This is a genomic window from Paraburkholderia sp. UYCP14C, assembly GCF_004197395.1.
In the GTDB taxonomy this organism is placed as follows: Bacteria; Pseudomonadota; Gammaproteobacteria; order Burkholderiales; family Burkholderiaceae; genus Paraburkholderia.
In genome coordinates, this window is the sequence record NZ_SELS01000025.1 from 1 (window position 1) to 55,222 (window position 55,222).

Below are 55,222 nucleotides of genomic sequence, written 5' to 3' on the forward strand. Positions count from 1 at the left end.
TTCCTGATCGCTGGCAAGCTCAACTTCACTTCGATCAACCCGCATACTGCATAACCCATTTGAATTTCAAAAGAGCCAAGATATATGGCACGGGCGAGCGCATGTCCGAAAAGGGGCGGTGTGTAGTCGTTGAGGGTGATCTTGTGCTGTGTCCGTGCAAGAAGAACCGGGTTATCGTTGGTAGCGATCCGGGTATTTTCCTCGAATGTGAGAGTAGTTCTGGGGCGGTAGCGAGAGCTGCATCCGATAGAAGCCACGCAGCAGCGCTTCAGCCCAAGATTGCTCTACAGGAGCAGCCGAATCACACTCAGCGAGTATTTGTTTGGGACAGTTCAACTGGCATGCCGCTTGCCGACCAGAGATGGATTGCCGATGTCGGCGGTGTGCAGCAAAGTGGCACGACAGATGGTGGCGGCTACGCAACTATCGAGACCAAAGGCGCGAAATCTTTCAAGTTGCATGTGGTCTTTAATGCTCCAAAACGCAGGCTCAAGCCAAATACAAGCGACCTTTAATTGTTGGCGAAGACATGAGAAGGTGTCGCGTTACGCCTTGGTAAAACGAATCGTGTGAAATCGTTTATTTTGCACGTCGTTTCTTCGTCACTCAAGCGAGATCTAAAGCCCGATCAAAGGATTTATGAATGGTCGATTACACGATTGAACACTGGACGACTGGTCAAACCGATCTCAATGGCGAAAATTCATTGGCCATCTCAATTTCGATTAACAATCGAGCTGCTACCAGGCAGGCTATTATTAATCATGTCAGACAAAGCGGAATGAACTTCATCGAACGGTCCAACTGGGCGGCACATAAAAACCGATCTCAGCGAATGCGTGACGACTGGGACTACACTAAAATAGCGATTCACCATGCGGGGCGAAGTTTTAATTGCGGTCCCGCTGCGCTACAGTTGCAGGACATTCAAGACATGCAAATGAACCGTGGTGTTGACGCAATGGACGACATTGGATACCACTATGCGCTAGATTGCTTTGGCAATGTGTTTGAAGGAAGGGGCATTCGCTTCAAAGGCGAGAACGTTAGCCATTACAACACGGGCGTGATTGGTATAGTCTTGCTGGAAAATCTGTCCAGTTCAGATGAAGGGTATGATAGCGTTACAGCGATAAGAAAATTCCTGCATAGAATGGGATTCGATCCGACTCCATCTGTTCCGGAAATACAGCGCCAGTCAATCGCGAAATTCATCAACATCTTATGTGATTTTTTTCACATTAACACTCTTGGCGGGCATCGCGAGTTTCCGGGGCAGTCGGGAGAGGGGAAAATTTGCCCCGGAAATGTTGGGCTTACATTGGTTGGTGAACTTCGTAAGACGACCGGGTTAAGTGCGCCATGAGGTCCATTCGTATTTTACTTTTTGTGTTTCTAAGCGCTGCGCTTGTGCTGGCTTTCCTTTATACAGGCTATGTCAAAACCTATCTCGATGAGGAAACGCAAACAACATTTTTTATCAAGCAGTTACCCACATTTCGCGTCCAGTTTCATGATCCTTTCGCTAATGAAGCCGATGATGTTGATGTGGGTAAGCTGCCCGAGAAAGAAAGGCGAATGTTTGCGGACTACTGCAAATATCGATTTGGAATTGCAAATGACGACACAGAATCGTTGGAGAGATGCAAGAAACGAGTTCCATCATATCTTAAGTGAATGGAGCGCGATCGCGCGCGAGGGCTGGCATATCCAGGCAATGTTGGCATGGAAGTCGTGGAATCATTTCGGAAAAAACTAGGCTTATCTGCTCCGGGGAAATGAAATGGAATTATCGAGAAGGTCGTTGATAACGTAAGTTCGCGACTGAAGATGGGATTGCAGCAGCTGGCAACGTAGCTGCAAGTTGATGGTAGCCGGTGGATGGGGCGCGCCTACTTTACCTTCGATGTATTCAAACCATCGCCAATCGCCTTCGGTCGTCCAGTCTAAACGGACCGGATCACTCCAGAAATTCCCTCGCTCCGTCGAGAAGTAATTTGTTTCAATATAGAAAAACCACTCATCGCTGCAGGGCGCCGCCGTTGGTGGGTTGGGGATGTGGGTGTTAATTGCGAATGGTAGGAAAGCTAAAAATGTTGGCACTCCGATTAATACTTTGTATCTACGCCGCATGCTGGACTTCCATCGTGGTTCGTGAATTTATCTTAGCATGAAGATGAGGCTAGTTGTTATTTGAGACAAGTTTCATGAACTATCCTACGCTTCGATTTATCGTGCTTCACGGCGCTGCGCTTTTGTTTCTGGTCACACATGCAAGCAGAGCCGGGGAGATAAGACAAGATGAAGGTTAAGGTTGTTGTCGCGATATCAATAACGATTGCAGTTTCATTGTCGCTTTGGGTCATGTATATCGGCTATTTCGAGTCATATATTGACCATGATCAGCATCAAGTTTATTTTGTCAAAAAATTTCCGACTTTCCAGCGTGAATTTGTTAATCCATTCGCGAACGAAGGTGACGACAAGCAGATCGACGAGTTATCGCCCTACATCCGAAGAAGCTTTGCCGACTATTGCAAGTACGCGTACGGAATAACGCACAGCGACACGAAGTCGCTCGAACACTGCAAGGCGCAGATTCTCCGCGAGGTTCAGTGATTTGAACTCAAACACTGCGAATGCATGCTGAGGTCCCAATGATTCGCCTTGGTAGTTGATTCGGACAGGTGTAGGTACGACCACTTCTGGCCGGCTGTCCGAGCCGTATGTGACAGGGCTCCGAGCCATTTTGGAGCGAGCGATCGCGCACTGGCGATTCGCGGCATGCGCGGCGAACTGGCTACGCTCGACGAACACTCGCGCAAGGTCGCCATGCACAGATGACGCCGCGTTTTTCAGCGCTTCTTCATCGTCTCGCCCGGCGCACACCACACTTTGAGATCTTCCTCGGGCCGGTCGACCGCGCAGCCCCAGTCGAGCGGCTGGTCCTGATCGAAGCGCTTGCCGAGCCGCCATGCGATCTCGGCGCGCGCAAGCTGCACGCCCATATAGAACGCGTGGCCGCCGTCGGTTTCCAGGTTCAACTGCGGGTACAGCGTGAACGGATCGTCACCGCGTCGATGGCCGTCGCGGTTGTACACGTGAATGCCGTCGTCGCTGATCTGCACGCGGAAATTCGGGTCCCGCACGCCGCGCGCGAATTCGTCGATTTCTTCGGCGCTGTACGGAAACGGGCGTTTCGCATGGACCGTCGCGAGTTCGCCGCTGATGCCCTTCGGCAGCACCTGCGCATCGCGCGCGGCATGCATCACGCGACGCGCGACATCGGCTTCGCGCAGCGCGCGCCGCGCATGCAGACTCACCGACGTCGTCAGCACCGCGCCAACGTGCAATTCGGCCGCCATGCCGAGCAGCACCGCGTTGATGCCGCTCGTGTCGGCCTCGGTCAGTTCGGTCACGTTGCCGATGCCCATCATGATCGCGATGTCGGGATAGCGCTCGCGCAAGCGCACATAGCGCGCAATCGACGCGGCCAGCCCGAACGGAATCGGATCGAGAATCGGATCGGCGAGAAACGCGCGGCCGCGTGCCGTCAGCGCTTCAATCGCGCTGTCGAGCGAGGCTGGGTCGCCCGGTTCGCGCGCGACGAGGATCGGCGTCGACGGCACTTCATCGGCGATCCACAGCGTGTCGAGGTTCAGGCTCATCAGATAGTCGGCGCCCGCGCGGCCGCCGCGCAGCAACTCGTCGTCGCGCATCGAATCGACGCTGACGCGATAGCCTTCGGCCTTCAGCCGCCGCACCGCGTCTTCGAGATGCGGAAACGCCGTGTCCGGCAGACAGCCTATGTCGATCACGTCCGCGCCCTGGGCCGCATACTCGCGCGCCCTTGCCGCGATGCCGTCGAGGTCGAGCCGCGGCGCGTCGACGATCTCCGCGAAAATCTCCGTGTCGTAGCGGCTTAGATCGAACGGCTTCGCCTTGTGGCCGAAGAACTGCGGCAAGTCCTTCACCTCGTCGGGGCCGCGCTCGAACGGCACGCCATAGTGTTTTCTCAACGCATCGAGATCGCCGCGGCAGCGGCCCGGCACGATCACGCGCTGCGCCGCGAGCGGCGCGGGTACGCGGCGCTGGATCAGCTCGGCGGTCATCAACGCGGCGACCTGCAGACCGATTTCACGCACCTCCCAGCTGAACGGCGTCGGCGCCATGCCGTCCAGCACGCGCCGCAGGCTCGGTTCGGCAAGCCGGCCGGTCAGGAAGAGGAGGTGGTCCATGCGAGAGCGAGGGTCGCGAGGCGTTGGGCGAGCGCCGCTTCGAGTTCGTCGAGCGAGCGCACGAGCGTCGTGTATTCGAAGCGCGCCAGACGCTCGACGTTGTCGAGTTCGATCGCCCGTGGCCGCAGTTCGACCCATTCGTCCGGGCTATGCGTGATCACGCTCGGTTCGGTGTCGCACGCAAACACGATGCCGGGGATGCATTGCTTGCCGGCCTGCGCGTACATGTTGGTCGGCAGCGTATCGGAGATGCCGTACGCGCATTTGGCGACGGTGTTGCTGGTGGCGGGCGCGATCACGACCGTGTGATAGACGCCGTGATACAGCATGCCGACCGGCACGCCGCTCGCGCTGTTGTCGCGCAGCACGCGAAACTGTTCGCGCAGCTTGTCGAGCGACCAGCCATAGAGCGGCAGCACTTCCTCGGCCGCCGCGGACAGAAACAGATCGACGCGCGGCAAGCGCCGCGCGAGCGCGATCGATTCTTCAAGCATGTGACCGGAGCCGGTCACGCACCACGCGAAGCGCGCATCCGGCTTGAAGTTGGCGAGATCGCGGGCGGCCTGGTGCGCTGACTCGGTGGGGGACGACTGGGTCATGCGTCGAGATCGAGCGGCATGCCGTCCGGCGGCGAGCCTTCGTGCGACAGCCGGATGTGCAGCCGGCGCATCTTGCGGTACAGCGTGTTGCGGCTGATGCCGAGCGCTTTCGCGACGTTGCTGACGTTCCAGCGATGCTCGTCGAGCAGCGACAGCACCGTGTCGCGCTCGTTCAGCTGGATCGCGTTCAGCGAAGAAATGTCCGCTTCGTCGGCGAGATGCCCGTCTATGTCCGCGCTCGCCAGCCGCAGCGCGGTCGGCATGTCGACCGCCGACATGCGTTGCGTGACCTCGGGCGGCAGATGCTCGCAGCGGATCGGCTCACCGTCGGACAGCGCGATCGCCATCTGCAACACGTGACGCAGCTGACGGATGTTGCCGGGCCACGCATAGGTGAGCAGCGCGTGTTCGGCTTCCGCCGTCAGATCGGGCGGATCGTCGGTTTCGTTGGCGAGCAGATGATGGATCAGCGGCAGCTTGTCGACGCGCTCGCGCAGCGCCGGCAGATTCAGCTCGACGCCTTTGAGCCGGTAGTACAGGTCCTCGCGGAACTGGCCGCTCTGCACGAGTTCGAGCAGATTGCGGTGGCTCGCGCTGATCAGCTGGAAATTGACCTTGACGGTGGTCTCGGCGCCGAGCGGCGTAACCTCGTGTTCCTCGATCACGCGCAGCAGGCGCGCCTGCAGCACGAGCGGCATGTCGCCGATCTCGTCGAGAAACAGGGTGCCGCCGTTGGCCTGCACGATCTTGCCGCGCCGTCCTTCGCGCTGCGCGCCGGTAAACGCGCCCGCGCGATAGCCGAACAGCTCGCTCTCGATCAGGTTCTCCGGCAGCGACGCGCAGTTGACCGGCACGAACGGACCGTCGGCGTGCGGGCTGATGCTATGCAGCGCCTGCGCGAAGACTTCCTTGCCGGTGCCGGTCTGGCCGCGCAGCACGATCGGAATCTTGCGCTGGATCACGCGCGCGGCCAGTTGGATCTGCGAGGCCATGCGCGGGTCGCCGAATTCGAGGTGGGCGATCTCGTCGAGCTTCGGCACCGGTGGGTGCTTCTCGTGTTTCTCGTGTTTTTCGGCGGTGTTGCCGCGCAGCGCGGAGTCGCTGACGAGCACGCGGGTCACGCGCCCGGTCGCGTTCTGCGGCGTCTGCGCGACGAGGAAAAAGCGGTTCGTCGCATTTGCGCTGTAGACGGTGACCGGATGGAACGAGCCGCGAATGCTGCGCGCGATCATGTCTTCGAGCGACGCGTTGAACGCTTCCTCGATGCGCCGGCCGCGCAGCTCGCTCAACGAGCGGAAGCCGAGCTGGAACAGCGCGCTGCGATTCGCGGCGAGCACGGTGCTGTCGTCGCCGACCGCGAGCTTGCCGCCGTGCAGCGTGCCGACGAATTCCGGGCGGCTGTGGAAATGGATCATGTTGGCGTGCCGGTAGCGCGCATCGAGCAGACGGTTTTCGATCATCTGCCGCGACATGCCGACCAGCACCAGCGAGTGCTGCTGCAGCAGCTTCGAGCGGCTCGTGACGTCGAGCACGCCGGCGATTTCGCCGCCGTCGTCGAAGATCGGCGCGGCCGAGCAGGTGAGCGACGTATAGCGCGGATAGAAATGCTCGTGCTGACAGACGGCGATGCAGTCGCGCTCCGCGAGACAGGTGCCCATGCCGTTGGTGCCGGCTTCGCGTTCGCTCCACAGCGCGCCGACGCGAAAGCCGTCGCCGGCGACCGCCTCGGCGAACGGCACGGACGACACCTGATGCACGATCACGCCGCCCGAATCGACGAGCACGACCGCGAGTTCCGGGTCGGCCAGTTGCTGATAGAGCGTGGTCATCTCGAGCTTCGAACACGCGATCAGATCGCCGAGTGCCTCACGGCGGGCGCTGAGTTCGTACTCGGTCAGCACCGGTGGCGGGACGAAACGCGCGGGATCCAGCTGGAATTCGTTGATGCAGCGCGTCCACGATTGAGCGACGCATTCGCTTGTCGGCCGCGTGGTCAACTGATGGTTGACGACGTTCAGAACTTCCCGGACGTGCGTATTGCTGTCAGCGAGCAACGACATGGGATTTGTCTCCGTTGCGTCATTTCGGAAGCGTGACTGCTTCGCACGCCGCGAATGCCGCTTTATCAAGCCTGTCTGCCCTCGGTGCGGCGTAATCTCGGTTCGCCTGCGCCCTCGCGACCGGCCCTGCTACCAGGCGGGTATTTAAAACAATACGCCCGATGCCAGATTGGTTCAACAGAAAGTCACACTGGGTTTACCTCACCGTGCCCGAAATTTGCTTTTCTCGATGCGCGACGCGTTAAACGGTTTGCATGTTGCATGCCTGTGGCAGCTTCGGCACAGAGTGTGCCGCGGGTCGTTCAGTTCTACTGTTCTACTGTTCTATCGTTCCGCTCTTCATACAGGCTAGTCAACCTTGGGCCGCGCCGCGGCGGAGACCATCATGGATCGTATCGATACTGTTCGCCTTGCCGCATTTTCCAGTCTCGGCGCCAATTCCTCGAATGCGGGCGGGCTGCCCGAGCGCCTCGACATCGTATTCATCGAGAACTTCATCGGTCAGACGGTCATCGGAATCGATAGCAGCGAGCAGCATGTTGCGCAACCGGTGCGTGTGAATCTGGCCATCGGCGTGCCTGCGATCCGCGCGTGCACGACGGACCGGATCGAAGATACGGTCAACTATGCGGCGGTGCGCGAGGCGCTGCTCGCGCTATTCGCGTCGCATCGCGTGCGGCTGCTGGAGGCGCTCGCCGAGACCATCGCGCAACTGCTGATCGCCGACTTCGGCGCGCACTGGGTGCGCGTGTCGCTCGCGAAGCCGGCCAAATTTGCCGATCTCGCGGCCGTCGGCGTGCAGATCGAGCGGCGTCGCGGCGATGGCTCGGCGGCCGCCGTGGGCCTCGCGCGTTACGCGTCGCTGGGCGAGGGGCTGGTGCCGAATTGAGCGGGGCGCGTAGCCGGGCACGCCTAGTGGGGGGCGCGTAGCTGGGCACGCCTAGCCGGGCGCGCCTAGCCGGGCGCGCCTAGCCGGGCACGCCTACCGGCACGCCCCGCACACCCAGCGCGCTCCAGACACCGCTCATTTCGCCACGGTCGAGGTTTTCTGCGGACCGAGTCCGCACGCCTGATACGCGCTCGTTTGCAGCGCACGGAACCGTTTGGTTTCCGCCTTCGCATGATCGACGCGGAATTCCGCGCCGCCTTCGCCGCCTAGCGTCGCGTACTTCGAGAAGGTCGACTGGTCGACGAATTCGTCGTACGGCAGCGAGGTGGCCATCTTGTCGATCACGCACGAGCACTTGTAGACGTTTGCGAAATCGTGGCCGTTATCGTCCATGCAACTGAGCACGTATTCGACGCGGCCCTCGGTCGGATAGTTGTAGCCGCCGTCCGCCCACGCGAGCGGCGCGGCGAGCACGAGCGAGGTAAAGGCGAGAAGCGCGCGACATCGGTTGTTCATTGAATGCCTCTGCGAGAGCATTGAACCTGCTTCACGAACCGCGATTCGAGGTGCATGCCTTGCGGCCGCGAGGCGACGGGATGCGCGAGGAGGCGGGGCCGGCCATGACGCCGCGAATCGCATGGCGATAAGCATCGCGGACGACACCGCTGAGGGCGCCGCGTCTCCTGCGCTGGCACGCGCCGTCAGTTCGGAGCGAACGGGTGCGCGACGGTGCCTTTCTTCGATACTACTTCAGCCGCGCTCGGTTCGCCGCTGACCGCGCGCTTGATCGCCTCGCGGGTCGCCTGATAGTTGAACTGCTGGATCTTCTTGTCGTCCTCGGCCTGCCAGTGGATGAAGACGCCGACGCAGACGAACAGATCGTCGGCCTCGTCCGCGGGAATCGTGCCGTCCTCGACGCTGTCGGCCACCGCGAGCGCGACCGCATGTTGAGCCGGGCCGAACATCTGCACCGCCTGCTTGGCGCCTTTGATCGTCACCTTGTTGAACAGGATCGTATTGGGCTTCGTGATGAGATTCGGGGCGACGACGGCGAGTAGCGACGTGAAGCCGTCCTTGTTGTTGGTGAGGGCGTTGCAGAACGCGGTCTCCGCAGCCGAACCTCGCGGTCCGATCAGCAAGTCGATGTGCGCGACCTCGTTGCCGTCGCCGACTAGCGACTCACCGATCATGACGCGGTTGATCTTGGCCATTCTGTTCCTCCAATGAGTAGGTATGGACCTGCTGACGAGGCGCCGCCCGCGATCGTCCAGACAAGCATCGCGAGAGCGGTGCGGATGCACGGCGGTACTAACTAACAGGTTCCGTGCCAGTTGCGGCTGCAAGCGCGCCCGCGCGCCTCGCGAGCGCGTTTTCAGTCCATACGATTCAGGGTTAACCGCGCCCTTCGATACAGCGCGCGATGAACAGCGTGGCCACCGCGAGGTCCGCACTGGTGCCGGGATTGATCGCGCGTGCCTTCAATTCGGCATCCCAGGCATCGAGCTGCGGATCGCTCGCCGGGCGGCGCGCCGCGAGCGGGGTTTGGCGCCAGCGCGCGTGCTCCTCACGTGCCACGAGCGTGACACTCTGCGCCAGCGCGAGCCCGTGCTTGCGCACAATGTGAGAGTCGGGCCAGCCGCCGAGGAACGCGAGAAACACGTTGAGCATCGCGATTTCGTTAGCGGTTTCGGGCGCTGCTTCGTGCGCCTGCGCCGAGGCTTCCCGGTACGCCGCGAGGCCGGTGTCGAACAGGTCCGCGAAACCGTTCGCGTACTGCCGCGCGATGCTGTCTCGCTCACTGGCGAGCCGCATCGCGTCGCGCAGGCCGATCGTCGGCGGCGCGTGGACCGATTGCTCGGGTGCGTCGCCGAGGCCGCCCGGATTGGCGAGCGCGATCGCGCGGTAGGCCAGGCGCGCGTCTTCGACGTCGAGCCGGCTCAGCACGTCGCCGGCGGCGGCGCGCCACGCTTGCGCCGACATCGGCTGGTCGCCGGCTTCGTCGAGGGCCGCGGCGAGCGGCGCGACCAGCAGCACGATGCCGAGATTCGTATTGCAACCGACGGCCGCGCGCGTGCGCGTGACCGCGTCGAGAATGCGTTGCCCGACGCGGGCGCCGCGTGCGAATAGCGCATCGAGCGACGCGTCCGCGCTGGCCAGGAACTGTGCCGCCTGCATGCCGTGCCCGGGGCTGCGGGTGCTGACGTTGCCGGGTTTCGGCGTGGTGACGTCGAGCGCGCAGGCTTCGAGGAAGGCCGCACGCGCGCGCTCGACGGGAATCGCATGAGCGTCGGGCATCGCGGTCAAGCCCGGCGCTGTGGAGACTGCTTCGGCAACCCGTCGCTATCGGCTTGCTCGGCTTGCTGGTTCGCACGCCGTTGCGCCGCGAGCTTGCGATCGAGCAGATCGTCGACCAGCGCCGCCGCGACGTCGAGCGGCACGACCGACTGCAAGCCGCGCCACGCGGCCACGCCGTTGACTTCGAGCACGAGCGGCAGCGCGGCGTCGTCGGCGGGGTCGGGATTCGGGATCAGGTCGACGCCCGCGTAATCGAGTCCGAGCGCGGCGGTTGCGCGCACTGCCGTCTGCGCGAGCGGAACCGTCAGTTCGGCGGGCTCGCAGCGTGCGCCTTGCGCGACGTTGTGAATCCAGCCTTTGCCGCCGCTGCGCCGCATCGCCGCCACCGCGTTGCCGCCGATCACCAGCACGCGCCAGTCGAAACCGGACCGGCCTCCGGCGACGAAGCGCTGCAGATAAGCGACCTGCCGGTAACGCGCAAGCGACGGCAACGGCGCCAGCAACCCGCCGCGCGCACCGAGCCGCTTGAGCCCGTGGCCTTGCGAACCGAACAGCGGCTTGAGCACGACCTGACGGCCGGCGGCCGCTTCGCGCATCAGTACGCGTTGCGCGAAGGCGGCGGATTCGCCGGCCCACGTCGCCGGTGTCGGCACGCCGGCGCGATGCAGCAGGAAGCTCGTCATCGATTTGTCGACGCTGCGCTCGATCGCGCGCGCATCGTTGTAGACCGGCACGCCCGACTCGCGCAGCGCGTGCAGGATACCCAGGCGCAGCGTCACCTGCTCGAAGGTGCCGCCGGCGATGCCGCGCACGAACACCGCGTCCGGCAGCGCGCGGCCGAAGCCCGGGATCACGAGGCCGTGCGGCAGCCACGTGGTGTCGATGCGGCAATCCGCGAGATCGACGCAGCGCGCTTCGGCGCCGCGCGCGCGGAACGCTCTTTTCAGCCGGCCGGTGTGCCAGCCGGTTTCGTCGGTCATGATCGCGATGCGCAGGTTTGGCGTAGTCATCATCGCGCGACGGACTCGCCGCCCCACTGATTGCGCAGCAGGCCGGCGTCGAGGCGGCCGCCATGATAGGTCGCGCCGCTTTCGAGGCTGCTGACCCACACCTCGGCGGGCGCGAACAGCGCGGGATCGATCTGATAGAAGTCGAAGTTGACGGCGGTGAACACGTCCGCGAACGGCCGGCCGTAGTCGCGCGAATTGGCGGAGGGGAGGCTGTCGGCGAGACGCTGTGCGATCTCGTCGTGCTGAACGGTCAGATGCACGCGGCCGCCGTACAGGATCGCGTCGTTGGTGCGGCCCATCGCCTGAATGCCGTCGGGCGCGGGCGGCGGCAGCGGCGCCGAGCCCGTGCCCGCGACGATCTCGTCGAGCGGCACGCCGAGCACGTGCACCTTGTGCAGCGCAACTTCGACGACGCGAGCCACCACCTGTACCGTTCCCGCGACAGAGTGTGTCGGCGTGACGATCACCGTCAGGTGGTCGGGCGCGAGGCCGCAATCGTGCAGCACCTTGTCGATCACGACCTGCGGCGGCAGGCGATCCACTTCGAGCACCAGCGCGCCGCGTTCGTGGCGGTCGCGATAGCCGAGTTCGTCGAATAGCGGCTCCTTGACCGCGAGCGCGCGCGCCGGTCCCGAGCCGAGCGAAAAGAATTTCTTGCCGCCGGTCTGCTCCTTGGTCGCCGACAGGCTCCAGCCCGCGTACTGGCTGCCGAGACAGGCGAGCACCGGCGACGAGGTGCTGACCTCGAGCATCGTCGGCCACAGCGGCGCGGCGTCGAAGTTCGCGCGCACCGCGACGCGGCCGAGACCGCCCATGCAGATCCGCGCGATCAGCACGCCCGCGTCGAGACTGCCGCGCGCGTCGACGCCGGCGTCCGCGATCACGGTGCCGCCGGGCGTGCGCGTGAGCGCGACGCCGAGGTGCGCCGCCTGCTCGACGAGCCGTGCGACGAGGCGCTCTGAAAGCGCGTTCACGCTCGGCAGCGCGGCGGGCGGGGAAGTCTCAGCTGTGGGCGTGGAGGCAGGCATGGTCGGGTTCATCGCAGGTTTCGATTCGTTGGACGACGCGTTCGTGCTGCGCGTCGAGCGCGCTGCGCACCGCGTCCGCCGATGCCGCTCGCACGTGCAGCGTGCAGACCGGCTGCCCGACGTCGATGCGGGTGCCCGGCATCGGCACGTCGCGGCATTGCGGATCGCGCAGGCAGGCGTCGGAGAACGCCGCCGACACGTTGAACGGCCGCTGCGCGAACAGCACCCGCTGGCCGGCGCGCCAGCGCGGCGCGCGGGCGAGCGCGAGGCTCACGGCCGACGGCGCGTGTCCGTGCCGGCACGCGTCGAGGTGGCAGGCGAGCAGGCCGGCTGGCCATGCATCGGGCGACGCGGTTTCGTAGAGCGCCATCGTCGACGAAGGGCGCGGGTTGATTTCGAGCACGTTGAACGAAGTGCCGTCGGACAGGAAGTCGCAGCTGTTGATGCCGACCAGACCGGTGCGTGCGCAGAGCGCGTCGAGTGCAAGCTGCGCGTGCGCGACGAGCGTGGGCGGCAACTCGATCGGCCCGATCGAGCCCGCATGCACGAAGCGCAGATCGCCGATCACGCAGGTGAGTTGTTCGGCGAAGCCGAGCAGATGCGCGCGGCCGTGCACGCCGATGAAAAGCGCCGACAGCGAGCGGCCGTGACCGATGCGCTGGAAGTAGCCGTGCGCGCAGTCGCTCGTTGAATCGACCGTGTCGGCGGCTCGGATATGCGTACCGCCGCAGCCATCCGCGTGCTTGAACAGCCAGCCGTCGGGCGTCGCGGGCGGCTCGAACGACACAGCCGGATGCGCGATCCGCAACGCGTCGAGCAGCGCGAAGAAGCGCCGCGGCTCGCGCACGGCCGCGATCGTTTCGGCACCGTTGCCGAGAAAGCGCGGCAAGCCGGGCTCCCGGCACAAGTCCAGCATCAAAGGTTCGAGCCCGCTGCCACCGATCCAGCCAAGCAAACCCGGCAGGCGCGCGACACGCGCAAGCGCATCGACGAGCCGCGCCCGATCGATCGCGAGCGCGCCATCGCCGCGGCCGATATCGAACCACAGTTCGGCGGCCTCGCGCGTGTCGCGGTCGCCGAAGATATCGAGCGCGGCGACGTGCAGGCCGGCGCGCGCCGCGGACTGCGCGAGCCAGCGCGCGGACAAGCCGGCGGCCGCGACGAACGGCGCCTGCGTGAGCGGCCGGTGCGGCTTCACGATGGCTGCTCTCAGCCGAGACCGGCCGCGACCGCGCGGGCCTCGTCGTAGGCTTGCGGGAAGCCGAGGTAGACCGGCTTGCCGCCCGTGCGCATGCGCATGAACAGGCGATGCTCGACCTGATACTTGACGTTGCCGATCGCCAGCGCGCCGATGCCGACCGCGCCCGCGTTCGGCACGCCGTCGATCGGCTTGCCGTCGTTCATCACGTTCACGCCGGCGATGCCTTCGGGCGGCACCGCGTTGACATCGGCGGCAACCAGCAGGCGTTTCGCATGCGCGAGGTCGTCGCTGCCGACCACCTGCACGCCCGCGAGCGCGGTCGCGAGCACGATTTCCGCGTCGGCGAGCGCGCCGCGCAGCTCGTCGGGTGTCGTGGTGCCGATGCCGTTGGTGAAGATGCCGAAGCGCTGGTTGAGTTCGGCCGAGGCGCCGAGCGCGCGATCGCGGTTGGTGTGGCTCGCGATCGTCACGTCGGCGCCGCGCGACGCGGCGATCGCCGCCGCGATGCGCCCGACCGCGCCGGCGCCGCCGAGAATCAGCACGCGCTTGCCGCCCAGCTCGACGCCGTGCTGTTTGCCCAGGTGCCGCTCGACCAGCGCGACGAGCGCGGCCGCGGTCGTGTACGAGCCGCTCGGGTCGGCGAACACCGAGACTTCGAACGGCGGCACCATCGCTTTGCGCGCGGTATCGAGCATGTCGGCCGCCTGCATCACGTCGCGTCCGCCGATGAAGATACCGGTGCGCGACACCCCTTTCGGGCCGCGCGAGAAGATCGCGTCCTGGGTCAGATTCGCGACCATCCCCGCTTCGACGTTGCAGTACGGCACGATGACCTGATAGCCGGCATCGGCGGCCATGTTGACGTCGAACGGACTCATCTGCGGCGTGGCCGTGAGCATGTGCAGGATGTAGGGCCTTTCAATGGTTTCTGACATGGCGGGGGCTCGTTTCAGTGGCAATCCTGGGGACGGCGCAAGCTCAGGCCGCGCCTTTGGCAAGCGGCGGCCTGAGCGGCGACCTGAGCGGCGACCTGAGCGGGGCCGCGCATCATGCGGCGTCGATGTGCGGCGCGCGCATCTCGGCACCGCTGATCGCCGCGCCGCTATTGCGGCCCGCGACGACGCTGCATTCGATATGCGGCAGCGCGCTCGCGACGGCGCGTGCGGTCTCGAGCGCGCGCTCGGCCTCGCGCGCGCTCGCGAGCACCGCGAAGCCCGTCGGGCCCCACGAGGTCTGGCCGATGCCGGCGGTGCGTTCGGCGGCGACCGCGCGCAACACGCGCTCGACGTCGGGGCTCGCGAACACGCCGCCTTGCGCGCTCGCGAAATATTCTCCGATGGTCTGCTGCAGCTCGGTCAGGCCGTGCGCGAACGGCGCAAAGTTATGTTCGGCGGCGCCGGGCAGAATCTGCATCAGCACCAGATGGCATAGATGCGCGGCGAGCTGCCGCGGAAACGGCGCGAGCGACGCTAGCGCGCCGCGTTCCTCGGCACCGTGCAAGCCCTCGCGGCTGTTGTCGCTGACCAGCAGCACGCGCCACTGTTGCGGAAACGGCTGGCGCGACAGCAGCGGCGGCATGCTCTGGCGCAGATCGCCGGGCGGCCCGCCATCGAGCAGCAGGCCGCCGTACTCGAAGCCGAGTATGCCGATGCCGGAGCGCGCGCCGCGCCCGAGCAGGCTGGCGAGCTCGGCGCTCGTCGCCGGCTGGCCGACGAGGTGTGCGAACGCGGTGCCCACGGCGAGCGCCAGTTGCGTGCCGGAACCGAGGCCGGTGTGCGCGCGCGGCGCCGCCAGCACGTCGATCGCGAGTGTCGCCGGTCCATAGGCAGCCTGCAGCCGCGCAAGACTCACTGCGATCCGCTCGCGCTCGGCCTCGCTCGCCACGCCGCCGATCTGCTCGCGTTCGGCGAGCCGCGCTTCGAGCCGCGTGCCGTGCGTATCGATGACGAGCCCCAGGCTGCCGAACGCACGCCCGAGCGACGCGTTCGGATCGAGAAAGCCCAGATGCAGCCGCGCGGGCGCATCGATCGTGATGGGGGCGCGTGGCGGCAGGCGACGAAGCTGAAGCGGCATCTCGAGTGTCCTCAGGTGTCCTTGCGGGTGCGCGCGACTGCGTTCGGCCGCGCAGCGTCCGCAAGCGTCGCGTCGCGGGTTCCAGCGGCAGTGCGCCCGGCGACCTCAAGCGAAAGCCGTACCAGGCGCGCGGAACGGCTCCCGCCGCGGGTTCGGCCCGCTGACACCACTAAACGGGCGCGTCGCGCCGGACGCGATTTCGCGGCTGCATGGACGCTGTGTGACGCCGAAGGCGCACTGTGTCACGCGCTGTTTCATGCGGCGAGAGCCGGCCGCGTCAACTGCCTTACGCGGGTTTGGGCGCGTCGTACTTGATATAGCGGAAGCGCTGATCGTCGGCCGGCGTGCCTTCGAGCGGGCCGTCCTCGAGGCCGGGCTGCCAGTGGACCACCGATTCGATCTTGGTCGCGAGCGCGAAGTCCTTGTCGGTGATGCCCTTCGCGCTGTGCGTTTTCAGCTTCACGGTCACGAACGCGTACGAGACCGTCAGATCCGGGTGGTGCCACGCGGCTTCCGCGAGATGGCCCACGGTGTTGACCACCATCAGCGTTCCCTTCCAGCCCTCGGTGCGGTATTTGCGCCGCAGCCAGCCATCTTCCAGATACCAGTGCTGCAGCGGACCGACGAGACGCTGCTGGATCTCTTCGTCGGTATAGACGTGCTCGGTGTTTGCCATGGCGGTTGCTCCTCGAATGCGCGAATCGTTCGCCGAACGAAGCATCGTTGCTGATGACAGGCCCATGCTGCGGCGCGTGATTCGCAATGGACACGATTCGTATCACGCAAGTGACACAGTATGTGCCGCATCGCGTGACGCAACCCCTTCAGCTTACCGCCGTGCAAGCTTCGGCGTGCAACCCCCGAGCGCCGCGACAGGTCGCGCGAGCCGGGTCGCCGGGCCCGGGCGGGCAATCGCGGCACCGTTATCGCTATTCCGGCATGAAATATGCGTCGGCCGTTCATGCGTCGCGAAGCCTGACATTGAATCGGGATAGGGCGTTAATCGTTACCTGCACTCGAGAAGGCGCGCACGATGCGATGAGGTAGCGTGGGTCATTCGTGAGTTGAACAGCAGGACAATTCTGGAGGAGACATGAACTTACGCACTGTAGTTCTTGGGCTCGCGATCCTCGCATCCGCAGCCTTTGGTTCTCTGGCTGCGCAGGCCGATTCGCAGCTCGACGGACTGATGAAAAACCCATCCAACTGGGCGGCCCAGGCGGGCGATTATGCGAATCACCGATACAGCCCGCTCAAGCAGATCAACGCGAACAACGTCGGCAAACTGCAGGTCGCATGGACCATGTCGACCGGCGTACTACGCGGCCATGAAGGCGCGCCGCTCGTGATCGGCGACACGATGTATATCCACTCCCCGTTCCCGAACAAGGTGATTGCAGTCAACCTGAAGGATCAGACCTTCCTCTGGCAGTATCTGCCGAAGCAGGACGAGCAGGTCGTCTCCGTGATGTGCTGCGACACCGTCAATCGCGGTCTCGCTTACGGCGACGGCAAGATCTTCCTGCAGCAGGCCGATACCAAGCTCGTCGCGCTGAACGCGAAGACGGGCGAGGTCGTGTGGACCGCGCAGAACGGCAATCCGAAAGCCGGCGAAACCAACACCAACGCGCCGCACGTATTCGGCGACAAGGTGCTGACCGGTATCTCGGGCGGCGAGTTCGGCGTGCGCGGGCGTCTGATCGCGTACGACATCAAGACCGGCAAACCGGCCTGGACCGCGTACAGCACGGGCCCCGACAACGAAATGCTGCTCGACCCGCAAAAGACGATGACCTACTCCAACGGCCAGATGGTGCCGGTGGGCGCGGATTCGTCGCTGAAGTCGTGGAAGGGCGATCAGTGGAAGCTCGGCGGTGGCACCACGTGGGGCTGGTATGCGTGGGATCCAAAGCTCAACCTTGTCTACTACGGTACCGGCAATCCGGGCACATGGAACCCGACGCAACGTCCGGGCGACAACAAATGGTCGATGTCGATCTTCGCGCGCGATCTGAATACCGGCATGGCCAAATGGGTCTACCAGATGACGCCGCACGACGAATGGGACTATGACGGCGTCAACGAAATGATCCTGTCCGATCTGCCGATCAACGGCAAGACCGTGCCCGCGATCGTGCACTTCGACCGTAACGGCTTCGGCTATACGCTCAATCGCGAAACCGGCCAGTTGCTGGTCGCCCAGAAGTACGACCCGGCGGTGAACTGGGCCGACCGCGTCGATCTGCAAAGCGGCCTGCCGATTCGCAACGCGGCGTACTCGACGCAGGCGGCCGGGGCCGATCACAACGTGAAGGGCATCTGCCCGGCGGCGCTCGGTTCGAAGGACCAGCAACCGGCGGCGTTCGATCCGAACTCGAAGCTGTTCCTCGTGCCGACCAACCACGTCTGTATGGACTACGAGCCGTTCGAGGTCGACTACGTGTCGGGGCAGCCGTATGTCGGCGCCACGCTGTCGATGTATCCGGGCCCGAACGAGAACAATGCGATGGGCAACTTTATCGCGTGGGATGCGGCCAAGGGCAAGATCGTCTACTCGAAGCCGGAGCGGTTCTCGGTGTGGTCGGGCGTGCTGGCGACCGCAGGCGGCATCGCGTTCTACGGCACGCTGGAAGGCTACATCAAGGCGGTGCGCATCTCGGACGGCAAGGAACTGTGGCGCTTCAAGACGCCGTCGGGAATCATCGGCAACGTCTTCACGTATGAGTATCAGGGCAAGCAGTTCGTCGGCGTGTACTCGGGCATCGGCGGCTGGGCCGGCATCGGCATGGCGGCAGGTCTCGAGAAGCCGACCGAAGGCCTGGGCGCGGTCGGCGGCTATAAAGATCTCGCGAAGTACACCGCACTGGGCGGCACGCTGTTCGTGTTCGCCATTCCCAGCGAAAAGAGCTGAAGCAACGGCTGAAATGAACGGCTGAACGAGCGGGGCGGCCTGGACCAAAGACGGTCGCCCCATCAGCCTCGCGAGGCCGGTGAATCGAATCACCCCCAACCGCGCCCGTTCGTGGATGCGTCGACGAGGCGCATCGGGGCGCGGCTTATCCCCAGATGGAGACATGTGCATGAAAGGCCGATCTATCCTGTTGCTCACCGTGTTGCCCGCAGCGCTGGTCGTGCTGCCCGTCGGTTACGCGCAGAACAATCCTTCGATTGCGCAGGTCGCGTACAAGGTAGTCGACGGTGACAAGGTCGACACCAATACGCTGCAGGGCTGGAAGACGTGGCGCGCGCTCGCTTGCGAACGCTGCCACGGCGCGCAGCAGCAGGGCATGGTCGGGCCGTCGCTGATCGATGCGTTCAAGACGCTGGATAAGACCGAGTTTCATCGCACGGTGTTCGGCGGCCGGGTGGAAAAGGGCATGCCCGATTTCAGCTCGAGCCCGATGATGCAGAAGAACTGGGAAAATCTCTACGCGTATCTGAAAGGACGCTCCGATGGACAGATCAAGCCGGGCGATCTGCATGCCATCGACTCGAATTAACGCCGCGCCGTCACTCCTCCGGAGGCTCATGATGCGTGATAAGAGAAGCATGTCCGTGCATGTCAGCGTGATCGCCGCCGCGTTGTGCGGCGCGGCCTTCGCGAGCGCCGCGGTCCGGGCGGACGGCCCCGCGCTGCCGAACAACGACGGCGCGGACGGCGTGCTCAGGGTGTGCGCGGACCCGAACAACATGCCGTTGTCCAACGACAAGGGCGAGGGCTACGAGAACCGCATCGCGGCCCAGATGGCGAGCGACTTCGGCTACAAGCTCGAATACACGTACTTTCCGCAGCGCATGGGCTTCGTGCGCCACACCTTGCGCGAGAAGGCGGAGGGCAGCGACCGCTATCGCTGCGACCTGATCATCGGCGTGCCGAAGGGCTATGACATGACGTCGACGACGCAGCCCTATCTGCGCTCGACCTACGCGATGGTGCTGCCGAACCGCCCCGAGTTCGCGAGCATCAAGACGCCCGACGACCTGCTCAAGCTGCCGCCCGATCAACTGCACAAGCTGCGCTTCGGCATCTTTTCGCAAACCCCGGCGGTGGACTGGCTGCTCGGCCATAACCTGATCGACCAGGCGGTGTCGTACCAGGTGCAGAACGGCGACCCCGCCATGTACCCAGGCCAGATGATCGAACACGACCTGCGCGCGGGCAACGTCGACGTGGTGTTCCTGTGGGGGCCGATCGCCGGCTACTTCGCGAAACGCGCGGGCGACTCGGTCAGGCTCGTGCCCTTCCCGCCAGGGCCCGGCATCCGCTTCGACTACACGATTTCGATGGGCGTGCGCTACGGCGAGAAGGACTGGAAGGACAAGGTGGATCAATGGATCGGCGCGAATCACGACAAGATCGACGGCATTCTCGCGACCTACCAGGTGCCGATGCTCAAACCGGTCGACGCGCCGGCAGCCAAACCTGGCGACGCCTCGCAATGACGCGCGCGCGCGGCGCGTGGCTGCGCGCGGCACGCACCGCGCTGCTGGGGACGCTGTGGGTGCTGTGCCTCGCGCCGCTTGCCGCGCGTGCGGCGAGTCCGGCGTCGGCGCCGGGCGGCGACGAGATCACGCCGGCCGAGCGGCTGATTTTTCTGACCGATCATCTGCACGGCGTCGCCGCGCAGACCGAGCTCGACTACGCGCTGATCGATTCGGAACAGTCGTCGCGCAGCGCCGATGTCGTCAAGGTGCTGGTGCTGAGCGAGAACAACGCGAAAGGCGACGCGCAGGTGTCCGACCATAGCGGCAGCGTGAACCTGCCGATCGGCGGCCTGCAGTGCAATCCGGCGATCATCTATTTTCTCGAACACGACATCGCGGAGATGCAGGGGCTCACCGGCGGGCAGCGCCGCTATTTCCAGCAGCGTCTGCGTCTCGCGCTCGCCGCCGGGCCGCAGATCGAGAGCGTGCCGAGCGAGATCGGCGGCAAGCCGCTCAGCGCGCGGCGCATCGTCGTGCAGCCTTATCTGAACGATCCGAACGCGGCGCGCTTCGCGCAATACACGGGCAAGCGCTACACGTTCCTGCTCGCCGACGGCGTGCCGGGCGAGGTCGTGCAGATCCGCACCGACGTGCCGGGCCCCAACAACGACTTTGCGCATCCGGCGCATACCGAGTCGTTGAGCTTTCAATCCGCGCTGAACAAGTTGCCGTCGGGCAAGGCGCCGGCGACGAAGCCGTCGAATACGCCGCGGGCGAGCCGCTGAGTTGCTGAGAGTTCCAATGCAGAACGCGAGCTTCGCGACGAACCGGGTCAAGCTGAATTTCGTTCGCACGCTGACCCTGCGGCAGTTGCAGATCTTCGTCGTCGCGAGCCGCTATACGAGTTTCGCGCGCGCGGCAGAGGAACTGCATCTGACGCAGCCGGCGGTGTCGATGCAGATTCATCAGCTCGAAGACGCGGTCGGCCTGCGGCTGTTCGAGCGGGTCGCGCGCAAGCTCACGCTGACCGAAGCGGGCGAGGTGCTGACCCATCACGCGAGCCGCATTCTCGGTGAAATCAAGGACACGGAAGACGCGATGATGTCGCTGAAGCAGGCCGACAGCGGCTCGATCAACGTCGGCATCGTCAGTTCGGCGACCTACTTCGCGCCGAAACTGCTGGCGATGTACTCGCATCTGTATCCGAAGGTCGACGTGCACTTCTCGGTCGGCAATCGCGACGCGCTGCTGCGTCTGTTGCAGGACAACGCGATCGATCTCGCGATCATGGGGCGCCCGCCGCCCGAACTCGATACGACGGCCGAGCCGCTCGCGAGTCATCCCCAGGTGGTGATCGCGCCGGTGACTCATCCGCTGTGCGGCGCGCGCCGCTTCGATCTGCAGGAGTTGTGCAACGACACCTTCCTGCTGCGCGAGCCGGGCTCGGGTACGCGCATGGCCGCCGAGGCGATGTTCCGGCAGCATCTGTTCACCCCGGTGAAAACCGTCACGCTCGGCAGCAACGAAACGATCAAGCAGGCGGTGATGGCGGGCATGGGCGTGAGTCTGATCTCGCTGCATACGTTGCAGCTGGAGTTGCGCACCGGTGAGATCGCGCTGCTAGACGTGAACGGCACGCCGATCGAACGCACGTGGCAGATCGTGCATCTGCGCTCGAAGCAGCTTTCGCCGACCAGCATGATGTTCCGGCAGTTTCTGCTCGAGCATGCGGCGGTGCATCTGGAGCAGGAATATGCGCAGTTCGCGGGGGTGTTTGCGAAGCCGCCGGTCGGCGCGGAGCGCTAGCGTGATGCGTGCACGGCTTTCGCTTCGCATCGCCGCGTTCGTGCGTCGCGCGGCGGTGCTCTGCGCGACCGTGTTTTGCGTGGGCTTTGCCGGCATCTTCGTGATGGGCATCGTGGCGGCGCGCGCCGAGCCGGTAAAGATCGCGGTGCTGAACTGCGGCCTGATCGACGATAACGCCGCTTACAACGATGCCGACACCAACCGCGCGCAAGCGGCACGCATCGAGATGGTCAGCGATACGGTGCGCGCGCAGCTCGGTGCGAGCCAGCGCTACCGCGTCGCCGACAACGCGCGCGCGTCCGATCTGATCGCGCGGCTCGGCGCCGCGCAAGACCTGACCACCTGCGACGGTTGCGCGCGGCAGGTCGGCCGTGCGCTGGGCGTCGAACAGGTGGGTGTCTGCTGGGTGCAGAAAGTCAGCAACCTGATTCTCAATCTGAACCTGCGTGTCGAGGACGTCGCGAGCGGCAAGACGTTGTTCCAGCGCTCGGTCGATATCCGCGGCAATACCGATCTGTCGTGGCGGCGCGGCGCGACCGCACTCGTCGGCTTGCTGGTGAACGGGGAGTCTTAGACCGCGTCGATGGCACAGTCTGTACCCGGCCGTCGTGACAGGCTGCCAACTTTTCGCATTCGATTTAACTGTGGGGTACCGTGCGCGCGATCGGCATGAACCGTGCTTGAACGGAAGGCTGGCAAGTCTTGAAGCGCGTCGACGTTCGAGCGTCGCGCAAATAAACGCCGGCCACCACGGAAGGGGATCGCAGCGATGGATTCTGGCGAGCAGCTTCAGGACTGGCGCGCTCACGCCCAGCAGATCGAAAACGAAGTCGCGAGAGTGGTCGTCGGTCAGCAGCAAACGCTGAGGCTCATCAACGTCGCGCTGTTCGCGCGCGGCCACGTGCTGCTCGAGGGCGGCGTCGGAGTCGGCAAGACGACCGTGTTGCGAGCATTCGCGCGGGTGGTCGGCGGCGACTTCGAGCGCGTCGAAGGCACGATCGATCTGATGCCGGGCGATCTCGTCTATCACACCTACGTCGATGCCGACGGCAAGCCGCGCATCGAGCCGGGCCCGCTCTTACGCCACGGCGAACAGTTGACCACCTTCTTCTTCAACGAGATCAATCGCGCGCGCCCGCAGGTGCAATCGCTGCTGCTGCGCGCGATGGCCGAGCGTTCCGTGTGGGCGTTCGGCCGCGAGCACCGCTTTCCTCATATGACCGTGTACGCCGACCGCAACAAGGTCGAGAAGGAGGAGACCTTCGAGCTCGCGTCGGCGGCGCGCGACCGCTTCCTGTTCGAGCTGAACATGCCGACGCCGACCGACGAGGAAGCGCGCCGCAGTCTCGTGTTCGACACGAGGTTCCATGACGTCGATGGCCTGCTCGCGCAACTGACACCGTCGATCGTGCCGTGGGAACAGTTGAACCGGATCGGCGCGGCGATCCAGCAGGGTGTGCAGGCGAGCGAGACGATCGAGCGCTACGTGCACGACATCTGGCAGGCGACCGAGACGCCGGCGCACTTCGGCATCGCGCTCGACGGCGTCGACATGCAGCAGCTGATTCTCGCGGGCGCGAGTCCGCGCGGCATGAGCGCGCTGTTGCGGGCCGCGCGCGTGGTCGCGTGGCTCGCGGGACGCACGCATCTGATTCCGGAGGACATCCACGAAGTGCTGCTGCCGGCGCTGGGTCATCGCGTGTTCTTCACGCCGATCTACGAGTTGCGCCGTCAGGAGCTGGCCGAAGCGCTGATCGCGCGGATCGTCGCGAACGTCGCCGTGCCTCGCTGAACGCCGGCGCGCGCACCACGATGAACGGCATCGCCGAATTCCACTATCGTCTGCCGATGCGCGCGGCCGGCGCGCGGCCCGGTTCGCATCCCGGCTCGAGCTTCGGCTCGGGCCAGCAGTTCGCGATGCACGGCCGGCTGTTCGACTATCCGGATCCGCGTCGTCTCGACCTGCGGGCGAGCTTGCGCGCGGCGCGCGACGAGTGGCTCGTGCGCGTGCATCTGCAGCGCGTCGCGGTGCCGGTGATCGTGATCGTCGACGTGTCGGCGTCGATGCAATTCGGCACCCGTAAAACGAAGCTGGAGGTTGCTGCCGATTTCGTCGAAGCGCTCGGCCATAGCGCGTTCCGAGTCGGCGACCGGCTCGGCATGCTGGCGTTCGATAGCGGCGAACGCGACGACCTCTTCATGCCGGCGCGCACCGGGCGGGGCACCGGCTCGCTGCTCGCGAGCATGCTGCGCGAATGCGCGGGTGATACGGGTGGGCTTGCGGTTGATCGTCACGGCGACCGTGAGGCGGAAAGTCAGCCCGAACGCCACGCCAGCCACGCGCCCGTCGAAGGATTGCGGCGTTGCGCGATCCGTCTCGCCGGACGCCAGGCGCTCGTGTTCGTCGTGTCCGATTTCCACTGGCCGCTCGCGCGACTGTCGCCGGTACTCGACATGCTGGTGCATGCGTGCGTGGTGCCGATGGTGGTGTGGGACGCGGCCGAGATCACGCCGCCGCACCACGCGTCGCTGCTGGCCGTCAACGATGCGGAGACCGGCGAGGAGCGTCGCGTGTGGCTCTCCCGCGGCGTGCGCGAACGCTGGCACGAGGGCGTCGCGCGCCGTCGCGACGAACTCGCCGCGGTGTTCGGCGCGCGCGGCATCCGGCCGTTCTACGTCGAAGGCGCGTTCGATCCGGAAGCGATGTCGCGCTACTTTCTGGAGGTGACGGCATGAGCGCGCGCGGTGGGCGCGGTGGCGCCGCGCGTCGGGCGGCGATGCGGGTGCTGATCGCGTCGCTATGCGGCGGCGCGTTCGTGACGGCCAGCGCCGCCGTGGTGACCCCGGTCGTTCAGGAGCCGCGCGCGTTCGGCTACGTGCTCGGCGATGTGCTGACGCAGCGCGTGCTGCTGGAGGCCGACGGTCGCGACATCGGCGCGGTCACGCCGCCTTCGATCGGGCGTACGGGCGTGTGGCTCGAACGCCGGCCCGTAACGCTCGAAACCGATGCCAATGGCCGCAAGTGGATGGTGATCGCGTATCAGGTCGTCAACGCGCCGCAGACGCTCACGCAGATCACGTTGCCCGCGTTGACGTTGACGTCGGCGGCGGGCACCCAATTGCAGATCGCCGAATGGCCGGCGAGCATCGGGCCGTTGACGCCGCCAACGGCGTTCGCCGCCGGGGACCTGCAGCCACTGCGGCCCGATCGTCAGGCGCCGATGCTGGGGACGGCCGGCTGGCGTCGGCAGATCGCGTGGGCGCTCGGCCTGCTGCTCGCGACGCTGCTCGCGTGGGCGAGCTGGTGGTGGGCGCGCAACCGGCGCGAGTCGGCGCGGCTACCGTTCGCGCGTGCATGGCGGCAGATGCAGCGGCTGCCGGAGGCGCCCGCCGCTTCGTCGAGCGATGCGTGGGTGTGCCTGCATCGCGCGCTGAACGAAACCGCCGGCCAGGTCGTGCATGCGGCTTCGCTATCCGCGTTGCTGGCGCGCGCGCCGTATCTGCAACCGCTGCGCACGCAGCTCGAACGTTTCTATCAGGCGTCGGCCGAGCGTTTCTTCATGCCGGCGCCGCATGCCGTCGAGCATCCGGGCGAGCTTTCGTTGCACGCGCTGTGCCGTGCGTTGTATCGGGCGGAAAGGCGCCATCAGCGATGACCATGAACCTCGATTTCGCCTTTCCGTGGATGCTGGTGCTGCTGCCGCTCGCCGCGCTGCCGCTGCTGCGACGGCGCAGCGACACGCTGGTGTTTTCGAGCGTCGCGTGGCTTCCCGCCGACGATCTCGGCCGCGCGGCCGGCTGGATCGCGCGCGGCAGCGCGGTGCTGGCGATCGCGGCGATCGTCGTCGGGCTGGCCGGGCCTGGGCGCTCGCAGTTGCAGGTGCTGCGCACCGGCAGCGGCGCGCAGATCCTGATCCTGATGGACCGCAGCCAGAGCATGGACGAGCCGATGGGCAGCAAGGGCGTCGAGGCGCCGCGCGGCGACTCCAAGAACCTCGTGGCGCGCGCCGCGTTGACGCGCTTCGTCGAGCAGCGGCCGAACGACCGGCTCGCGTTCATGATGTTCGGCACCAACCCCGTGCTGGCGATGCCATTCACATACAACCATCGCGTGATCGAGGCCGCGGTCGCGGCCACGGCGATCGGACGCGGCATGCCGGACACCGAGCTCGATCGCGGCATGCTCGCGGCGATCGAGCAGTTCGACGGGCGCTTGTCGTCGGGCCGCCGCGCGATCGTGCTCGTCTCCGATGGCGGCGCGTTGCTCAGCGAAACGATGCGACGGCGCATCGAGGCTGGACTGCAACGCAACGGGATCGCGCTGTACTTCATCTATTTGCGCAGCAGCGTCTTCAGTCCCGATCTGAACGCGACGCTGCCCGTCAGCGGCGCGTCGGCCGAAGCCCAACTGCATCGCTTCTTTCTGACGCTCAGGACGCCTTACAGGCTGTTTCAGGCAGAAGATCCGAAGGGGATGATGGCGGCGATCGCGGAGATCAACCGGCAGCAGAACAAGACGACGACGTTCATTGAGCATCTGCCTCGCCAGGACCTGAGTCCGTACTGTTTCGCGCTCGCGCTGTTCTGCTTGGCGTGGCTGGTGTTGTTGCACCAGTTGCAGGTCAGGAGCTGGGCATGAAGCGCGCGCTGATCCACACGCTGTTCGGCACCGTGGCGATCTGCTGCGCCGCGTGGGCCGGCTATGGCTTCGTTCGTTTGCAGCACGCGGAGCGCGTCGATCAGGCGATTGTTTCGGCCAATGCCGCTGCGCGCGGCCAGCCCGCCGACGACGACCCGCGCGAGGTTCAGCTGGCCCGCGCTATAGCGCTGTCGAAAGCGGGCGCCTACGACGCGGCGGCGCGGCTCTATAACGGTCTGATCCCCGAGGGCAGCCCGCCGGATGAAATCGGCCGCGCGGCGCTGTTCGATCTCGGCAACCTGTACCTGCGCGAAGGCAGCGGCGACACGGCGCAGACGGTCCGGTCCCTGCCGATGATCGGCGAGGCCAAGGCGCGCTACCGGCTCGCGCTGCGCGCGGCGCCCGACGATTGGGACGCGCGCTACAACCTCGAACGCGCGCTGTGGCTTGCGCCGGAAACGCCGTCCGCGCTTGCCGGGCCCGATGTGAAAGAGCAGCACAACGTCACCGTGCGCGACGCGCAGAGTCAGGACTTGCCATGAGCGGCGTGCGGCGCGAGCGCGGCTTCGCATGGTTGCGTCACGCGTTGACGCCGCTCGCGCTCGTCGCGTTGATCGCGGCGGTCGCGATGCCGGACGTCACGTTGCCGCGCAACACGTTTAACTACATCGTGACGTTCGACATCACGCAAAGCATGGATGTCGAGGACGTGGTGCTCGACGGCGCCCCGGTCAGCCGGCTCAAGTTCGCGCAGGCCGCGATGCGCGACGCGCTCGGGCGCTTGCCGTGCGGCTCGAAGGTCGGCTGGAGCGTGTTCACGGGGCAGCGGGTGTTGCTGCTGATGTCGCCGGTCGAAGTCTGCGGCAACTACGACGCGCTGCTGGCGTCGCTCGACGGCATCGACGGGCGCATGCGCTGGACCAACTGGAGCCGCATTGCCGAGGGCGGTGTGTATTCGGCGGTGCGCGTCGCGCAGCAGGTGCGCGGCGCGGCCATCGCGTTCGTCACCGATGGCCAGGAGGCGCCGCCGGTGTTGCGCCCGCTGATGGAAGGCATCAATGCAGCGCGCATCAGGGGCTGGCTGATCGGCGTCGGCGGCGACCAGCCGGCGGCCATTCCGAAGACCGACGCCGACGGCAACCGGCTCGGCTACTGGCAGGCCGACGACGTGATCCAGGTGCCGCCTACGCCGGGCTCGGGTGTGGCGGCGCAGACGCACGAGGAGCTGTCGGAATTGCGCGGCGAGTACCTGGCGTCGGTGGCTGGGCAGACTGGCCTCGACTATCGGCGCCTGCTGAATGTCACGTCGTTCGGCGATGCGCTGCTCGAGGCACGCTTCGCCCATCGCGAACCGGTGCCGACCGATCTGCGCTGGTGTCCGGCGTTGCTGGCATTGCTGCTGCTCGTCGCGCGCTTCATGCCCGACGCCGTTCTCGCATGGCCGCGCGCCTCGCGAAAGCGCATTCAAACGATCCTTCTGCTGATCGTGCCGGCATTCAATGGCCGGGCAACACGAGTCGACTGACGACCGCGAGCGCGAACGTTGACGCTGCAACGGTTGAAGGTACAGCTATCCGATCGAACAGAGTAGTTGCATGCGAAACCTCGCAAGAGTTGCCGGGATCGGCGCGACTCGCGAGGCTTGCGCCAGAAGCTTTTGCCGCTCTTCTATGCGTGAGAGCGTTTCCAGGAATCATTCTCAATCGTTTCACCTCGATCTCAACTCCGGCGTTGAGTCGCAAACGCGCACGCGCTCGTCGCACACGCGCTCGTCGCACACGCGAGGTAGCTCACACATTGACCTACCGGTACGCGAATGACTGACTACAATGTCTGAATGCAAGCGACGCTGCAAAGCGCTCGGTTCGACTGGGGCGCCCTGTCATGTGACGTTTCAATTCCTTCACGGGAGGCATGCCGATGACGTGCCAAAACGAAAGGATTGTCGGAGTGGTACTCGTCGTGATGAGCGGCTACGCGTTTGCGGACGGCCCCCTCGGCGAAGTGCCGCAAGCGATGATGGTCGCCAACATCGTCGCGTCACCCGTCGAAGTCGTGCCGCCCATTCCCGAGCCTCGGCGCTACTTCGAGCAGCAGCGGCAGCAGCACTATGCGATGGAGTATCAGGGCGATCTAGGCAAGCCGCTCCATCCGCAAATGGAGAATTACTATAGCGTGGACGTGACGCGCGATGTCCGGCTCGGCACCTCGAAGGCACTGGCGTCGTCCGGACCGGAGTTCGCGCCGGTGTCCGAACCGGGTGCAACCACTGCCGCGCAGGATCCTTCGAATCCTATGCATCTCGGTCCATCTACCGCGCCGCAATTGTCTATCGTTCAGATGAACGGTTCATCGCTGTCGATTGGTCAGTCACCGCAGCGACGCTTGTCCTTGACGGTCGATGACTGGGTGTTCTCCGGCACCGCGCGCGTCGCGGTTCTGCATTCTCACGATACGGCTGCGACGCTGATCGTCAAACGGCGCTACTGAGTGATGTCTGATGTCGATCGGGTGCACCGGCCGTGCCCGTCACGTCGACGAAAAGCGCTCGCGGTACATCTGCGGCGCCACGCGCAGCTGACGCACGAAGCTGCAGCGCATCGTTTCCTCGCTGCCGAATCCACATCGCGCCGCGATCCGTTTGATCGACCAGGAGGTCTCGCTCAGCAGCCGCTGCGCCGCTTCGATGCGTAACTGCTCGACCGCGCGGGCGGGCGTGCGGCCCGTTTGCGCCTTGTAGTGGCGCATGAAGCTGCGCTCGCTCATGTGAAGCCGGCCCGCGAGCGCGGGCACCGACAGGTCGGATGCGAGATGCGACGTCATCCATGCATGCAATTCGCCGAAACGGTCGTCCGCATGTTGCAGCGATAGCGTCGTGCTGAACTGCGACTGACCGCCCGGCCGCTTCAGAAACACGACGAGCTCGCGCGCGACGTCGAGTGCCAACGCGCGCCCGTGATCTTCTTCGAGCATCGCCAGCGCGAGGTCGATGCCTGCGGTGACGCCCGCCGACGTCCAGATATCGCCGTCGCGAATGAAGATCGGATCGGCTTCGACTTGCAGTTGCGGATACGCCTGCGCGAGTTCGTCGCAACGCCCCCAATGCGTGGCGACGCGCCGGCCGTCTAGCAATCCTGCCTCGGCGAGCAGGAACGCGCCCGAGCAGACCGAGGCGACACGTCTGCAATGCGGCGCGTGACGCTGCGTCCAGCGGATCAGACGCTGATCGGCCGAGGCCTCGCGAATTCCCCAGCCGCCCGGAACGATCAGCGTATCGACCGGCGCCTTCGCCGAGCGTAGCGAACCGGCAAGCACCGCGAGTCCCGACGACGACGTGACGGGCCCGGCAACAGCGGCCACGACGCGTGGCACGTACAGTTTGTCGAGCCCGCGCTCGGCGACGAGTTCATTGGCGGACGCGAATACCTGCAGCGGACCGCTGACGTCGAGCAGTTGCATGTTGGGGAAGGCGAGCAGCACGATGGAGCGGGGAGCGCTAGACATGTGATGTGTAGTGTTGTTGCAGCGAAAAGCTGTGGCAGAAACCAAGGGGACAATGGCAGTCTTGCCAAAGACTACGCGCATAGAATCGATCCGTCCACCTGCAAGAAATGGCAGATGACGTGTTTCGATTTCCCCTTCGATAAGGCATCCCTATGAACCTGCAAATCGGTTTTCTGGTGTTTCCGAAAGTACAGCAACTCGATCTGACCGGCCCGCACGACGTGCTCGCGTCGTTGCCGGGCGCCACGATGCATCTGGTCTGGAAGACACGTGAGCCCGTGGTGTCGAGCAACGGGCTCGTGCTGACGCCGAGCACGACTTACGAAAGCTGCCCGCCGCTCGACGTGATCTGCGTGCCGGGCGGAAGCGGCGTGACCGACCTGCTGCTGGACGAGCAAACGATCGACTTCGTTCGCCGGCAGGCCGCGAGCGCGCGCTATGTGACGTCGGTCTGCACCGGCGCGTTGCTGCTTGGCGCGGCCGGTTTGCTGCGCGGGCGGCGCGCGACGACTCACTGGGCGTTTCACTCGCTGCTGGAACCGCTCGGCGCGATACCGACGCATGCGCGTGTGGTCCGCGACGGCGATCTGATCACGGGCGGCGGCGTGACGGCGGGCATCGATTTCGGCCTGACCGTGGCTGCCGAACTGGCGGGCGTCGAAGAGGCGCGGGCGATCCAGCTCGAACTCGAATACGCGCCGGCGCCGCCGTTCGACGCGGGCGATCCGGCGTTGGCGCCGCAAGCGGTGGTGGAACTGGTCCGGGGACGGTCGGCCGAAACCTTGGCGGCGCGGCGCCGCGTAGTGATGGAGATCGCGCAGAGGCAGGCCAGCTAATCGCGAGCTTTGCATGCGGGGGCGGGCATTCCATTAAACTGTGTGGCTCTACCTGTTTCCGCTTGTCGGATCGATGCGATGAAGTATTGCGAATTTTCCCGGGGGCAAACCCCATGCGCGTAGGCAAGCCCGTCAAGGCACTGCCGCAGCCGTCATGCGACTACTGCGGCAGCCGCGCGTTGCTCGCGCGTTACGGCGAAGAGTCCTACCCGTATCGCAGCGATCAGGGGCCGCTGTGGATCTGCACCTCATGTCAGGCGTGGATCGGGGTTTATTCGCGCAGCAAACACAACCTGCCGCTCGGCCGCCTCGCCGACGCGACGTTGCGCGACGCGAAGAGCAAGCTGCACGATGCGCTCGAACCGCTCGTCGCCGGCAAGGTGCGCCGCGACGGCGTCAATGCGTTCGAAGCGCGCGCGAAAGCGATCCGGTGGGTCGCGACCGAGCTTGGCTTCGATCCTGTTCCGGCGAGCATTCACGCGTTCACACCGGAGCAGTGCGAACAGGCGCTGCATTATGTCGAGGCTTTTGTCGAGGCTCGGCGCGCGAGGTAGCGTCAGGTAGCCCGCTACATCTGCAGCAATACATCGCGCAGCGCATTCAACGACGCATCGCGCGGATTTCTCGGGCGCTGCAACGCGATTGGCAGTTCGCGCGCGATGCGGCTCGGGCCACCGGCACCTGCCGAGGACAACAGCAGCACGCGGTCGGACAGACTCAGCGCTTCGTCGAGATCGTGCGTGACGAGCAGCACCGTCGTGCCGCGCGCATGCTTCAACGCGAGCAATAACTGCTGCAGTCGCGCGCGCGTGATCGCATCGACAGCGCTGAACGGCTCGTCGAGCAGCAACAGTTCAGGTTCGTCGAACAGGCCACGGGCGAGCGCGACGCGCTGAGCCATGCCGCCGGACAGTTGCTTCGGCAGTGCATCGCGCACGCCTGCGAGGCCCACCTCGGCGAGCAGCGGGTCGACGCGCGGATCGTCTCCCGCATGCGGCCCCGCGGCAAACGCGATGTTGTCCGCCACGCTGAGCCATGGCAGCAGGCGCGGCTCCTGAAAGATCATGCCGACACGCGGCGAGGGCCCGAGCAACGGTACGCCGTCGATCAGCACGGCACCCGTGGCCGCGCGGTCCAGCCCCGCAACCGCGCGTAACAACGTGCTTTTGCCGCAGCCGCTAGGACCGACCAGGCTGACTATTTCGCCGCGCGACAGCGCGAACGACACCCGCTCGAACACGTTGCGCACGCCAAAGCGCCGCGTGAGTCCACGTACTTCTAGCAATGGAGCGAGTGGCCGATTCATCGCGCGGGCTCCGACACTCCATGCGTATCGCGCCAAGACAGCGCGCGTACCTCGATCGCTTTGAGCATGCCGTCGCTCAGTTTGCCGAGCAGCGCGAGCAGCAGGATCGCGCCGAATACCAGATCCGGGCGGCCGGTTTCGCGGCCATCGCTGAGCAGATAGCCGAGCCCGCGCGTCGCCGCGATCAGTTCGGCGGCGACCATGAACATCCACGCGAGGCTCAGTCCGGTGCGCAGTCCGGTAAAAATCTGCGGCATCGACGCGGGCAGCAGAATGCGCGTGAACAACTCGCGCCGGCTTAGCCGGTTCAGCTCGCCGAATTCGATCAGCTTGCGCTCGACGCCGCGAATGCCCGCCACCACGCTCAATTGCACCGGGAAAAACGCGCCGATCGCGATCAGCGTGATCTTCGGTGCTTCGTCGATGCCCATCCATAGCAGCAGGATCGGCACCCACGCGAGCGACGGAATCGCGCGCAAAGCCTGAAACGCGGGGTCGAGCAACGCATCGACGCGCCGGCTGAGGCCCATCGCCGCGCCGACCAGCAGCGCGAGCGCGGCCCCGATCGCAAAGCCGCCATACACGCGGATTACGCTCGCGCCCATATGTCGCGCGAGCCGCGCGGCGCCGAGATCCCATAGCGTCTGCGCGATCGCGCTCGGCGCGGGGACCAGATGCATCGGCAGGATCGACGCGCGCACGAGCGCCTCGATGACAGCCAGAAACACGATTGGCAACGCAATGCCCGCATAGCGCCACGGCCGCAACCGGTCGTGCGCGCGCGGCGGTTGCGTAAGTTCGCTACACGACGGGCACGGCGAATCGCGCCGTGCGAGCGTGAAAAGATTCCTCGTGGTGCTCATCGGCGTGCTCAGGTTTGGTGTGGGCGTTTCATTTCGCGCCGTTGCTCGCCGTCGCAATCACCGGTTGCGCGACTTTGGGGTCGACCAGCGCATCGATGATCGCGTTCAGATCGGTGCCGCTCTTCACGAGCTGTTCGTCGACCAGGATCGGCGCGGCGGCTTTGAGCGCGGCAATCTGCCGGGCGCCCGGCTGAGGCTGGCTGAAGTCGTTACGGCTCAACTGCAGCTTCGCGACCGGCAGCGATACCCTGGATTCCTCCGCGACGATTTTCGCGGTGTCGTCGGGATGAGCGGCGATCCAGACGCGGGCCTTTTCATAGACCTTCAGCACTCGCGCGAGCGCGTCCGGATGGTCGCGGATAAAGTCCTCGCGTGCGTTCAGAAAGCCCCACGTGTTGAAGTCGACGTTGCGATACAACAGGCGCGCGCCATCGTCGATCTGCGCGGCCGCCATGTGCGGATCGAGGCCGGCCCACGCGTCGACCTGGCCGTTCGCGAGCGCGGTGCGGCCATCGGGATGCTGAAGATTGACGATCTCGACATCGTCGCGCGACAGGCCCGCCGTATGCAGTGCGCGCAATGTGAACAGGAACGGATCGGTGCCCTTGGTGGCCGCGATCTTCTTGCCCTTCAGATCGGCGAGCGATTTGATCGGCGAGTCCTTGCGCACGACGAGCGCGGTCCACTCGGGCCGCGAAAAGATATACACCGCGCGAATCGGATTGCCGTTCGCCTTGCCGAGCACGGCGGCCAGTCCCGCGGTCGAACCGATGTCGATCGCGCCGCTGTTCAGGTATTCGAGCGCGCGGTTGCTGCCGAGGCTCAGCACCCACTTCACCTGCGTGTGGTCGGCGGCGAACTCCTGTTCGAGCCAGCCGTTGCGCTTGATCACGAGGCTTTCCGGCGAATAGTACGCATAGTCGAGCTTCAGCTCGTCTAGCGGCGCGGCGTGGGCTACGTGGGCCGCGCCGAAGATACCGGTTGCGAGCGCGGCCGCGACCGTCTTCAGCCAACCGCGCCGGCCGCGCTTGCGTTCGCCGTCGGATGTGCTTGCGCTGTGCGCTGTCGCGAAGAGTGAAATGCCCCGGGCCGGTGTCATCGATTGTCCTTGTAGTAGCGTGTGGTGGTCGTCCAATGTAAGCAGAGCCGCGACGCAAGCGAACCAATAAATGCTCACAATCAAAGCAGCTTTGGCGCTATGGCGGATAGCGGCGACGCAAAAGCAATGCCGCGTTCCAGTGATTAGCTATGCACGATTCGTTGGAACCGTACCGGTCAAAAGTGCCTATAGTCGGAACCTTCTTCGCATCCCAAACTAACTCGAAGGCTTCCGATGAATCACCCTCTCCGTCAAGTTCGGCGCGCGTTGCGTGCTGTGGCCTTCGTCGCGGCGTCGGCCGGCGTTGCCGCGTTTTCGCCGTTTGCTTCATCCGCCTACGCGCAAAGCCACGAAGTCGTGATCGGCTATCAGGACATGGTCGTGCCGTGGCGCTATGCGCAAGCCACCGGCGCGGTCGAAAAAGCGACCGGCTACAAGGTCACGTATCGCAAGCTCGGCAGCGGTGCGGACGTGGTGCGCGCGCTCGCGTCGGGCTCGATCCAGTTGGGCGAGGCGGGTTCGAGCCCGATCGCGGCGGGCCTGTCGCAAGGCGTCGACCTGTCGCTGTTCTGGATTCTCGACAACATCAACGACGCGGAAGCGCTGGTTGCGCGCGACGGTTCGGGCGTCACGAAGATCACCGATCTGAAAGGCAAGACGATCGGCGTGCCGTATGTGTCGACGTCGCATTTCCATGCGCTCGTCGCGTTGCAGCAGGCGGGCGTCGATCCGTCGTCGGTGAAGATCCTGAACCTGCGTCCGCCTGAAGTCGCCGCCGCCTGGCAGCGCGGCAACATCGATGCGACCTACATCTGGGACCCCGTGCTAGCGAAGGTCAAGCAGAACGGCAAGGTGCTGATCACGTCGGGCGAGGTCGCGAAGGAAAGCGGCAAGGCGACCTTCGACGGCTTCGTCGCGTCGCGTCAGTTCGAACGCGACAACGCGGCCTTCATCGCAGGACTCGTCAAGGTGCTGGCCGACACGGACGCGCTGTATCGCGATCACAAGTCCGACTGGACCGCGAATTCGCAGCAGGTGCAGGCGGTCGCGCAGGAGTCGGGCGCGGCACCCGCCGACGTGCCCGCGAGCCTCGCGCTGTACGCATTCCCGAGCGCCGCGGAACAGGCGTCGCCGACCTGGCTCGGCGGCGGCAAGCAGTCGGGCGCGGCGCAATCGCTCGCGGCCACGGCGGCGTTCCTGAAGACGCAGGGCACGATCCAGAACGTGTTGCCCGATTACTCGGCGGCCGTGAATCCGCGCTTCGCGCAGCAGGTCGCGCGATGAGCATGCTCGACGTCCGCGGACTGCGCGTGACCTACGCCGGTGCGAGCGAGCCCGCGCTCGCGGGTGTCGATCTGCGCGTCGAGCGCGGTGAGTTCGTGGTTGCGCTTGGAGCGTCCGGCTGCGGCAAGACCACGTTGCTGAACTGCATCGCCGGCTTCGTCGATCCGAGCGACGGCGAGGTGCGGCTGAACGGCACGCCGATCGACGGACCCGGCGCCGAACGCGGCGTCGTGTTCCAGAAGCATGCGCTGATGCCGTGGCTCGACGTGCTCGACAACGTCGCGCTCGGCTTGCGTTTTCGCGGGGTCGCGCGGGCCGAACGGCACGAGATCGCGCGGCGTACGCTCGCGCTCGTCGGGCTCGAACGACACGCGAACGCGAAGATCTATGCGCTGTCGGGCGGGATGCAGCAGCGCGTGGGTATTGCGCGCACGCTCGCCAGCGATCCGGAAATATTACTGATGGACGAGCCGATGGGCGCGCTCGATGCGCTGACGCGCGAGACCGTGCAGGAACTCGTACTCGACGTGTGGGCGCGCACGCACAAGACGGTGTTCTTCATCACCCACAGCGTCGAGGAAGCGCTGTTTCTCGCGACGCATCTGGTGCTGATGACGCCGGGCCCTGGTCGCATCGCCGAAGTTCACGAACTGCCGTTCGCACGCGAATATCTGGCGACGCGCGATGCGCGCGCGGTGAAGTCGTCGCCGGCTTTTATCGAGTGGCGCGAGCGCCTGACGCGGCGATTGCACGATACGTTGCGGGAGGCCGCCTGATGAGCGTGATCGAATCGTCACAACGGGGTACGCCGGCACGTCCGGACACAGCGCGCGGCGCGACCCGGCCGCGCAACGCGGCGCACGGCGGCAAGCCGTACCGCGGCATGCCCGGCGAAGGCCCGACCGCGTGGCTCAGCGTGCTGTGCGTCGCCGCGTTCGCGCTGCTGTGGTGGACTGCGACCCATCTTCACTGGATTCCACCGCTGTTCCTGCCCGCACCGGACGCGGTCTGGCATGCGTTCGTCGATGCATGGAACGGCCGCATCCAGGGCGGCTTGCCGTTATCCGAACATCTGCTGTGGAGCGCGATCCGCGTATTCGGTGCGTTCGCGCTCGCGAGCGTCACCGCGATACCGGTCGGCATTCTGATGGGCGTGAGCCGCATTGCGCGCGGGCTGCTCGATCCGCCGCTGGAGTTCTACCGGCCACTGCCGCCGCTCGCGTATCTGCCGCTCGTCGTGATCTGGTTCGGTATCGACGAGACCGCGAAGATCGTCGTGATCTGGCTTGCGTGTTTCGCGCCGATCGCGATGGCTGCGCGCGCCGGCGTGCGCAGCGCAAGCGTCGAGCAGGTCAACGCCGCTTGGTCGCTCGGCGCGAATTTTCGCCAGCTCGTGCTGCACGTCGTGTTGCCGGCTGCGTTACCCGAAATCCTGACGGGCCTACGTATCGCGATAGGATTCGGCTGGACCACGCTGGTCGCGGCGGAAATGGTCGCGGCTACCGCCGGGCTCGGTCAGATGGTGCTCAATGCGTCGAGCTTCTTGCGCACCGACGTCGTCGTGATGGGGATCGTGCTGATCGGTCTGATCGCGTGGCTGTTCGATCTCGGCATGCGCGCGCTCGAACGCAGGCTCGTGCCGTGGAAAGGCAAGCAGTAAGCACGTACCGCATATCCGATTCGCCGCTTAGCTCGTGACGATTTATTGGTTCGGCATTGCGGTGCGCGTTGCTACAGTCTGCGCGTCATCCAATAACAAGGTCAAACCATGAAAATCAAATTCGTTGGCGCAGCAGTCATGGGGTTGCTGCTCGCGATCTCCGGCGTCGCGCACGCCGATCGTCTCGACGACATCAGGAAGGCGGGCGTGCTGCGCGTCGCCACCTTCGACAGCAACGCACCGTTCGGCTTCGTCGATCCGAAGACCAATCAGATCGTCGGGCTCGACGTCGACTATGCGCGCGCGGTCGCCAACAAGCTCGGCGTGAAGCTCGAAATCCAGCCGACCAATCCGGCGAACCGCATCGCGTTCCTGAAGTCGGGCAAGGTCGACCTCGTGTTCGCGAACTTCACGATTACCGACGAGCGCAGGAAGGAAGTCGATTTCAGCACACCGTACTTCGCGTCGGGCACGCAGTTCATCGCGAAGAAGGGCGTGCTGAAGTCGCCGCAGCAGTTGAACAGTCTGCGCGTGGGCGCCGACAAGGGCACGACGAACGAGCAGCAGGTGCGCGCGCAGTTCCCCAACGCGACGATTATCGCTTACGACGACACGCCGTTCGCGTTCGCCGCGCTGCGCGCCGGCAACGTGCAGGCGATCACGCAGGACGGCCCGAAGCTCGTCGCGCTGCTCGCGAACGTGCCCGACAAGGCGAACTACGAGATTCCGCCGTTCACGATTTCGAACGACTATGAAGGCGTCGGCGTGCCGAAGGGCGAGACGCGTCTGCTGAGCGTGGTCGACGCTACGCTGAAGGGCCTCGAAGCGGATGGCAGCGCCGCGAAGATTTACGACCACTGGTTCGGACCGGAGAGCCGCGCGCCGTTGCCGCGTCTGTTCAGGATCGGCGATCCGCAGAAGAGTTGATTCGTCGGTAACTTTAGAGCCGGCCTGCCGTGTGAAGACGGCGGGCCGCTTTTCATTGCGCAACGAAATCGGCGCTTGAGTAGAAGGGCGGAATGAACGGTTGGCTAGAACCGAAGTACCTTGGTTGGATCGCGCATGGCTTCGTGATGACGCTAGTGTTGTCGGCTTGCGCGGGCGCGGCGGCGACGCTCGCCGGTTTCGGGCTCGCGCTCGCGCGTAATGCACGCAACCGCATGCTCGCGCGTGCGGCCGCGCTCTATGTGCTGGCGTTTCGCAATTCGCCGTTGCTCGTGCAATTGCTGTTCTGGTATTTCGGCGCGGCGACGCTGTTGCCGCAGCCGTGGATGGAATGGCTGAATGCGTCGCACACGGTTTCGCTGTTTGGGTGGACGCTCGCGTGGCCGTCGTTCGAATTCGTCGCGGGCTGGGTCGGGCTCACTTGCTACACGACCGCGTTTATCGGCGAGGAATTTCGAGCGGGTATGCGCGGCGTCAAGGACGCACAGCATCAAGCTGCCGCGGCGCTGGGTCTCACTCCGCTCGCCGCGTTCCGTTACGTGATCCTGCCGCAAGCGATTCGGATCGCGACGCCGCCGCTTGCTGGGCAATACATGAATCTCGTGAAGAACTCGTCGCTGGCGATGACGATCGGGCTCGCGGAGCTGTCGTACGTGTCGCGGCAGGTCGACACGGAAACGTTCAAGACATTTCAGGCATTCGGCGCGGCGACCGTGCTCTATATCGTGATCGTCGCGAGTATCGAAGCGGCGTTGCTGGTGTGGAAGCGCAGCGGCGCCCGGGTCTGGCAAGGAGGTCATGGATGAGCGCGCTCGAATGGCTGCCGTCGTTGCGCTATCTGCTGCTCGGCACGTTCCCCGATGGGCCGCTGGGCGGCGCGGCGCTGACGGTCGTGATGTCGATCGTCTCGGCCTTGCTATCGGCCTTAGTCGGTCTCGGCGGCGGCATTGCATTGTCGATGACGCGCGGCGCCGCGCATCTCGCACTCACCGCCGTGGTCGGCTTCTTTCGCGCGATACCGGTGCTGATGCTGATCTTCTGGACCTTCTTCCTGATGCCGATACTGCTGCACGTCGACGTGCCTGGCCTCGCCACCGTGGTCTGCGCGCTTGCGCTGATCGGCGGCGCGTATCTGTCGCATTCGGTGCAGGCGGGTATCGCGGCCGTGGGCTCAGGGCAGGCGCAAGCGGCGGCGTCGCTCGGCATGACGCGCTGGCAAGCGCTGCGTTACGTGCATTTGCCGCAAGCGATACGGATCATGATGCCGTCGTTCGTCAATCAGTGGGTTACGCTGATCAAGGACACGTCGCTCGCTTATATCGTCGGGGTGCCCGAGTTTACGTTTCTCGCCAATCAGGTCAATAATCGGTTGATGGTGTACCCGGTGCAGATATTCCTGTTCGTCGGGGTCGTTTATCTGTTGCTGTGTTCGACGCTGCAGTACGGTGCGACATGGCTGGTGAAGCGTCGCCTTCGTGCAGGCCATCGCGCGGCGGGCGACGATACGAAGATCAAATGGCAGTTTCCATTTGGCGTCTAGCTGCAACGGCTAGAAGGCCGTTACTTGCGCGAGCGAAGCAATGAGTTCAATCGTCACGCCGGGCAATCCGATTCGCTGCGAGATCGATCTGGATGCTCAGGGCAAGCATGCGGGCTATCTACGGCTGCCGCATTCCGTGCATCGGTCCGCGTATGGCTGGCTGCCGATTCCGATCGCTTCGATACGCAATGGCACCGGTCCGGTCGTGGTGATCATGGCGGGCAATCACGGCGACGAATACGAAGGGCAGATCCTCGTGTCGACGCTGATCCGCGAAATCGACGCCGCTCAGGTTGCCGGGCAACTGATCCTGTTGCCGCAAGCGAACGCGCCGGCGGCCGAGGCCGGCCTGCGCACGTCGCCGCTCGATGACGGCAATCTCAACCGCACGTTTCCAGGCGATCCGCAAGGTTCGCCGACGCAGCTGATCGCACACTACATCGAGCATGTGCTGCTCGCGCGCGCGGACTATCTGATCGATCTTCATTCCGGCGGCAGCTCGCTGCTTTATCGCGGCAACAACATGCTCGCGATCGATCCGCGCGACGACGGCGAGAGAGAGCGACTGCAACACGCGTTACGCGCGTTCGGATTGCCGAACGCCTTTCTGCATGCGGAAAACCCGGTGCATGCGGCGACGGCCGCGCGGCGGCAAGGGGCCTTGTCGATCACGGCGGAGTTGGGCGGTGGCGGTACCGTCGATGCCGCGCTGCTCCGCGAGGCCCGCCACGGCCTGTTGCATTTTCTCGGCGCGATCGGCGCATTGACTGGCCCGCTCGTGCCCGAGGGGCCGCCGGCCGACACGCGTTTTCTGCGCGTGGCGGGCGCGCGTCATTACGTGTATGCATACGACAACGGCCTGTTCGAGCCGCTGGTTGAACTCGGTGAGAGAGTGGTCGCAGGGCAGCCCGCGGCCCGCATCCATTTCCCGGACACGCCGCTGAAGGAGCCGGTGACCTGCCATTTCGCGAGCGACGGCGAAGTCGTCTGCAAGCGGGTGCCCGCGCTCGTCAGGCGAGGCGATTGTCTGTTCCATCTCGCCGAAGAAGTGGCCAACTGAAGCGACGATACTGAGTATTCCGCTGTTCCGTTTAGACATTCGTCACAACGTGATATTGGCATTGCTACACGCAATCACAGCGCCATTCATCACGATCACAGCCAATCGCGAGACCAGATAAAGATAGCGAAATTGCTTGGTTAGCGGCAACGCGGCTGCACGCTATCGTATGAGCTCCTGAATATCCGACGACCTCGTGTCGATCGTTCATGAGCACTTTCGTCGTTGACACCACGCCACTGGATCCCCGCGCGCAGCCACTGCTCGACGCGCTGCTGCACGAATACGCGACACGCTACGAAGATTATCGAAGGGACGGTGGCGCGGCTGCCGCGCAAGAGATGGCGCGCTATCCGGCCGAGCTGTTCGCACCGCCTCAAGGCGCATTCATTCTGCTGATCCGCGACGGCGAGACGATCGGTGGCGGTGCGTTCAAGCGCTACGACGCGCGCACGGCCGAACTCAAGCGCATCTGGACGCGCGACGATCTGCGCCGCCAGGGACTCGCGCGACAGGTCGTAGAGGAACTGGAAGCGCGCGCGCTCGCGCAGGGCTACTCGCGCATCTATCTGACGACCGGCTTCAAACAGCCGGAAGCATGGGCGCTTTACGAACGCACCGGCTATTCGAAGCTGTTCGATGCCGCATTGCCTCCAGAGGTCCACGTACATCTTCGCTTCGGCAAGAACCTACTCGCGCCGCATCGCATCGACACGCTCGATGACCTGCGCGCGAAAGACGCCGATCTGGCCGTCCGCTAAACGCTCACTCCTATCTCCTCACACTACAACGGACACTTCATGAAAACAGGTCTGCAATTATCGGCGCTCGTGCTGGCGGCCACGTTCTATATCAGCGGCAACGCGTTTGCCGCGACGGGCTTCGATCTGAGTCCCGATCAGCACGGCCGCATCCGCGCCGAACAGGACGCGGTCGCGACGAAGGCGGTGCCCGCTAGCTTTCCGTTCGTCGCGAAAGACGAACTGACCGTCGGCATCGTCGTCGCGCATCCGCCGATCAGCACCTACGCGACCGATGCGAAGACCGTGGTCGGCTTCGACCCGGATCTCGCGCAACTGGTCGCGGACAGCCTCGGGCGCAAGCTCAACGTCGTAATCCTCGCGTGGCCGGACTGGCCGCTCGCGCTTGCGTCCGGCAAGGTCGACGCGGTGATTTCGAACGTGACCGTGACCGAAGAGCGCAAGGCCAAGTTCGACTTCTCGACCTATCGGCGCGACGAGGTCGGCTTCTTCGTCAAGACCGACAGTCCGATCAAATCGATCAAGGAACCCAAGGATGTCGCGGGCCTGCGCGTGATCACCGACGCCGGCACGAATCAGGAAAAGATCCTGCTGGAGTGGGACAAGCAGAACGTCGCGCATGGCCTGAAGCCGATCGAGGTGCAGTACTACGACGACGATGCGGTCAAATCGGTTGCGTTGCAATCGGGGCGCGCCGACGCGATCTTCAGCGTCAACGCGGCGCTGCTTTACGACTCGGCCACGCATGGCAAGACGCGCCAGGTCGGCACGGTCAGCGGCGGCTGGCCGCGCACCGCCGAAGTCGCGGTGACCACGCGCCGAGGCAGCGGTCTCGCCGCGCCGGTGACGATCGCGCTGAACGATCTGATCGGCAAAGGCCAGTATCGCGCGGTACTCGAGCGCTGGAACCTGGGCTCCGAAGCGATCGACAAGGCCGCGACCAATCCGCCGGGACTGCCGAAATCCTGAGTGCGTCAGCGCTTTTCATCTTTCAACGTCGATCTGCCAACCCATGACCTTTTCGCTTTCGCTGCTGGACAAAAGCCCGATTGCCACGGGCGCGAGCGCGGCCGACGCGCTGCGCTTCACCGTGTCGCTCGCGAAGCGCGCCGAAGCGCTCGGCTTCAAACGCTTCTGGATCGCCGAGCATCACGGCGCACCGGGCCTCGCCAGCTCGGCGCCGGAGATCGTCGTGTCGCACGTGCTCGCGCATACGTCGCGGATTCGCGTCGGCTCGGGCGGTGTGATGTTGCAGCACTACAGCCCGTTCAAGGTCGCGGAGACGTTCAGGCTGCTCGCGGCGCTCGCGCCCGGTCGCGTCGATCTCGGCATCGGCAAGGCGCCGGGCGGACTGCCGCAGACCACGCGCGCGCTGCAATGGCTGCACGACAAGAAGAACAAGCCCGGCTTCAATACGCAGCTCGCGCAACTCGATGCGTTTCTCGGCGCGGGCGTCGAAGAGGACCATGCGCTCGCGGGCGCGCTTGCGTTTCCGGCTCCGCCGATGCTGCCTGAGCGCATTCTGCTCGGTGGCAGTCCGGATAGCGCGGCACTCGCGGCACGGCAGGGCTGGCAGTTCTGCTATGCCGGTCACTTCAATGGCGACGAGGCGAACATCGAGCGCACCGTGCAGACGTATCGCGATGCCAGCGGCCGCGCGCCGTTGCTTGCGCTCTACGCGGTGGCCGCGGCGACGCGCGACGAAGCGCAGCGGCTCACCGGGGCGCTGCGCATCTTCAGGCTGCAGCTTGCCAACGGCCAAAGCCTGAATCTGGCGACGGCCGAAGCCGCGCAAGAGTACGCGCGCCAGGCGGGCGCGAGCGGCTACACGATCGAAGAGCGCCATCCGCACGTCGTCAAGGGCACGGCCGACGATGTACGCGACCAACTCGACGCGTTGAGCCGGCGCTACGGCATCGACGAATTCGTCATCGATTCGCCGCTGCAACACTATCCTGCGCGCCTGCGCTCGGTCGAACTGCTCGGCAGCTTGATCGAGCCGGCCTACGCGTGATTTCTCCAACGAACCCTCAACGATTCGCGGACTACCCGATGAGCCATCGCAAACTGAATTTCGGCATCATGCTGCAAGGCGCCGGCAGCCATATGAATTCGTGGAAGCACCCGGCCGGACCCGCCGATGCGAGCGTGAACCTCAACTTCTTCGTCGACACGGTGCGCAAAGCCGAGGCACACGGCATCGCGTTCGCGTTCGTCGCGGATGGTCTGTACATCAACGAGAAATCGATTCCGCACTTTCTGAACCGCTTCGAACCGATTTCGATCCTGTCGGCGCTCGCGACGGTCACGTCGAAGATCGGGCTTGCGGGCACCGTGTCGACGTCGTACAGCGATCCGTTCACGGTGGCGCGCCAGTTCGCTTCGCTCGATCTGATCAGTGGCGGGCGCGCGGGCTGGAACGTCGTGACGACGCCGCTCGAAGGGACCGCGAAGAACTACGGCGGCTCGCACCCCGAGCATGCGCTGCGCTACGAAATCGCCGACGAGTACCTGAGCGTCGCGCAAGGCCTGTGGGACAGCTGGGACGACGATGCGTTCGTGCGCGACCGCGAACGCGGCGTTTTCTTCGAACGCGATAGGCTGCATACGCTCGATCACGAGGGCAAGTTCTTCCAGGTGGCGGGGCCGCTCAATATCCAGCGCTCGGCGCAGGGTCAGCCGGTGATTTTCCAGGCGGGCTCGTCCGATGCCGGCATCGCGCTCGCCGGTAAATACGCGGACGCGGTGTTCACGCATTCGGTATCGATCGAGGAAACGCGCGCGTTCGCGCAGCGCGTGAAAGACAGCGCGCTCGAGCATGGCAGAAGCCGCGACGACGTGAAGATCTTCCCCGGCATCAGCCCGATCGTCGGTGCGACGCCCGAAGAGGCGGAAGCGAAATACCGTGCGATTCGCGAGCTATTGACGATCGACGAAGCGCTCGCGTATCTCGGCCGCTATTTCGATCATCACGACTTCACGCAGTATCCGCTCGACGGACCGTTTCCCGAGCTAGGGGAGATCGGCCGCAACAGCTTCCGTTCGACCACCGACCGCATCAAGGCGCAAGCGCGCAAGAAGGGCTCGACGTTGCGCGAGGTCGCGCTCGAAGTCGCGACGCCGCGCACGCATTTTCTCGGTACGCCCGCGCAGATCGCGGACGAGCTGATCCGCTGGCTCGACGCCGGCGCGGCTGACGGTTTCATCCTCGGCTTCGCGGTGCAGGCGCAGGGGCTCGACGACTTCGTGCGCTATGTGGTGCCTGAACTTGAACGACGCGGGCGCTACGAGCGCACGCTGACGGGCGCGACGCTGCGCGATCATCTCGGCTTGCCGCGCAAGGCGAGCCGTCATGCGTCGTCGGCGGCGGGCGTAGACAACCCGGTCGAGCCGGCCGCCGTGGCCGACGCGGCCTGATCCGCGCGGAGCAGACGACGATGAACGACACCGCTGAACTCGCGAATCCGCAACTCGCCGCCGCGCACGCCGACGCGTTTCGCGAACGCGCCGACTATCGCATCGTGCCCGCGAAGAACCGCGCGCGCCTCGCCGGCACCGTGGCGGCCGTGGTGCTGATCGGCATCGTGCTCGAATCGGTATTGGGCAATCCGCGCTGGGGCTGGAATGTTTTCGCCGAATGGTTTCTGTCCGAGCCGGTGTTGTCCGGGCTCGGCCGCACGCTGCTGTTGACCGCGCTCGGAGCGGCGTTCGGCTTCGCGCTCGGCATCCCGATCGCGCTGGCGCGCGTGTCGCGTTCGCCGTTGCTCGCCGGCTGCGCGTGGGCATTCGTGTGGCTGTTCCGCTCGATTCCGTTGATCGTGCTGCTGCTGATCCTGAACAATCTCGGCTATCTGTACGAGACCGTCCATCTCGGCGTGCCGTTCACGAGCCTCGTCGTTTTCGATGTGCCGACCACCGAGCTGATCAGCCCGTTCCTCGCCGCGGTGCTCGGCCTGACGCTCAATCACGCGGCGTTCTCGGCCGAAGTGATTCGCGGCGGCATTCAGTCGGTCGATCATGGTCAACTCGAAGCGGCCGCCGCGCTCGGCTTGCCGCGTGAGCGCCAGGCCTGGCGCATCGTGCTGCCGCAGGCGATGCGTGCGATCCTGCCCACCGCGTTCAACGATCTGATCGCGCTCGCGAAGGGCTCGTCGATGGTCTATGTGCTTGCGATGCCGGAGCTGTTCTACACGGTGCAGATCATCTATCGACGCAATCTCGAAGTGATCCCTTTGCTGATGGTCGCGACGGTCTGGTATCTGATCATCCTGAGCGTGTTGTCGGCGATACAGGTTTATGTGGAGCGGCACTTCTCGCGCGGCGTCAAGCGTACCTCCGTGCCGTCCGCTTTCGGCTCGCTGCTGAAAGGCGTGGGCATTGCTCGCGGCGGCAGCGATGCGCGCGTCGACCCGCTTAAGGACACAAAAGACGAGGCAAGGGCACGGGCGCCCCAGGATCAACGCTGGGCCGATCAACGCGATGGCGCACGCATCGCGATCCAGCAGGTATCGAAGAGCTTCGGCGCGCTGAAGGTGCTCGACAACGTGTCGCTGACGATGCGCCCCGGCAGCGTTACCGTGATTCTCGGCCAATCGGGTTCCGGCAAATCGACGCTGCTGCGCACGATCAATCATCTGGAGCGCGTGGACGGTGGTCTGATCGATATCGACGGCGAGCTGATCGGCTACCGACGCGATGGCGACACGCTGTACGAGCTCAACGAGAAAGAGATTCTGCGACGCCGTGTCGAAGTGGGCATGGTGTTTCAGAGCTTCAATCTGTTTCCGCATCTGACCGTGCTCGAAAACATCATCGAGGCGCCGGTTGCGTTGGGACGTCTGTCGCGCGCTGAAGCGCAGAGTCTTGCGCTGGGTCTGCTCGCGCGCGTCGGTCTCGAAGCGAAGGCGCATGCGTGGCCGCGTCAGTTGTCGGGCGGGCAGCAGCAGCGCGTGGCGATTGCGCGCGCGCTGGCGCTGAAGCCGAAGGTGCTGCTGTTCGACGAGCCGACCTCGGCGCTCGATCCCGAACTCGTCAACGAAGTGCTCGACGTGATCAAGGCCCTCGCGCGTTCCGGCACGACGATGGTGATCGTCACGCATGAAATCGGCTTTGCGCGCGAAGTGGCTGACACGATCGTGTTCATGGACCGCGGACGCGTAATCGAGTCCGGCCCGCCCGCGCATGTATTGAACGAACCGCGCCATGCGCGCACGCGCGAGTTTCTGTCGCGCGTCCTGTGAATGCAGCCTGAACCTGATCAATGACCAATCGACGTCAATTCATTCTCACCACTACGGCGCTCGGCGCGCTGCTCGTGCGCAACGCGCTCGACGTGGCACACGCGGCGCAGGCGCCGCACGGCACGGTGGATCTGAGCCCCGAGCAACCGGGCCGGATTCGCGTGCCGAAGAATCCGGATGCGATCGCAGCGATCGGCAACCACTACCGCTTCGCGAACGACGGCTGTTTCACGGTCGCGATATCGCCGCACCTGCCGCCCACCGCGACCTACGCGACCGATGCGCGTACCGTCGTCGGCTCCGATGCCGACTACGCACAGCTGATCGCCGATTCGCTCGGCCTGAAGCTGAACCTTCTGCCGATCGCGTGGGCCGACTGGCCGCTCGGCCTCACCTCGGGCAAGTACGACGCGGTGATCTCGAACGTCGGCGTGACCGAGCAGCGCAAGGAGAAGTTCGATTTCACGACGTATCGGCAAGGGCTGCACGGCTTCTATGTGAAAACCGCGAGTCCGATCAGGAAGATCGCGCAGCCGCAGGATATTGCGGGGCTTCGGCTCATTACGAGCTCAGGTACGAATCAGGAGAAGATCATCCTCGAATGGAACCGGCAGAACCTCGCGAAGGGTTTGAAGCCGGTCGAGTTCCAGTACTTCGACGATGACGCCGCGAGCCGCATCGCGCTGCTGTCGGGCCGCGCCGATGTCGTATTCAATCCGAACGCGCCGCTTGCCTACGATGCGGCCACCACCGGCGCGATCCGCGAGGTGGGCACGCTGAACGCCGGCTGGCCGGCGCGCGCCGATGTGGCGATCGCCACGCGCAAGGGCAGCGGCTTGATGGATGCGCTGACGGTCGCGACGAACGGACTGATCTCGAATGGCACCTATCGACGATCGCTCGCGCACTGGGGCATCGAGTCGGAAGCGTTGGCACGCTCTGAAAGCAATCCGCCGGGTCTGCCGAAGTTCTGATGCGTTGAAAGCCCGCGGAAAGGTAATGCGCCGCAGCGCGCGACGCGTTGCAGCGTCGGGTTTATTACTCCAGCAGATAACCGTATCGGATTTGCTTCGTTGGCATCGCGCGCGCGGGCCGGTACATTCGTCGCACTAACCGCGCCGTTAGGCGCCCGCTGAATAGTTTCGACGAAGAGATGCCTGTGACGACCACCGCCGCTGCTTCTGCCGCTTCCGCTTTCGCTACCCCGATGCCCATGCAGAGCGGTCGCACGCCTGCCGCGCAATCCTTCGAAATCCGCGCGTTCGATGCGCCGCTCGGTGCCGAAGTGCTCGGCCTCGATCTCGGTCAGCCGCTCGGCGACGACGATTTCGCGCGCATCCACCGCGCGCATCTGGACCACCACGTCCTCGTGTTTCGCGACCAGCGCATCACGCCGGACCAGCAGATCGCGTTCAGCCGCCGCTTCGGTCCGCTGCAGATTCACGTGCTGCATCAGTTCGGTCTGGCAGGGTTCCCCGAGGTGCTGGTCGTCTCGAACGTGATCGAGAATGGCAAGCCGATCGGTCTCGGCGACGCCGGCCACTATTGGCACTCCGACCTGTCGTACAAGGACAAGCCGAGCCTCGGCTCGTTGCTGCACGCGCAGGAGTTGCCGGCCGAAGGCGGTGACACGCTGTTCGCGAACATGCATCTGGCGTGGGATACGTTGCCCGCGCATCTGCGCGACGCGGTGGAAGGACGCAGCGCCGAGCATACCTATCTGGCCAAATACGCGGAACTGCAAAAGCGCAGCCCATGGCGGCCGAATCTGTCGGCCGACCAGATCGCGCAGGTGAAGCCGGTCGTACATCCGATCGTGCGCACGCATCCTGAGACGGGCCGCCGGGCGCTGTTCGTCAGCGAGCACTTCACGACGCGCGTGATCGGTTTGCCGGAAGACGAGAGCAAGGCTCTGCTCGACGAACTCTTCGCACACAGCGTGCGGCCCGAGCATCTATATCGGCATCGATGGGCCGAGCATGACATGGTGTTCTGGGACAACCGCTCGTTGATGCATCTCGCCGCCGGTACGCCCGACCACCTGCGCCGCAAGCTGTATCGCACGACGATCGAGGGCGACGTTCCGTTCTGAGCACGACGCTTTCCATCACAACCACACCTATCACACCGCACACCGACTGGAGTTTCAATGCTGAGCCGATTTCGCCCGACCGCCGCACGGCAGTCGTTCGTCCGCCGTTTGACGGCACTATTGTTGAGTCTGTCGATCGGCGCCGCGGGCGTCGCCGTCACGGCTCCCGCGCATGCGGAGGGCGAGATTCGCGTGGCCGAGCAGTTCGGCATCGTGTATCTGCTGCTGAACGTGGCGCGCGATCAGCATTTCATCGAAAGCGAAGGGCGCAAGCAGGGCCTCGACATCAAGGTCGATTGGGTCAAGCTGTCGGGCGGCGCGGCGGTCAACGATGCGTTGCTGTCGGGCGCGGTCGATATCGCGGGCGCGGGCGTCGGTCCGCTGCTGACGATCTGGGATCGCACGCACGGCAAGCAGAACGTGAAGGGCGTCGCGTCGCTCGGCAATCTGCCGTACTACCTGGTGAGCAACAACCCCGACGTGAAGACGATTGCGGACTTCACGCAGAAGGATCGCATCGCGCTGCCGGCGGTCAACGTGTCGGTGCAATCGCGCGTGCTGCAATACGCGGCGGCGAAGCGCTGGGGCGACAAGGAATACGACCGGCTCGACAAGTTCACCCAGGCGTTGCCGCATCCGGACGCGGCCGCGGCGATCATCGCGGGCCGCACCGAAATCACCGGGCATTTCGGCAATCCGCCGTTCCAGGAGCAGGAACTGGCCGGCAATCCGAAAGCGCATATCGTGCTCAATTCGTACGATGTACTCGGCGGCCCGAGCTCCGCGACGGTCCTCTATGCGACCGAGAAATTCCGCCACGACAATCCGAAGACGTATCGCGCGTTCGTCGATGCGCTCGCCGATGCGGCGAAGTACATCAACGCGAATCCGCAAGGCGCGGCCGATATCTATATCCGCACCAATCAGTCGAAGATCGATCGCAACCTGCTCGTGAAGATCATCACGAGCCCGCAGGTGCAGTTCAAGATCGTCCCGCAGAACACGTTCGGGCTCGCGCAGTTCATGTATCGAGTCGGCGCGATCAGGAATGAGCCGTCATCGTGGAAGGATTATTTCTTCGACGATCCGGCGACGGCGGCGGGGAGCTGAGCATGATGTCCCCCGTTTTCGTGGCGCTGAGCGGTACGCGGCAACATTCGTTGGCTGATTCGATTCACTCGCAGGGAGCGCTCTGATGGTGGCCAATCCTACGCTTCTGTTTCCCGATCACGCCGCGCACAACGCCGCGGCCACCAGCGGCAAGCTGCTGGCGGTCGAGAACGTGAGCCTCGAATACCGCACGCGCGAGCGGATCGTGCGCGCGACTCACGACGTCAGCTTCGACGTCTACGGCGGCGACCGCTTCGTGCTGCTCGGGCCGTCCGGTTGCGGCAAGTCGACGTTGCTGAAGGCGGTGGCCGGTTTCATCGAGCCGAGCGCGGGCAGCATTTCGCTCGATGGTCAACGCGTGCGCGGACCGGGCGCCGATCGGATCGTCGTGTTTCAGGAGTTCGACCAGTTGCCGCCGTGGAAGACGGTGGTGCAGAACGTCGCGTTTCCGCTGCGGGTCGCGAAGAAGCTGTCGAAAGCCGAAGCCCACGAGCGCGCGCTGCATTATCTCGACAAGGTCGGGCTCGCCGCATTTGCGAATGCGTATCCGCATACTTTGTCGGGCGGCATGAAGCAGCGCGTCGCGATCGCGCGTGCGCTCGCGATGCAGCCGCGCGTGCTGCTGATGGACGAGCCGTTCGCCGCGCTCGATGCGCTGACGCGCCGCAAGATGCAGGAAGAACTGCTGCGGTTGTGGGAAGAGGTGAACTTCACGCTGCTGTTCGTCACGCATTCGATCGAAGAGGCGCTGGTGGTCGGCAACCGGATTCTGCTGCTGTCGCCGCATCCGGGCCGCGTGCGCGCGGAGCTGAACAGCCATCAATATTCGCAGGACAGCTTCGGCCGCGCCGATTTTCAGCGCAGCGTCGCGCGGATTCATCACCTGCTGTTCGAACAGACGGAGGCCGTGCAATGAGTACGCCCGCCACGTTGCTGCCACCGGTCCGCGACGAATATGAACGCCCGCTCGAAGCGCCCGGCGATCTCGCGATCGAAGCGCCGTTGCCGATCGCGAGGCGGATCTTCGCGCACGGCTGGCTGCGCAAGACACTGATCGCACTCGTGCTGATCGCCGCGTGGGAAATCGCCGCGCGCGTGATCAACAACGATCTGCTGCTGCCGACCTTCGGCGCAACCTTGAGCGCGTTCGTGCAAGGCGTATGGTCCGGCGAACTGCTCGCGAAGACGGCGGTATCGATGTCGGTGCTGCTGCGCGGCTATCTGCTCGGCGCCGCGCTTGCGTTCGTGCTGACTTCGCTCGCTGTGTCGACGCGTGTGGGCCGCGATCTGCTGTCGATGCTGACCGCGATGTTCAACCCGCTACCGTCCATCGCGCTGCTGCCGCTCGCATTGCTGTGGTTCGGGCTCGGCACCGGCAGCCTGCTGTTCGTGCTCGTGCATGCGGTGCTCTGGCCGCTCGCGCTCAATACCTATTCGGGCTTCCAGTCGGTGCCCGCGACGCTGAAGATGACCGGACGCAATTATGGTCTGACGGGCCTGCGTCATGTGTTGCTGATCCTCGTGCCGGCGGCACTGCCGTCGATCCTCGCCGGGCTGCGCGAGGGCTGGGCGTTTGCATGGCGCACGTTGATCGCCGCGGAACTCGTGTTCGGCGCGAGTTCGGGCAGCGGCGGACTCGGCTGGTACATCTTCCAGAATCGCAACGAGCTCTATACAGATCGCGTTTTCGCGGGGCTCGCCGCGGTGATCGTGATCGGTCTGCTGGTCGAGCATCTGGTGTTCGATACGCTCGAACGCGTGACCGTGCGGCGCTGGGGCGTGCAGCAGTAAGGCGGTCCGTCGGCTTGCATGCGCGGTTCGCGGCGCCGGCGGGAGGGCTGGCGGTTCGGCTCGCTGCTCCTGTTGGGTCGGACCTGCGTTCGGGGGCAAATTTCCGGTTGCGTCCGCCGCTGTCGTGAACTACAAATCTAAAGTTACGCTGGCTCGATTGTTGGCGGGCCGCGCTTCCGTTCAGAACCGTTCAGAACGACAGGGAGAGTGCCGTCATGGGAATGCGCCCCGATCCTACCTTTCATGCGTCGCCGAAGCTCGCGATGGATGCGCCGGCGGAAGAATTCGCGTACACGGTGCTGCTCAGTCCGGATGCGTCGCAGCCCGACGCGCTCGCCGTGATCGACGTGAAGCCCGGTTCGCCGACCTATAGCCAGGTGGTCCACACGGTGCCGATGTCGAACAAGGGTGACGAGTTCCATCACTTCGGCTGGAACGCGTGCTCGTCCGCGTTATCGCCGTTGACGGGCCACGCGTTCCTCGAGCGACGCTATCTGATCATTCCGGGCATGCGTTCGTCGCGCATCTACATCGTCGATACCAAACCGCATCCGACCCAGGCGAAGATTCACAAGATCATCGAGCCGGAGGAGGTCTTCCGCAAGACCGGCTATTCGCGTCCGCACACGGTGCATTGCGGACCGGAGGGCATCTACGTGAGCACGCTCGGCGGTGGCGGCAAGGACGGCACCGATGGGCCGCCCGGAATCTTCATCATGGACTGCCAAACATTCGAGGTGCTGGGTCGCTGGGAAATCGAGCGCGGCGAGCAGGAAAAGCATTACGACTTCTGGTGGAATCTGCCGCGCAATTACATGGTGTCCACCGAATGGGCGCTGCCGCCGCAATTCGAAAACGGCATCGTGCCCGAAGACCTGCTCGCGAACAAATACGGCCACCGCGTGCACTTCTGGGATTTGCGCGCAAGGCGCAACGTGCAGACGCTCGACCTCGGCGCGAATCATCAGATGGGGCTCGAAGTGCGGCCCGCGCACGATCCGAGGCGTGAGTACGGCTTTATCGGCGTCGTGGTCGACACCACGAATCTGGAAGGATCGGTCTGGACGTGGTGGCGCGAAGGCGGCCACTTCCACATCGAGAAGACCGCGACGATTCCGCCGGAGCCTGCGCACGCCGACGAATTGCCGCCGTTGCTGAAAGGGTTCGGCGCGGTGCCGCCGCTCGTCACCGACATCGATCTTTCGATCGACGATAAATTCCTCTACGTGTCCTGCTGGGGCACTGGCGAGATGCGCCAGTACGACGTGACCGAACCGCGCAAGCCGAAATTGACGGGCTCGGTGCGCATCGGTGGAATCGAACGGTGCACGCCGCATTCGAACGGCAAGGCTTTCGCCGGCGGTCCGCAGATGGTCGAGATCAGCCGCGACGGCAAGCGCGTCTACTGGACCAACTCGCTGTACTCGACGTGGGACGACCAGTTCTATCCGGATGGCGTGCCCGGCGTGCAAGTGATGGCGCATGCGGATCCGAATGGCGGTCTCAAGCTCGCCGAAGATTACTTCGTCGAATTTCCCGCCGGCTATCGCGCTCACCAGATCCGCCTGGAGGGCGGCGACTGTTCGACCGATTCGTTCTGCTATCCCTCGGTGGGCGTTTGAGCGGCGTGGTGTCGCCGCAAGCGGCACTGTGGCTGGCGGTCGTCGCGAGCGGTGTGTATCACGGACTCAATCCGGCGATGGGGTGGCCGCTCGCGGTGTCGAACGCGCTGATGCAGCGGCGCTCGCTAGCGCTGGTCGTGGCGCTTCTTTATCTCGCGGCGGGTCACGTGCTCGCCATTCTGCTGATGATGCTGCCGTTCGCGATGCTCGCGAGCGTGCTTGCATGGCAGCGTCAGATGCAGATCGGGGCGAGCTTGCTCGTGATCGGCTTCGGACTGGTGTTGCTGATGCGGCGGCGTCATCCGCGCGTGCTGGCGAGAATTCCGCCGTCGCGGCTCGCGTTGTGGTCGTTTGCAGTGGCGATCGCGCACGGCGCCGGCTTGATGCTGGTGCCGATCTACCTCGGTCTGTGCCGCGCTGAAGAGATGGACGCAGCGCACAAAGCAGCGCAGACGCTGATCGAAACCAGTCTGCGCATGGCGCTGTCGGTCTCCGCGGTGCATGCGGCTGCGATGACCGCGGCCGGCGGCGTGCTCGCGTGGCTCGTTTATCGCTACCTCGGGCTCAGGTTCGTGTCGCGCAGCTGGTTCAATCTCGATGCGGTGTGGGCGTCGAGTCTGATTCTGGTGGGGGGCGTGTCGCTGGCGTTGAACGCGGCGGCGGCGGGTGTTTCCGGGTGATTTCGGCGAAGCCGAGCACGCGCGGTCGCAGCCATGACCGACAGGCCGCAGCCATGACCAACAGGCCGCAGAAATAAACGCTCGGATGGCGACTCGCAATCGGAGCGACGGCCAAGGCGCTGGAACGGCTCGCGAAAGGCCACGTGCGCGGCAAGATCGTGGAGGAGCGCGCGCCGTCTGCTAGTTCGAATTCGCGTCGTCGCTCGCACTGCGCAGCGGCGCGCGGCTCTGATCGTTATTCAGATGAACGAACTTTCTCAACAGCCTCAACAGCTCTCGCGCATCTTCGTCTCCCATCCCGTCGAGCAGGCCGTGATTGAGCGCGTTGACGCCGGGAATCAATTCATCGAGCAACTGCTCTCCAGCCGGCGTCAGCAATAGACGACGCTGACGGCGCGGCAGAACTTCGCGCAGGATCCAGCCTTTGGCTTCGAGCCGCACCGCGATATCGGCAGTGGTCGATGTGTCGAGGCCGACCCGTTGCGCGAGCGTGACCTGATCGAGCCCGGGCAACTCCTGCAGCATTCTGAGCACCGCATACTGCACGGGCGTCACTTCGCGCCCGATCAGATCATGAAACATGGACACGGAAATCTGATGCGCGCGTCGAATCAGATGGCCGGGCTGGTCGTACAGATCGATGCTGATCGCGGAAGTGCTGGTATCGGTTGAAGTGACCATATTAGTTCTGAAGACCTCGCGCCTTTTCGTTGCAAATGGAATTGGCGAACAGCCTTTGTGTTACCTGATTGAAAGTTCGTCTAGGGGAAAACCTTCATTTAATCATTAAAGATACATTGAGTACACTGAATCTCATTGAGTGGGCTGAATGAAGTGCGCGGACAAACAACAAGGAGTGAGACTGACATGTTTCCCAGGAATGCGTGGTACGTCGCATGTATGCCCGATGAAGTCGCGGATAAGCCGCTCGGTCGGCAGATCTGCGGCGAGCCGATGGTGTTCTATCGCAACGCCGAAGGCACCGTGGTGGCGCTCGAAGACTTCTGTCCGCATCGCGGCGCGCCGCTGTCGCTCGGCTTCGTGCGCGACGGCACGCTCGTGTGCGGCTATCACGGCCTCGAAATGGGCTGTCAGGGCAAGGCGACCGGCATGCCGGGGCAACGCGTCAACGGCTTTCCATCCATTCGCAGTTATCCGGTGATCGAGCGCTACGGCTTCGTCTGGGTGTGGCCCGGCGATGCCGCGCAGGCCGACGCCGGCAAGCTGCATCATCTGGAATGGGCCGAGAGTTCCGAATGGGCGTATGGCGGCGGCCTTTATCACATCCGCTGCGATTATCGGCTGATGATCGACAACCTGATGGATCTGACGCACGAGACTTATGTGCACGCGAACAGCATCGGGCAAAAGGAAATCGACGAAGCCGCGCCGAAAACCGTGGCCGAGGGCGATACCGTGCGCACGAGTCGCTTCATGGAAAACGTCGCGGCGCCGCCGTTCTGGAAAATGGCCTTGCGCGGCAACGGTCTCGCCGACGACGTGCCCGTCGATCGTTGGCAGATTTGCCACTTCACGCCGCCGAGTCATGTGCTGATCGAAGTGGGC

57 protein-coding genes (1 of these 57 cut by a window edge) are annotated in these 55,222 nt (G+C 64.7%); 40 read left to right on the top strand and 17 right to left on the bottom strand.

Translation table 11 applies throughout. The annotated features are described in order from the left end of the window. From EVC45_RS45700 to EVC45_RS22580, 4 genes are all read left to right on the top strand, one after another. On the top strand, positions 1-515 hold a 515-nt coding region (locus tag EVC45_RS45700; RefSeq protein ID WP_168991512.1), incomplete at its 5' end, for a hypothetical protein. Between the two features lie 128 nt (positions 516-643). Then, positions 644-1,366 (top strand): peptidoglycan recognition family protein, encoded by a 723-nt coding sequence (locus EVC45_RS22570; RefSeq protein WP_129960460.1) that lies wholly within the window; start codon positions 644-646, stop codon positions 1,364-1,366. After that, the gene (locus tag EVC45_RS22575; protein WP_129960461.1) at positions 1,363-1,677 is read left to right on the top strand and encodes a hypothetical protein; all 315 of its coding nucleotides are present in this window, start codon (positions 1,363-1,365) and stop codon (positions 1,675-1,677) included. Before EVC45_RS22570 ends, EVC45_RS22575 begins: the two co-directional genes overlap by 4 nt. A 624-nt stretch (positions 1,678-2,301) precedes the next feature. Continuing rightward, the gene (locus tag EVC45_RS22580) at positions 2,302-2,619 is read left to right on the top strand and encodes a hypothetical protein (protein WP_129960462.1); all 318 of its coding nucleotides are present in this window, start codon (positions 2,302-2,304) and stop codon (positions 2,617-2,619) included. Between the two features lie 236 nt (positions 2,620-2,855). Here EVC45_RS22580 and EVC45_RS22590 read toward each other — a convergent pair whose 3' ends face one another. Genes EVC45_RS22590 through EVC45_RS22600 form a run of 3 tightly spaced genes read right to left on the bottom strand, consistent with a single transcriptional unit; the run spans position 2,856 to position 6,897 of the window. After that, the gene (locus EVC45_RS22590) at positions 2,856-4,238 is read right to left on the bottom strand and encodes a DUF6513 domain-containing protein (RefSeq protein WP_129960463.1); all 1,383 of its coding nucleotides are present in this window, start codon (positions 4,236-4,238) and stop codon (positions 2,856-2,858) included. Continuing rightward, positions 4,217-4,837 carry a flavoprotein gene (locus EVC45_RS22595; RefSeq protein ID WP_129960464.1) on the bottom strand — a complete coding sequence of 207 codons (621 nt, stop codon included), beginning with the start codon at positions 4,835-4,837 and terminating at the stop codon, positions 4,217-4,219. Before EVC45_RS22595 ends, EVC45_RS22590 begins: the two co-directional genes overlap by 22 nt. Next, on the bottom strand, positions 4,834-6,897 hold the full coding sequence (locus tag EVC45_RS22600; RefSeq protein ID WP_129960465.1) for a sigma-54-dependent Fis family transcriptional regulator: 2,064 nt from the start codon (positions 6,895-6,897) through the stop codon (positions 4,834-4,836). Before EVC45_RS22600 ends, EVC45_RS22595 begins: the two co-directional genes overlap by 4 nt. 385 nt (positions 6,898-7,282) lie before the next feature. Between EVC45_RS22600 and EVC45_RS22605 the strand changes: the two genes are divergently transcribed. After that, positions 7,283-7,786: a dihydroneopterin aldolase gene (locus tag EVC45_RS22605; protein ID WP_129960466.1), complete on the top strand. Its 504-nt coding sequence runs from the start codon at positions 7,283-7,285 to the stop codon at positions 7,784-7,786. Positions 7,787-7,921: 135 nt separating this feature from the next. Here the strand turns inward: EVC45_RS22605 and EVC45_RS22610 are convergent, their stop codons facing one another. The 9 genes from EVC45_RS22610 to EVC45_RS22650 all read right to left on the bottom strand — a co-directional run bounded on the left by EVC45_RS22610 (position 7,922) and on the right by EVC45_RS22650 (position 16,069). Then, positions 7,922-8,302 (bottom strand): hypothetical protein, encoded by a 381-nt coding sequence (locus tag EVC45_RS22610; protein WP_129960467.1) that lies wholly within the window; start codon positions 8,300-8,302, stop codon positions 7,922-7,924. Between the two features lie 185 nt (positions 8,303-8,487). Further along, entirely contained in the window at positions 8,488-8,997 is a 510-nt protein-coding gene (gene fae / locus EVC45_RS22615) for a formaldehyde-activating enzyme (RefSeq protein ID WP_129960468.1), read from the bottom strand. A 181-nt stretch (positions 8,998-9,178) separates the two neighbouring features. Beyond that, positions 9,179-10,081, bottom strand: a complete 903-nt coding sequence (locus EVC45_RS22620) for a triphosphoribosyl-dephospho-CoA synthase (protein WP_129960469.1) — start codon at positions 10,079-10,081, stop codon at positions 9,179-9,181. A gap of 5 nt (positions 10,082-10,086) precedes the next feature. Beyond that, a complete protein-coding gene (locus EVC45_RS22625) occupies positions 10,087-11,094 on the bottom strand; it encodes a RimK family alpha-L-glutamate ligase (protein ID WP_129960470.1) in 1,008 nt (335 codons plus the stop codon). Beyond that, on the bottom strand, positions 11,091-12,131 hold the full coding sequence (gene mch, locus EVC45_RS22630; protein WP_248295215.1) for a methenyltetrahydromethanopterin cyclohydrolase: 1,041 nt from the start codon (positions 12,129-12,131) through the stop codon (positions 11,091-11,093). Before mch ends, EVC45_RS22625 begins: the two co-directional genes overlap by 4 nt. Next, the gene (locus EVC45_RS22635; RefSeq protein WP_129960471.1) at positions 12,094-13,317 is read right to left on the bottom strand and encodes an ATP-grasp domain-containing protein; all 1,224 of its coding nucleotides are present in this window, start codon (positions 13,315-13,317) and stop codon (positions 12,094-12,096) included. The genes mch and EVC45_RS22635 overlap by 38 nt, the downstream gene beginning before the upstream one ends. 11 nt (positions 13,318-13,328) lie before the next feature. Next, positions 13,329-14,255, bottom strand: coding sequence for an NAD(P)-dependent methylenetetrahydromethanopterin dehydrogenase (locus EVC45_RS22640; protein WP_129960472.1), 927 nt, complete (start codon positions 14,253-14,255; stop codon positions 13,329-13,331). A 112-nt stretch (positions 14,256-14,367) separates the two neighbouring features. Then, a complete protein-coding gene (locus tag EVC45_RS22645) occupies positions 14,368-15,393 on the bottom strand; it encodes a beta-ribofuranosylaminobenzene 5'-phosphate synthase family protein (RefSeq protein WP_129960473.1) in 1,026 nt (341 codons plus the stop codon). Positions 15,394-15,679: 286 nt separating this feature from the next. Continuing rightward, positions 15,680-16,069, bottom strand: coding sequence for a 4a-hydroxytetrahydrobiopterin dehydratase (locus tag EVC45_RS22650; protein WP_129960474.1), 390 nt, complete (start codon positions 16,067-16,069; stop codon positions 15,680-15,682). 417 nt (positions 16,070-16,486) lie between these two features. Here EVC45_RS22650 and EVC45_RS22655 point away from each other — a divergent pair, with 417 nt between their 5' ends. The 13 genes from EVC45_RS22655 to EVC45_RS22715 all read left to right on the top strand — a co-directional run bounded on the left by EVC45_RS22655 (position 16,487) and on the right by EVC45_RS22715 (position 28,753). Further along, complete coding sequence (locus tag EVC45_RS22655; protein WP_129960475.1) at positions 16,487-18,304, top strand: methanol/ethanol family PQQ-dependent dehydrogenase; 1,818 nt, start codon at positions 16,487-16,489, stop codon at positions 18,302-18,304. 169 nt (positions 18,305-18,473) lie between these two features. Next, on the top strand, positions 18,474-18,893 hold the full coding sequence (locus EVC45_RS22660; protein WP_129960476.1) for a c-type cytochrome: 420 nt from the start codon (positions 18,474-18,476) through the stop codon (positions 18,891-18,893). Positions 18,894-18,924: 31 nt separating this feature from the next. Beyond that, the gene (locus EVC45_RS22665) at positions 18,925-19,836 is read left to right on the top strand and encodes a substrate-binding domain-containing protein (RefSeq protein ID WP_168991513.1); all 912 of its coding nucleotides are present in this window, start codon (positions 18,925-18,927) and stop codon (positions 19,834-19,836) included. After that, a complete protein-coding gene (locus EVC45_RS22670; protein WP_129960478.1) occupies positions 19,833-20,603 on the top strand; it encodes a hypothetical protein in 771 nt (256 codons plus the stop codon). Before EVC45_RS22665 ends, EVC45_RS22670 begins: the two co-directional genes overlap by 4 nt. 16 nt (positions 20,604-20,619) lie before the next feature. Further along, positions 20,620-21,624: a LysR family transcriptional regulator gene (locus EVC45_RS22675; protein WP_129960479.1), complete on the top strand. Its 1,005-nt coding sequence runs from the start codon at positions 20,620-20,622 to the stop codon at positions 21,622-21,624. A gap of 4 nt (positions 21,625-21,628) precedes the next feature. Next, positions 21,629-22,198 carry a DUF3280 domain-containing protein gene (locus EVC45_RS22680; protein ID WP_129960480.1) on the top strand — a complete coding sequence of 190 codons (570 nt, stop codon included), beginning with the start codon at positions 21,629-21,631 and terminating at the stop codon, positions 22,196-22,198. Between the two features lie 195 nt (positions 22,199-22,393). Next, the gene (locus EVC45_RS22685) at positions 22,394-23,416 is read left to right on the top strand and encodes a MoxR family ATPase (RefSeq protein ID WP_129960481.1); all 1,023 of its coding nucleotides are present in this window, start codon (positions 22,394-22,396) and stop codon (positions 23,414-23,416) included. Positions 23,417-23,436: 20 nt separating this feature from the next. Further along, complete coding sequence (locus EVC45_RS22690; protein ID WP_129960482.1) at positions 23,437-24,360, top strand: DUF58 domain-containing protein; 924 nt, start codon at positions 23,437-23,439, stop codon at positions 24,358-24,360. Then, positions 24,357-25,280, top strand: a complete 924-nt coding sequence (locus tag EVC45_RS22695; protein WP_129960483.1) for a calcium incorporation protein MxaA — start codon at positions 24,357-24,359, stop codon at positions 25,278-25,280. The genes EVC45_RS22690 and EVC45_RS22695 overlap by 4 nt, the downstream gene beginning before the upstream one ends. Then, positions 25,277-26,263, top strand: coding sequence for a VWA domain-containing protein (locus EVC45_RS22700; RefSeq protein ID WP_129960484.1), 987 nt, complete (start codon positions 25,277-25,279; stop codon positions 26,261-26,263). Before EVC45_RS22695 ends, EVC45_RS22700 begins: the two co-directional genes overlap by 4 nt. Continuing rightward, complete coding sequence (locus tag EVC45_RS22705; protein ID WP_129960485.1) at positions 26,260-26,805, top strand: tetratricopeptide repeat protein; 546 nt, start codon at positions 26,260-26,262, stop codon at positions 26,803-26,805. The genes EVC45_RS22700 and EVC45_RS22705 overlap by 4 nt, the downstream gene beginning before the upstream one ends. Further along, a complete protein-coding gene (locus EVC45_RS22710; RefSeq protein ID WP_129960486.1) occupies positions 26,802-27,788 on the top strand; it encodes an MxaL protein in 987 nt (328 codons plus the stop codon). The genes EVC45_RS22705 and EVC45_RS22710 overlap by 4 nt, the downstream gene beginning before the upstream one ends. A 425-nt stretch (positions 27,789-28,213) precedes the next feature. Then, positions 28,214-28,753, top strand: coding sequence for a hypothetical protein (locus EVC45_RS22715; RefSeq protein ID WP_248295216.1), 540 nt, complete (start codon positions 28,214-28,216; stop codon positions 28,751-28,753). Between the two features lie 39 nt (positions 28,754-28,792). Here the strand turns inward: EVC45_RS22715 and EVC45_RS22720 are convergent, their stop codons facing one another. After that, complete coding sequence (locus tag EVC45_RS22720) at positions 28,793-29,767, bottom strand: GlxA family transcriptional regulator (RefSeq protein WP_129960488.1); 975 nt, start codon at positions 29,765-29,767, stop codon at positions 28,793-28,795. Between the two features lie 152 nt (positions 29,768-29,919). Between EVC45_RS22720 and EVC45_RS22725 the strand changes: the two genes are divergently transcribed. Together EVC45_RS22725 and EVC45_RS22730 are read left to right on the top strand one after the other, a co-directional pair. Continuing rightward, the gene (locus tag EVC45_RS22725; RefSeq protein WP_129960489.1) at positions 29,920-30,603 is read left to right on the top strand and encodes a DJ-1/PfpI family protein; all 684 of its coding nucleotides are present in this window, start codon (positions 29,920-29,922) and stop codon (positions 30,601-30,603) included. A gap of 113 nt (positions 30,604-30,716) precedes the next feature. Next, positions 30,717-31,157, top strand: coding sequence for a zinc-finger-containing protein (locus EVC45_RS22730; protein ID WP_129960490.1), 441 nt, complete (start codon positions 30,717-30,719; stop codon positions 31,155-31,157). A gap of 14 nt (positions 31,158-31,171) precedes the next feature. Here EVC45_RS22730 and EVC45_RS22735 read toward each other — a convergent pair whose 3' ends face one another. Genes EVC45_RS22735 through EVC45_RS22745 form a run of 3 tightly spaced genes read right to left on the bottom strand, consistent with a single transcriptional unit; the run spans position 31,172 to position 33,871 of the window. Further along, positions 31,172-31,909 carry an ABC transporter ATP-binding protein gene (locus EVC45_RS22735; protein WP_129960491.1) on the bottom strand — a complete coding sequence of 246 codons (738 nt, stop codon included), beginning with the start codon at positions 31,907-31,909 and terminating at the stop codon, positions 31,172-31,174. After that, entirely contained in the window at positions 31,906-32,772 is an 867-nt protein-coding gene (locus EVC45_RS22740) for an ABC transporter permease (protein ID WP_129960492.1), read from the bottom strand. Before EVC45_RS22740 ends, EVC45_RS22735 begins: the two co-directional genes overlap by 4 nt. Before the next feature lie 28 nt (positions 32,773-32,800). Continuing rightward, on the bottom strand, positions 32,801-33,871 hold the full coding sequence (locus tag EVC45_RS22745) for an aliphatic sulfonate ABC transporter substrate-binding protein (RefSeq protein WP_129960493.1): 1,071 nt from the start codon (positions 33,869-33,871) through the stop codon (positions 32,801-32,803). 234 nt (positions 33,872-34,105) lie between these two features. On the opposite strand from EVC45_RS22745, the gene tauA reads away from it, so the two are divergent. The 19 genes from tauA (at position 34,106) to EVC45_RS22840 (ending at position 53,656) form a co-directional block, all read left to right on the top strand. Further along, positions 34,106-35,155 (top strand): taurine ABC transporter substrate-binding protein, encoded by a 1,050-nt coding sequence (tauA, locus tag EVC45_RS22750; RefSeq protein ID WP_129960494.1) that lies wholly within the window; start codon positions 34,106-34,108, stop codon positions 35,153-35,155. Further along, positions 35,152-35,931 carry a taurine ABC transporter ATP-binding protein gene (locus EVC45_RS22755; protein ID WP_129960495.1) on the top strand — a complete coding sequence of 260 codons (780 nt, stop codon included), beginning with the start codon at positions 35,152-35,154 and terminating at the stop codon, positions 35,929-35,931. The genes tauA and EVC45_RS22755 overlap by 4 nt, the downstream gene beginning before the upstream one ends. Beyond that, on the top strand, positions 35,931-36,815 hold the full coding sequence (locus tag EVC45_RS22760; protein WP_129960496.1) for an ABC transporter permease subunit: 885 nt from the start codon (positions 35,931-35,933) through the stop codon (positions 36,813-36,815). Before EVC45_RS22755 ends, EVC45_RS22760 begins: the two co-directional genes overlap by 1 nt. Positions 36,816-36,923: 108 nt before the next feature. Further along, entirely contained in the window at positions 36,924-37,742 is an 819-nt protein-coding gene (locus EVC45_RS22765; RefSeq protein ID WP_129960497.1) for an ABC transporter substrate-binding protein, read from the top strand. A 92-nt stretch (positions 37,743-37,834) separates the two neighbouring features. Next, a complete protein-coding gene (locus EVC45_RS22770) occupies positions 37,835-38,566 on the top strand; it encodes an amino acid ABC transporter permease (RefSeq protein ID WP_129960498.1) in 732 nt (243 codons plus the stop codon). Next, the gene (locus EVC45_RS22775) at positions 38,563-39,300 is read left to right on the top strand and encodes an amino acid ABC transporter permease (RefSeq protein ID WP_129960499.1); all 738 of its coding nucleotides are present in this window, start codon (positions 38,563-38,565) and stop codon (positions 39,298-39,300) included. Before EVC45_RS22770 ends, EVC45_RS22775 begins: the two co-directional genes overlap by 4 nt. Before the next feature lie 40 nt (positions 39,301-39,340). Continuing rightward, complete coding sequence (locus EVC45_RS22780; RefSeq protein WP_129960500.1) at positions 39,341-40,360, top strand: succinylglutamate desuccinylase/aspartoacylase family protein; 1,020 nt, start codon at positions 39,341-39,343, stop codon at positions 40,358-40,360. 209 nt (positions 40,361-40,569) lie between these two features. After that, a complete protein-coding gene (locus tag EVC45_RS22785) occupies positions 40,570-41,121 on the top strand; it encodes a GNAT family N-acetyltransferase (protein ID WP_129960501.1) in 552 nt (183 codons plus the stop codon). Positions 41,122-41,160: 39 nt separating this feature from the next. Beyond that, entirely contained in the window at positions 41,161-42,090 is a 930-nt protein-coding gene (locus EVC45_RS22790; protein WP_129960502.1) for an ABC transporter substrate-binding protein, read from the top strand. Between the two features lie 43 nt (positions 42,091-42,133). Further along, positions 42,134-43,135, top strand: a complete 1,002-nt coding sequence (locus tag EVC45_RS22795; RefSeq protein ID WP_129960503.1) for an LLM class flavin-dependent oxidoreductase — start codon at positions 42,134-42,136, stop codon at positions 43,133-43,135. Between the two features lie 38 nt (positions 43,136-43,173). Then, positions 43,174-44,538 carry an LLM class flavin-dependent oxidoreductase gene (locus tag EVC45_RS22800; protein ID WP_129960504.1) on the top strand — a complete coding sequence of 455 codons (1,365 nt, stop codon included), beginning with the start codon at positions 43,174-43,176 and terminating at the stop codon, positions 44,536-44,538. A gap of 20 nt (positions 44,539-44,558) precedes the next feature. Continuing rightward, on the top strand, positions 44,559-46,361 hold the full coding sequence (locus EVC45_RS47655; RefSeq protein WP_129960505.1) for an amino acid ABC transporter permease/ATP-binding protein: 1,803 nt from the start codon (positions 44,559-44,561) through the stop codon (positions 46,359-46,361). A 20-nt stretch (positions 46,362-46,381) separates the two neighbouring features. Continuing rightward, the gene (locus EVC45_RS22810) at positions 46,382-47,335 is read left to right on the top strand and encodes an ABC transporter substrate-binding protein (RefSeq protein WP_129960506.1); all 954 of its coding nucleotides are present in this window, start codon (positions 46,382-46,384) and stop codon (positions 47,333-47,335) included. A 185-nt stretch (positions 47,336-47,520) separates the two neighbouring features. Next, positions 47,521-48,453, top strand: a complete 933-nt coding sequence (locus EVC45_RS22815; protein ID WP_129960507.1) for a TauD/TfdA family dioxygenase — start codon at positions 47,521-47,523, stop codon at positions 48,451-48,453. A gap of 57 nt (positions 48,454-48,510) precedes the next feature. Next, entirely contained in the window at positions 48,511-49,563 is a 1,053-nt protein-coding gene (locus EVC45_RS22820; protein WP_129960508.1) for an ABC transporter substrate-binding protein, read from the top strand. Positions 49,564-49,648: 85 nt separating this feature from the next. Next, positions 49,649-50,479: an ABC transporter ATP-binding protein gene (locus EVC45_RS22825; protein ID WP_129960509.1), complete on the top strand. Its 831-nt coding sequence runs from the start codon at positions 49,649-49,651 to the stop codon at positions 50,477-50,479. Further along, positions 50,476-51,354, top strand: coding sequence for an ABC transporter permease (locus EVC45_RS22830; protein ID WP_129960510.1), 879 nt, complete (start codon positions 50,476-50,478; stop codon positions 51,352-51,354). The genes EVC45_RS22825 and EVC45_RS22830 overlap by 4 nt, the downstream gene beginning before the upstream one ends. Positions 51,355-51,569: 215 nt before the next feature. Further along, positions 51,570-52,976: a selenium-binding protein SBP56-related protein gene (locus tag EVC45_RS22835; protein WP_129960511.1), complete on the top strand. Its 1,407-nt coding sequence runs from the start codon at positions 51,570-51,572 to the stop codon at positions 52,974-52,976. 8 nt (positions 52,977-52,984) lie between these two features. After that, on the top strand, positions 52,985-53,656 hold the full coding sequence (locus tag EVC45_RS22840) for a hypothetical protein (protein ID WP_248295217.1): 672 nt from the start codon (positions 52,985-52,987) through the stop codon (positions 53,654-53,656). A 180-nt stretch (positions 53,657-53,836) separates the two neighbouring features. Here EVC45_RS22840 and EVC45_RS22845 read toward each other — a convergent pair whose 3' ends face one another. After that, on the bottom strand, positions 53,837-54,337 hold the full coding sequence (locus EVC45_RS22845; protein ID WP_129960513.1) for a MarR family winged helix-turn-helix transcriptional regulator: 501 nt from the start codon (positions 54,335-54,337) through the stop codon (positions 53,837-53,839). Between the two features lie 186 nt (positions 54,338-54,523). Between EVC45_RS22845 and EVC45_RS22850 the strand changes: the two genes are divergently transcribed. Beyond that, positions 54,524-55,222 carry the 5' portion of an aromatic ring-hydroxylating dioxygenase subunit alpha gene (locus EVC45_RS22850; protein WP_129960514.1) on the top strand. The gene runs 402 nt beyond the window's last position, so only the first 699 of its 1,101 coding nucleotides appear in the window; the start codon lies at positions 54,524-54,526; its stop codon lies beyond the right edge, outside the window.

Excerpts from the sequence above, each read along its gene's own strand:
- EVC45_RS22640 (WP_129960472.1), bottom strand. The coding sequence starts at position 14,255 with ATGTCAGAAACCATTGAAAGGCCCTACATCCTGCACATGCTCACGGCC.
- EVC45_RS22790 (WP_129960502.1), top strand. The coding sequence starts at position 41,161 with ATGAAAACAGGTCTGCAATTATCGGCGCTCGTGCTGGCGGCCACGTTC.
- EVC45_RS22735 (WP_129960491.1), bottom strand. The coding sequence starts at position 31,909 with ATGAATCGGCCACTCGCTCCATTGCTAGAAGTACGTGGACTCACGCGG.
- EVC45_RS22595 (WP_129960464.1), bottom strand. The coding sequence starts at position 4,837 with ATGACCCAGTCGTCCCCCACCGAGTCAGCGCACCAGGCCGCCCGCGAT.
- EVC45_RS22785 (WP_129960501.1), top strand. The coding sequence starts at position 40,570 with ATGAGCACTTTCGTCGTTGACACCACGCCACTGGATCCCCGCGCGCAG.
- EVC45_RS22725 (WP_129960489.1), top strand. The coding sequence starts at position 29,920 with ATGAACCTGCAAATCGGTTTTCTGGTGTTTCCGAAAGTACAGCAACTC.
- EVC45_RS22670 (WP_129960478.1), top strand. The coding sequence starts at position 19,833 with ATGACGCGCGCGCGCGGCGCGTGGCTGCGCGCGGCACGCACCGCGCTG.
- fae (WP_129960468.1), bottom strand. The coding sequence starts at position 8,997 with ATGGCCAAGATCAACCGCGTCATGATCGGTGAGTCGCTAGTCGGCGAC.
- EVC45_RS22795 (WP_129960503.1), top strand. The coding sequence starts at position 42,134 with ATGACCTTTTCGCTTTCGCTGCTGGACAAAAGCCCGATTGCCACGGGC.
- EVC45_RS22695 (WP_129960483.1), top strand. The coding sequence starts at position 24,357 with ATGAGCGCGCGCGGTGGGCGCGGTGGCGCCGCGCGTCGGGCGGCGATG.
- EVC45_RS22830 (WP_129960510.1), top strand. The coding sequence starts at position 50,476 with ATGAGTACGCCCGCCACGTTGCTGCCACCGGTCCGCGACGAATATGAA.
- EVC45_RS22780 (WP_129960500.1), top strand. The coding sequence starts at position 39,341 with ATGAGTTCAATCGTCACGCCGGGCAATCCGATTCGCTGCGAGATCGAT.
- EVC45_RS22685 (WP_129960481.1), top strand. The coding sequence starts at position 22,394 with ATGGATTCTGGCGAGCAGCTTCAGGACTGGCGCGCTCACGCCCAGCAG.
- EVC45_RS22825 (WP_129960509.1), top strand. The coding sequence starts at position 49,649 with ATGGTGGCCAATCCTACGCTTCTGTTTCCCGATCACGCCGCGCACAAC.
- EVC45_RS22810 (WP_129960506.1), top strand. The coding sequence starts at position 46,382 with ATGACCAATCGACGTCAATTCATTCTCACCACTACGGCGCTCGGCGCG.
- EVC45_RS22835 (WP_129960511.1), top strand. The coding sequence starts at position 51,570 with ATGGGAATGCGCCCCGATCCTACCTTTCATGCGTCGCCGAAGCTCGCG.
- EVC45_RS22570 (WP_129960460.1), top strand. The coding sequence starts at position 644 with ATGGTCGATTACACGATTGAACACTGGACGACTGGTCAAACCGATCTC.
- EVC45_RS22605 (WP_129960466.1), top strand. The coding sequence starts at position 7,283 with ATGGATCGTATCGATACTGTTCGCCTTGCCGCATTTTCCAGTCTCGGC.
- EVC45_RS22820 (WP_129960508.1), top strand. The coding sequence starts at position 48,511 with ATGCTGAGCCGATTTCGCCCGACCGCCGCACGGCAGTCGTTCGTCCGC.
- EVC45_RS22755 (WP_129960495.1), top strand. The coding sequence starts at position 35,152 with ATGAGCATGCTCGACGTCCGCGGACTGCGCGTGACCTACGCCGGTGCG.
- EVC45_RS22650 (WP_129960474.1), bottom strand. The coding sequence starts at position 16,069 with ATGGCAAACACCGAGCACGTCTATACCGACGAAGAGATCCAGCAGCGT.
- EVC45_RS22775 (WP_129960499.1), top strand. The coding sequence starts at position 38,563 with ATGAGCGCGCTCGAATGGCTGCCGTCGTTGCGCTATCTGCTGCTCGGC.
- EVC45_RS22720 (WP_129960488.1), bottom strand. The coding sequence starts at position 29,767 with ATGTCTAGCGCTCCCCGCTCCATCGTGCTGCTCGCCTTCCCCAACATG.
- EVC45_RS22745 (WP_129960493.1), bottom strand. The coding sequence starts at position 33,871 with ATGACACCGGCCCGGGGCATTTCACTCTTCGCGACAGCGCACAGCGCA.
- EVC45_RS22655 (WP_129960475.1), top strand. The coding sequence starts at position 16,487 with ATGAACTTACGCACTGTAGTTCTTGGGCTCGCGATCCTCGCATCCGCA.
- EVC45_RS22705 (WP_129960485.1), top strand. The coding sequence starts at position 26,260 with ATGAAGCGCGCGCTGATCCACACGCTGTTCGGCACCGTGGCGATCTGC.
- EVC45_RS22770 (WP_129960498.1), top strand. The coding sequence starts at position 37,835 with ATGAACGGTTGGCTAGAACCGAAGTACCTTGGTTGGATCGCGCATGGC.
- tauA (WP_129960494.1), top strand. The coding sequence starts at position 34,106 with ATGAATCACCCTCTCCGTCAAGTTCGGCGCGCGTTGCGTGCTGTGGCC.
- EVC45_RS22760 (WP_129960496.1), top strand. The coding sequence starts at position 35,931 with ATGAGCGTGATCGAATCGTCACAACGGGGTACGCCGGCACGTCCGGAC.
- EVC45_RS22765 (WP_129960497.1), top strand. The coding sequence starts at position 36,924 with ATGAAAATCAAATTCGTTGGCGCAGCAGTCATGGGGTTGCTGCTCGCG.
- EVC45_RS22710 (WP_129960486.1), top strand. The coding sequence starts at position 26,802 with ATGAGCGGCGTGCGGCGCGAGCGCGGCTTCGCATGGTTGCGTCACGCG.
- EVC45_RS22690 (WP_129960482.1), top strand. The coding sequence starts at position 23,437 with ATGAACGGCATCGCCGAATTCCACTATCGTCTGCCGATGCGCGCGGCC.
- EVC45_RS22610 (WP_129960467.1), bottom strand. The coding sequence starts at position 8,302 with ATGAACAACCGATGTCGCGCGCTTCTCGCCTTTACCTCGCTCGTGCTC.
- EVC45_RS22740 (WP_129960492.1), bottom strand. The coding sequence starts at position 32,772 with ATGAGCACCACGAGGAATCTTTTCACGCTCGCACGGCGCGATTCGCCG.
- EVC45_RS22675 (WP_129960479.1), top strand. The coding sequence starts at position 20,620 with ATGCAGAACGCGAGCTTCGCGACGAACCGGGTCAAGCTGAATTTCGTT.
- EVC45_RS47655 (WP_129960505.1), top strand. The coding sequence starts at position 44,559 with ATGAACGACACCGCTGAACTCGCGAATCCGCAACTCGCCGCCGCGCAC.
- EVC45_RS22730 (WP_129960490.1), top strand. The coding sequence starts at position 30,717 with ATGCGCGTAGGCAAGCCCGTCAAGGCACTGCCGCAGCCGTCATGCGAC.
- EVC45_RS22590 (WP_129960463.1), bottom strand. The coding sequence starts at position 4,238 with ATGGACCACCTCCTCTTCCTGACCGGCCGGCTTGCCGAACCGAGCCTG.
- EVC45_RS22660 (WP_129960476.1), top strand. The coding sequence starts at position 18,474 with ATGAAAGGCCGATCTATCCTGTTGCTCACCGTGTTGCCCGCAGCGCTG.
- EVC45_RS22665 (WP_168991513.1), top strand. The coding sequence starts at position 18,925 with ATGCGTGATAAGAGAAGCATGTCCGTGCATGTCAGCGTGATCGCCGCC.
- EVC45_RS22645 (WP_129960473.1), bottom strand. The coding sequence starts at position 15,393 with ATGCCGCTTCAGCTTCGTCGCCTGCCGCCACGCGCCCCCATCACGATC.
- EVC45_RS22625 (WP_129960470.1), bottom strand. The coding sequence starts at position 11,094 with ATGATGACTACGCCAAACCTGCGCATCGCGATCATGACCGACGAAACC.
- EVC45_RS22800 (WP_129960504.1), top strand. The coding sequence starts at position 43,174 with ATGAGCCATCGCAAACTGAATTTCGGCATCATGCTGCAAGGCGCCGGC.
- EVC45_RS22580 (WP_129960462.1), top strand. The coding sequence starts at position 2,302 with ATGAAGGTTAAGGTTGTTGTCGCGATATCAATAACGATTGCAGTTTCA.
- mch (WP_248295215.1), bottom strand. The coding sequence starts at position 12,131 with ATGAACCCGACCATGCCTGCCTCCACGCCCACAGCTGAGACTTCCCCG.
- EVC45_RS22700 (WP_129960484.1), top strand. The coding sequence starts at position 25,277 with ATGACCATGAACCTCGATTTCGCCTTTCCGTGGATGCTGGTGCTGCTG.
- EVC45_RS22575 (WP_129960461.1), top strand. The coding sequence starts at position 1,363 with ATGAGGTCCATTCGTATTTTACTTTTTGTGTTTCTAAGCGCTGCGCTT.
- EVC45_RS22845 (WP_129960513.1), bottom strand. The coding sequence starts at position 54,337 with ATGGTCACTTCAACCGATACCAGCACTTCCGCGATCAGCATCGATCTG.
- EVC45_RS22600 (WP_129960465.1), bottom strand. The coding sequence starts at position 6,897 with ATGTCGTTGCTCGCTGACAGCAATACGCACGTCCGGGAAGTTCTGAAC.
- EVC45_RS22620 (WP_129960469.1), bottom strand. The coding sequence starts at position 10,081 with ATGCCCGACGCTCATGCGATTCCCGTCGAGCGCGCGCGTGCGGCCTTC.
- EVC45_RS22680 (WP_129960480.1), top strand. The coding sequence starts at position 21,629 with ATGCGTGCACGGCTTTCGCTTCGCATCGCCGCGTTCGTGCGTCGCGCG.